This window comes from Uniformispora flossi (assembly GCF_049534875.1).
GTDB classification, from domain to species: Bacteria; Actinomycetota; Actinomycetes; order Streptomycetales; family Streptomycetaceae; genus Yinghuangia; species Yinghuangia aomiensis.
Map to the genome: position 1 here is coordinate 225450 of NZ_JBMULZ010000003.1, position 56108 is coordinate 281557.

Below are 56108 nucleotides of genomic sequence, written 5' to 3' on the forward strand. Positions count from 1 at the left end.
GGCGCACTTAGGCAAGGCTTGGTGAGGCTGAACTCACGGTTCCCGGACCCTCGCCAAAACCGAAATCTGACGTACCATCAGGAAATCGCGGTGCGGTGCCCCGAGCCTCGGGGAACACCCGCGGCACAGGCAACGCAGGCACCTAGAAGTAGGGAGTCCCGGTCATGCTCGACCACCTCATCACCGGAGCAACCGTCGTCGACGGAACGGGCGCGCCTTCCTTCCGGGGTGACGTGGGGATCCGCGACGGCCGCATCGTGGCCGTCGGCCCGGCCGGCAGCATCACCGAGGAAGCCGCGTCCACCGAGGACGCCTCCGGCCTGGTCCTGGCCCCCGGGTTCATCGACCCTCACACGCACTACGACGCCCAGCTGCACTGGGACGGCTACGCCACGCCGTCCGTCAACCACGGTGTGACCACCATCGTCGGCGGCAACTGCGGCTTCACCCTCGCCCCCATCAAGGCCGAGGACGCCGACTACACCCGCCGCATGATGGCCAAGGTCGAGGGCATGGCGCTGCCGGCCCTGGAGAACGGCATCGACTGGTCCTGGGAGACCTTCGCCGAGTTCCTCGGCAAGCTCGAAGGCAAGATCGGCGTCAACGCCGCCTTCATGGCCGGCCACTGCGCGATCCGCCGCTACGTCATGGGCGCCGACTTCGGCAAGGAAGCCACGCCCGAGCAGGTCGAGGCGATGGTCGCCGAGCTGAAGAAGGCCATGGAGGCCGGCGCGATCGGCTTCTCCACCGGCCGCTCGAACCACACGGACGGCGACGGCAACCCCGTCCCCTCCCGGCACGCCAGCCCCGAAGAGGTCATCGCGCTCTGCGCCGAGGTCGGCCGCCACGAGGGCACCCAGCTCGAGGTCATCGTCGCGGGCTGCCTCGACAAGTTCAGCGACGACGAAATCGACCTGCTCACGCAGATGACCGTCACCGCGAACCGGCCGATGAACTGGAACGTGCTCACGGTCGACTCCGCTGACCCGGACCGCGTCCCGCGCCAGATCTACGCGTCCGAGAAGGCCGCGGCGGCCGGCGGCAAGATCGTCATCCTCACCCTCCCGGTGCTGGTGCCGATGAACATGTCGCTCCTCACCTACTGCGCGCTCAACCTGCTGCCCGGCGCCTGGGGCGAGATCCTGTCGCTGCCGGTCCCGGAGCGCATCGCCAAGCTGCGCGACCCGGAGACCCGCGCCGATCTTCTGCGCAGCGCCAACAGCCCGGAGGCGGGCGTCTTCCGCCGCCTCGTGGACTTCGGCCGCTACGTCATCGGCGACACCTACAGCGACGCCAACAAGGGCCTGTCCGGCCGCAAGGTCGCGGACATCGCCGCCGAACGCGGCCAGGAGGACTTCGAGGCGCTGGTCGAGATCTGCGCCGCCGACGACCTGCGCACCGTGCTGTGGCCGATGCCGACCGACAACGACCAGGCGTCGTGGGACCTGCGCCAGGAGGTGTGGGAGAGCGAGCACGTCATCCTCGGCGGCTCGGACGCCGGCGCGCACCTGGACCGCATGTGCGGCGCCACCTACACCACCCGCTTCCTCGGCGACACGCTGCGCGGCCGCAAGCTGGTCTCGCTGGAGCGCGCGGTGCAGATGCTCACCAGCGACCCGGCGAAGCTGTTCGGGCTCAAGGAGCGCGGCCGCATCACCGAGGGCTTCCACGCCGACCTGGTGCTGTTCGACCCGGAGACGGTCAACTCGGCCAACGCCCGCATGGTCAACGACCTGCCCGGCGACAGCGCCCGCCTGACCTCGGAGTCCGAGGGCATCGTGTCGGTCCGCGTCAACGGCGTCGAGACGGTGCGCAACGGCCAGGTCACCGGTGCCCTCGCGGGCAGCGTCCTGCGCTCCGGCAAGGACACCGTCACGGTCACCCCCGACTCGGTGAGCTTCGGCCCGGCGATCGCCAAGTGACCCCCGGCGCCCGGCGCGCCACCCCGCACAACACCGTATGACCCGGCACCATCCGAAGGCCCGGCCGCCCCGTGCGGCCGGGCCTTCGGCATGCCGGATCCGCCCCGCGTGATGTGCGACACGAGTAAAGAAACCTTCGAACGTGCGCGCCTACAGTTGGTCTGTTCGCGGCCCAATTGCCCTGGACAGACCGGGAAAACCAGCACGACAGCGAGGGGTGTCGCATGACCCAGACTCCGACCGAGAACGCGATGCGGCGCGCCCTGCGCCGTGCCCGTGACGGGGTCATGCTGGACGTCGCCGAAGCCGAGGTGCTGCTGCACGCGAAGGGCGCCGACCTCGACGACCTGTGCGGGTCGGCGGCGCGGGTGCGTGATGCCGGTCTGGACGCGGTCGGGCGGACGGGGGTCATCACGTACTCCCGCAAGGTGTTCATTCCGCTGACGCGCCTGTGCCGCGACAAGTGCCATTACTGCACGTTCGTGACCGTCCCCGGCAAGCTGAAGCGCGACGGGCATTCGCTGTTCCTCACTCCCGACGAGGTGCTGAAGATCGCCCGCGAGGGCGCCGCGATGGGCTGCAAGGAAGCCCTCTTCACGCTCGGCGACCGGCCCGAGGACCGCTGGCCGGAGGCCCGCGAGTGGCTCGACGCGCACGGCTACGACGACACGCTCTCGTACGTCCGCGCGATGGCGATCCGCGTGCTCGAGGAGACCGGACTGCTGCCGCACCTCAACCCGGGCGTGCTGTCGTGGACCGACCTGCAGCGGCTCAAGCCGGTCAGCCCGTCGATGGGCATGATGCTGGAGACCACCGCGACGCGGCTGTGGTCCGAGCCGGGCGGCCCGCACCACGGCTCGCCGGACAAGGAACCCGCCGTGCGGCTGCGGGTGCTGGAGGACGCGGGGCGGTCCAACGTCCCGTTCACCACCGGCATCCTCATCGGCATCGGCGAGACGATGGCCGAGCGCGCCGAATCGGTGTTCGCGCTGCGCAAGGTGCACCGCCAGTACGGCGGCATCCAGGAAGTCATCGTGCAGAACTTCCGCGCCAAGCCGGACACCGCGATGCGGTCGGTCGCCGACGCGGACCTCCAGGAACTCGCCGCGGCGATCGCGGTCACCCGCATCGTGCTCGGCCCCAAGGCGCGCGTGCAGGCTCCGCCGAACCTGGTCGGCGACGAGTTCGCGCTGATGATCCGGGCCGGCATCGACGACTGGGGCGGCGTCTCGCCGCTCACCCCGGACCACGTCAACCCCGAGCGCCCGTGGCCGCACATCGACGAACTCGCTGAGAAGACCGCGGAATCCGGCTTCACGCTGCGCGAACGCCTGACGATCTACCCGGAGTTCATCCAGCGCGGCGAGCCGTGGCTGGACCCGCGCGTCATCCCGCACGTGCGCGCGCTGGCCGACGCCGACGGCCTGGCCGTCGAGGGCCGCAACCCCGAAGGCCTGCCGTGGCAGGAGCCCGAGGACGTGTTCACCGCCTCCGGCCGCACCGACCTGCACGTCACCATCGACACCACCGGCCGCACCTCCGACCGCCGCGACGACTTCGACGAGGTCTACGGCGACTGGGACGAACTGCGCGGCCAGGCCGTCTACGGCCGCGACGGAAAGGCGCCCGAGCGCATCGACGGCGACGTCAAGGCCGCGCTCGCGCAGGCCGCCGCCGACCCGACGCTGCTCACCGACGACCAGGCGCTCGCGCTTTTCCACGCGGATGGCCCGGCCATGGACGAACTCGCCAGGATCGCCGACGACTTGCGGCGCGAGGCGGTCGGCGACGACATCACGTACATCGTCAACCGGAACATCAACTTCACCAACGTCTGCTACACCGGCTGCCGGTTCTGTGCCTTCGCGCAGCGCCGCACCGACGCCGACGCCTACACGCTGTCCCTCGACCAGGTCGGCGAGCGCGCCGAGCAGGCGTGGGCGGTCGGCGCGACCGAGGTGTGCATGCAGGGCGGCATCCACCCCGACCTGCCGGGCACCGCGTACTTCGACATCGCGCGCGAGGTGAAGAAGCGCGTGCCGGAGATGCACGTGCACGCGTTCTCGCCGATGGAGGTCGTGAACGGCGCGACCCGTACGGGCCTGTCGATCCGCGAGTGGCTGCTGGCCGCGAAGGAAGCGGGCCTCGACACGATTCCGGGCACGGCGGCGGAGATCCTCGACGACGACGTGCGGTGGATCCTCACCAAGGGCAAGCTGCCCGCGGCGACCTGGGTCGAGGTCGTCAGCACCGCCCACGAGGTGGGCATCCGCTCCAGCTCGACGATGATGTACGGCCACGTCGACACGCCCGCGCACTGGCTCGCCCACCTGCGGCTGCTCGGCCGCATCCAGGATCAGACCGGCGGCTTCACGGAGTTCGTGACGCTGCCGTTCGTGCACACCAACGCGCCGGTCTACCTGGCGGGCATCGCCCGTCCGGGCCCGACGCTGCGCGACAATCGCGCCGTGCACGCGATGGCGCGGATCCTGCTGCACGGCAAGATCTCCAACATCCAGACCAGCTGGGTCAAGCTCGGGGTCGACGGCACGAACCTGATGCTCGAAGGCGGCGCCAACGACATGGGCGGCACGCTCATGGAGGAGACGATCTCCCGCATGGCGGGCGCGGACAACGGGTCGCGCAAGTCGATCGCCGAACTCGAGTCGATGGCGGCCTCGCTCGGCCGCCGGGCGCGCCAGCGCACCACGACCTACGGCGAAGTCAGCGAAGAGCGGCGGGAAGTGGCCCGGCGGCACGACGACGAGGTGGAGAAGATCATGCTGCCGATCCTCGGCTGACCGGAATCCGGAACCCGAATCTGACAGATCGTCAGTAAGCGGACGGCAGCGGCTCCCGTGTGGGTACGCTGCCGACGCGGGCACCGTACTGCCGGAGCAGGGGGGGACACGCATGGCCGCGCTGTGGTCGCGGGAACAGCAGCAGGACTTCCGCAGCCGCGTCCGCGGCTGCCTGGTCGGCGGGGCGGTCGGCGACGCGCTCGGCGCGGGCATCGAGTTTCTCGCCCTCGACGAGATACGCGCGCAGCACGGGGCCGAGGGTGTCACCGGGTTCGTCACCGCGTACCACCGGCGCGGGGCGATCACCGACGACACCCAGATGACGCTGTTCACCGTCGAGGGGCTGATACGCGCGCACGTCCGGCGGGACGAAGGGACCTGGCATCCGCCGACCGACGTGCACCGCGCGTATCTGCGCTGGAAGGCGACGCAGAGCGAGTGGGGCCCCGACGAACGCCGCGACGAGGGCTGGCTGGTGCGCGAGGAGTGGCTCTACAGCTCCCGCGCGCCGGGCCACGCTTGCCTGCGCGGCCTCGACGACGGGGTGATGGGCACGCTCGACAAGCCCAAGAACGTCGACTCCAAGGGCTGCGGCGCGGTCATGCGGTCCGCGCCGTTCGGCCTGCTGGTCGGCTGGAACCCCGAGCTGGTCTTCCAACTCGCGGTGGAGTGCGCGGTGTTGACGCACGGCCACCCGACCGGCTACTTGTCCGCCGGGGTGTTCGCGGTGGTCGTGCACGCGGTCATGCAGGGCGCCACCGTCGAGCAGGGCGTCCAGCAGGCCCTGGAACTCGCGGCGGCGTACGACGGGCACGAGGAGACCGTCGTCGCGGTCGAGGCGGCTTTGCGCATGGTGCGCGCGGGTACGCCGGACTCCGGCCGCGTCGAGGAGCTCGGCCAGGGCTGGACCGCCGAAGAGGCGCTGGCCATCGGCTTGTACTGCACGCTGGTCGCGCCCGACGTGCGGTCGGGGCTGCTGCTCGCGGTCAACCACTCCGGCGACAGCGACTCGACCGGGTCGATCTGCGGCAACCTGCTCGGCGCCATGCACGGCGAGACGGCGCTGCCCGCCGACCTGGTCGCCGAACTCGAAGGCCGGGGCACGATCCTGCAGTTGGCCGACGATTTCGCGATGGAGATGACCCAGGCGGCGGCCCTGCACGGCGCCGACGGGCCGGAGACGCACTGGGTGAAGCGGTATCCCGCGGCCTGACGCACCGCCTGCCGCCGGTGCGGGCCGCGTCCCGCACGAACAGCACCGCGCGGGGCATTGATTTGTCCGGCCGATGACCTTAGTTTCCCTTCCCACCGGTCGGTTCGCGTCACGCGCCGCCCGCATGGGGGATTTCGCACGCGCTTTTCTGCGCTGCCCGTACCGTCCACCGGGTTGCCGCCGCACCACGAAGACCAGGCCGGATCTCGTGTCCGGCCCGGATTTTTGGTTTCTTCCTGGAGGCCGGAAACATGGCACGGATCGGTACGCGAGCCAGAAGGTTCCTGGCGGCTCTCGCCGTCGGCGCCGCGGTGGTGGGGACCGCCGCCCCGACCGCGGTCGCGGCGACGAACGCCGCGGAGCCGCCGAAGCGGCTCGACATCATGCTCAGCAACGACGACGGGTACCAGTTCCCGTTCATCCGCGCGCTGCAGGGCGCGCTCAAGGCCGCGGGCCACAACGCGGTCATCGTCGCCCCGGCGACCGACCAGTCCGGCAAGGGCACCGGCATCAACGCCTCGCCGGGTGCGGTGTTCAAGGCCCAGCAGACCGAGCCGGGCATCTGGTCGGTCGAGGGCACCCCGGCCGACTCGGTCGGCTTCGGCCTGAAGAACGTGTTCGCGGGCAAGAAGCCGGACCTGGTGATCACCGGCATCAACGCGGGCCAGAACATCGCCGCGACCACGAACCACTCGGGGACGGTTGGCGCGGCGATCACCGCGGCCGAGTTCGGCGTCCCGTCGATCGCGGTGAGCGCCGAATACGACGTGACGAACCCGAAGAACCCGTTCCCGCAGATCCCGCAGGCCGTCGGGTTCACCGTCAAGCTCGTCGAACGCCTCGTCGCCACCGCGCCGGCGAAGGGCGGGCTGATGCCCGGCCACGCCACCATCAACGCGAACTACCCGGTGCACCCGAGCGGCAAGGTCGCGCTGACCAACGTCGGCCGCGCGCAGGCCGTCGAGTCGCAGTACGTGCCCGCGCCCGACCAGTGCGCCACCTGCTACCGCATCGCCCTGGGCCTCAGCCCGGACCAGAGCGAGGCGGTCGGCAACGCGGACACCACCGCGCTGGCGAACGGCAGCGTCTCGCTGTCGCTCCTGGACGGCGACTGGACCACGCCCGGCTGGGCGCTCGGCCAGGTCGTCTCGATCCTCGACAACCTCAGCTTGCGGCTGCGGCTGAGCGGTCTGACCGCGTAACACCAGCGCGTCGGACCCGCGACGGTGTGCCGCGCGGCGGTCAGTCCGCCGCGCGGCTCTCCATCTCGTCGATGAGCGCCACGAGTTGCTCGTGCGTCATGCCCTCGGGGATTTCCACGGGCACGCTGCGCAGCGGCGGATCCCAGCCGGTGGCCGGGTCGTAGCGGCGGACGATCTTCGCCGGGACGCCCGCGATCACGCTGTGGTCGGGGATGGTGCCGCGGACCACCGACCCGGCGGCCACCACGACGTTGCGGCCGAGCTTGGCGCCGGGCAGCACGATGGCGCCGGCGCCGAGCCAGCTGCCGTCGCCGATCACGACCGCGTCGTTGACCGGCCACTGCAGGCCGATCGGGCGGTCCGGGTCGGCATAGCTGTGGTTCTGGTCGGTGATGTAGACGTACGGCCCGGTCCACACGTCGTCGCCGATGGAGATGGAGTGGTGGCCGACGATGTGGCTGCCGCGGCCGATCGTGCAGCGGTCGCCGATGGTGACGATCGCGCGGCTGCCGAGGTCGTGCCCGGGGGCGAGGCCCGCGGACAGGCTCACGTGGTCGCCGATGCCGCAGTCCGCGCCGATGCGGATGTTGCGTTCGCCGAAGATCGTGCCGGTCGGGAACATCAGCTTGCTCTTGGGCCCGAGGGCCGCGAAGTCGAGGAGCCCGGGGGTCTCGGGGGTGACCGCACCCGCCTTCTGGACGGCCTGCCAGCCCCGGTGCACGGCCTTCGACAACGCCCGGCGGCCGCGGGCCCGCAGCGCGTGAGCGATCGACATGGCCGACACGCTAGCGATCGCGCCGTACCGGGCGGCCGCGGGTGGGACGAAGGTCACGCCGCGGCCCTGCCATCGGAGCGGGCGGTGGGTTAGATTCACGAGCAGCTCTGTAACAGTGTTACTGCACGGATTTCGGGACGGTTTTCGGGAGGGACGGCCCATGCGCGCTGTCGTCATCAACGGTACTCGCGACGTCAGCGTCGAGAAGGTCGACGATCCGGTCCTCAGCGGCCCGGACGGCGCGATCGTGCAGGTCACCGCGAGTGCGCTGTGCGGCTCCGACCTGCACTTCTACGAAGGCGACTTCGCGGTCAGCGGGCTGCGCCCCGGGCACGAGGTGGTCGGCACCGTGCTGGAGACCGGCAGCGCGGTCTCCCGCGTCAAGGCCGGCGACCGGGTGCTGGTCTCGCCGGTGTTCGGCTGCGGCAAGTGCGCGGGCTGCCACGCGGGCAACGGCATCGACTGCACCGGCGGCGGCCTGCGGGTCCTCGGCAGCGGCCCCGACCTGCCCGGCGGGCACGCCGAGGCGGTGGAGATACCGGTTGCGGACATGGCGCTCATGCCGATCCCGGACGACATCTCGGTCGACAACGCCGTGCTGCTCACCGACGCGCTGCCGACCGGCTGGACCGCCGCGTCCCGCGCCGACATCCGCCCCGGCGCGACCGTGCTGGTGATCGGCCTCGGCCCGGTCGGCCTGTACGCGCTGCAGTCGGCGCAGGTGCTCGGCGCCGGCCGGGTGCTGGCCGCGGACCGCGTCCCGGAGCGCCTCGCGATGGCCGAGGCGCTCGGCGCGGAGCCGATCGACGCGTCGAAGGGCGACATCGCCCAGCAGGTCCTCGCGCTGACCGGCGGCCTGGGTGCCGACTCGGTCATCGAAGCGGTCGGCCACGACGCCACCATGACCGCTGCGATCAACGCGGTGCGGACCTCGCACACGGTCTCCGTGGTCGGCGTCAACGCGAACTTCGCCTTCCCGATCGCCGCGCCGCTGCTGCTGATCCGCAACGTCACGCTGCGCTTCACGACCGCCCCGGTCGCCGCCACGTGGCCGGAGCTGATCCCGCTGATCCGCTACGGCCGTCTCAAGCCGGTCGACGTGTTCACCCACCGCCTGCCGCTCACCGAGGCGGCGGCGGGTTACGAGGCGTTCGCGGACCGGACCGACGGCTGCCTGAAGGTGCTGTTCGACCCGACGCGGTAAGCCCCGGAGAAGGGGAAGACCGGCTCGCGATCGGCCGGTTCGTCCGGCGGCCCGGACCCCGCCCGACCCCGGCCGGGCCGGGGGCCGTCGCCCGGTCGGGGGCGCTCAACCGGAGACCACTCGCGCGTGGTCCGACGGCTGCCCGCGCGTCTTGCCGGGGTGTGCGGTGCGGTCAGTGGTTCGTGGCGAGGCGGCGGCGGGCCGATTCCGCGCAGCGGGTGACGTCGAGTCCGGCGATCTGAGTACGCACCGCGGCGAGCGCGGGCGGGGCGACCGAAACCGCGTCCACGCCGAGCCCGACGAGCAGCGGCAGCACGCTCGGTTCGGCGGCCGCGTCCCCGCACACGGACACTTTCCGGTCGTGCGCGTGCCCGGCGGCGACGACGCGCTGGAGGGCGCGCAGCACCGTCGGCGTCCCCGCCATGGCGGGGACCAGCCGCGGGTCGTGGCGCGCCAGGCCGATCAGGGCCGGGGTCAGGTCGTTGGTGCCGACGGACAGGAAGTCGGCGGCCTCGGCGAGCGCTTCCGCGTCGGCCACGGCGCTCTCCCGTTCGACCATCGCGCCGAGCGGCGGTTCGCGGGTCCCGGCGGTGCGGCAGGTGTCGGCGAGCAGGCGGCGGCAGTGTGCGAAGTCCGCCGCGTCGGCCACCATCGGCAGCAGGATCCGCACGGGGTGCGCGGTCGTCGCCCCGGCGGCGAGGATCCCCGCGAACTGGGCGCGCAGCACGTCGTCCGACCGGCAGGCCGCCGGGTCGTCGGCGGCGAATCCGGGGCGCTTGTCCGCCGCGAAGTCGAGGGTACGCACGACGACCGGCCCTTCGGGGCCGTCGCGCAGCAACGGCACCAGGGCGGCGGTGTGTTCGTCGGAGTCCGGCCAGTGGTCGGTGCCGAGGAACGGGAGTTCGGTTCGCAGCAGGCCGACGTACTCGGCCCCGTACTGGCGGGCGGCGAGCGCCTCGCGGTGACTGCCGACGTTGGCGCCCACGAGGATGCGGTGCCCGTCGCGGGTGTGGGTGGGGCGGGGCGGGAGCGGTTGCGTGTGCTCGTCGGGCACCGGGAACCGCGGCACGATGTCCGCGACGTCGGGGTCCACGGCGACCGACCCGCGGTCCCCGTCGACGAGTACCCGGTGCGCGTCCGCGCCGCGGAGGACCTCCGGCGCGACGCCGAGCACCAGCGGGATGCCCAACGCGCGTGCCACCACGGCGAGATGCCCGGTCGGCCCGCCGCGCACGGAAACGGCGGCGACGGGAGAGCGGCCGGGTGCGAGGAGGTCGGCGGCGGCGAGTTCGTCGCCGAGGAGGACGAGGTCGCCGGCGGGCTCGCGGCGATCGTTTCCGGCCAGAATTGCGGCTGCGCGACGCCCGATATGCCGTACGTCGGCGGCTCGGTCGGCGAACAGCGGGTCCCCCAGCGCGGCGAGCGCGTCGGCATGCCGGTTCGCCGCCGCGACGACGGCTTCGGCGGCGGTGAGGCCGCCGTCGACCAGCTCGCCGGCAAGCGTGCGCAGCGCGGGATCGGTGGCGATGAGAGCGGCGACGGAGACGATGTCGGACTCGGCGGACTGACCGTCGGCGCGGAGGTGTTCGGCGAGGGCGGCCAGCTCGTCGGAGACGGCCCGGAGGGCGTCGGCGGCGGAGTCGCCGGGCTGCCGCTCGGGCACCGAGCGGGGGTCGGGGGAAGGTCGGGCGAAGTCGGCCGGGGGCACGTGGCTGGGCGCGGGCGCGGCGGCTTCGGGGACGGTGTGGTCCACGGGCGCGTCGGAGGTCGCGGCGGTCGGGTCGCTGCGGCCCGCCCCCCGCCCGTCCGCCCGACCGGGTCGGTCCACGGACACGGCCCACCCGACCGCGATGCCGGGCGCGCCGGGGATACCGGGGGCGTGCGCGGGCCGCGGGGTGGCCGCGCCGGGGTCCGGGGTGTCCGCGCCGGGCACGGCGGCCCGGGTGCCGTCCGGGGCATCGCCGGGCGGGCACGACCCGGCCGCGGCAGGGGTCTCATGGGTCGCCCGGCCGGGGGCGTCGTCCGCGTCGGCCTCCGGGTGCCGGTCGCCGTCGACCGGGCCTTCCCGTCCCGGTTCTCCGCAGCCTTCCCGGTCCTTCCCGTTCTTCCCGTCCTTCCCGTCTTTCCTGCCCCTCACGTCGTCACCGTCGTCGTCAGGGACTCCGCCAGTGCGCGGAACACCAGCGCCGTCGAGGTCGCGCCCGGGTCCTGGTGGCCGATGCTGCGGTCGCCGAGGTAGGACGCGCGGCCCTTGCGGGCCCGGAGCGGGGTGGTCGAGCGCATGCCCTCTTCGGCGGCGTCGGCCGCCAGGCGGGCCGCCTCGGCCAGCGGGAGGTCGCCCGCGCCGCGCAGGGCGTCGACCGCGGGGGCGAAGGCGTCGACCATCGTCTTGTCGCCGACCTCCGCGCCGCCCAGGCGGCGCAGCGCGTCCAGCCCCGCGCCGAGGGCCACCGCCAGCGCCGCGGTGTCGGCCGTCGGACCCTCGAGGGCCTTGCCCGCGGTCCGCAGCACCGTGCCGTACAGCGGTCCGGCGGCGCCGCCCACGCTGGAGATCAGCGCGCCGCCGACGGCGATCAGGAACGGGCCCGGGTCGGTGCCTGCCGCGGCGGCGTCCTCGGCGGCGAGCGAGGCCGCCGCGAAGCCGCGTCTCAGGTTCGTGCCGTGGTCGCCGTCGCCGATGGCCGTGTCGAGAGCGGTGAGTTCGGCCTCGTGTGCGGCGACGGCCGCGGTGGCGGCGTGCATCCACACCAGCACGGCGGCGGTGTCGAGTTCTCCCACGGTGGTCCTCCGGCGGTTCTCGTTCAGCCCCAGCGCAATGCCGGGGTGCGCACGGGAGCGTCCCACAGCCGCAGGAGCGCCGGGTCGGCGCGGCACAGCGTGAGCGACACGCCGGCCGTGTCGAGGCTGGTCACGTAGGTCCCGACCAGGTTGCGTGCGATGGCGATACCGCGGTGGGCGAGTTCCTCGGCGACGTGGCCGTAAACCACGTACAACTCCATCAGCGGGGTCGCGCCCAGGCCGTTGACCAGGGCGATCACCGGTTCGTTGCGGCGCGGCAGGTCGGCGAGCACGGCGTCGGCGATCGCCGCGGCGAGGTCGCGGGCGGGTCGCAGCGGCGCCCGGCTCCGGCCGGGTTCGCCGTGGATGCCGACGCCGGATTCGACCAGGTCGTCGGGGAGTTCGAAGCTCGGGCGGCCGGTCGTCGGGACGGTGCCCGCAGTGAGGGCGACCGCGTACGAGCGCGACGACTCGGCGGCCTGCCGGGCCACGGCGACCACCGCCGCCAGGTCCGCGCCCTCTTCGGCGCGGGCTCCCGCGGTCTTCTCGACGATGAGCGCCGCACCGGTGCCGCGGCGGCCCGCGGTGCCGGCGTCCTCGACGGCGACGTCGTCGGCCACGGTCACCTTCGCGACCTCGATGCCTTCCTCGCGGGCGAGTTCGGCGGCCATGTCGAAGTTGAGGTTGTCGCCCGTGTAGTTCTTCACGATGTGCACGACGCCCGCGCCCGCCGCCGCCGCGCGGGTCGCCGCGAGGATCCGGTCCGGGGTCGGTGACGAGAAGATCTCGCCCGCGCACGCCGCGTCCAGCATGCCGGGGCCGACGAAGCCGGTGTGCAGCGGTTCGTGCCCGGATCCGCCGCCGGACACCAGGCCGACCTTGCCGGGCCGGGCGCCGGACGCGCGCGCGACGACGCGCAGGGCGCGGTCGACGGCCAGCTCGGGGTGCGCGGCGGCCAGTCCGGCCAAGGCGTCGTCGACGGCGGTCTCCGGCGCGTTCAGGAACTTCTTCACCGGCTTCCTTCGCCCCTCTCTCGTCGGTCCGGATCGTTTTCCGCGGACGGTTGTGTCCCGGCATGCGCGGCGTCATGACGCCGCGCGTGATCTCTCGTAGCATGCCCGATCATGGGCAATCTCGTAGGAATCGTCCTGGTTTCGCACAGTGGCACCCTCGCCGCGGGCGTGCACGAGCTGCTGGCGCAGCTGGGCGGCGACGAGGTCGTGGTGGCGCTCGCCGCGGGCGACCAGGTGGGCGGGCTGGGCACGTCGGTGCACCGGGTGCGGGCCGCGCTGCTCGACGCCGACCAGGGCAGCGGCGTGGTGGTGATCCCGGACCTGGGCAGCGCGGTGCTGACCGTGCAGGCACTGCTCGACGAAGAGCCGATGGGGCACGTGCGGCTGGCGGACGCGCCGTTCGTCGAGGGCGCGGTCGCCGCCGCTGTGGCGGCCGCGTCCGGCGCGAACCTGGAGACGGTCGTGGCGGCCGCCGAAGGGGCCCGCAATGTCCGCAAGTTCTGAGGCGGGGGATGCCGGGGCGGAGGCGCCGGCCGAGGCGGACTCGGACGCACCGGCACACGTCGAAACGGAGGCGGGGGCCGGAGCGGGTGCCGGGACGCGCGTGCCCGAGTCCGCGGGCGGCCGACCGGCGGCGCGCGACGGGGAATCGGCTGAGGCGGCGGTGGACGCGCGGGTGAGGGGGCGGGCCCGGGGCGGCGCGGACGAGTCGGCCGAGGCGGTGGTGGTGCTCGGTGCCGACCTCCACGCGCGCCCTGCTGCCGCCCTCGTGCGGGCCGCCGCGGGATACCGGGCCGAGGTCGTCGTGGCGGCGCCGGACGGCCGTATCGTCCACGCCGCGAGCGTCCTCGAATTGCTCGGGCTCGCTGCGCGGGCGGGCACGACGCTCACCGTGCGCGGCCAGGGTCCGGACGCGTCGGCTGCGGTCGGGGCGGTGGCGGGGCTGCTGGGGGCGGGCGGCGAGAGGGCGGGGTGACCGCGGGCTGGGCGGGTGTGCTGCGGCCGGCCGCGCGGAACTGCCGAGGGGACGGGTGACCGCGGGCAGGGCGGTGTGCGGTGATCGGCCGCCCGGGGCGGTCGGAGAGCATGTGTCGGGCCGAACGAGGTTCGGCTGCGCCAGGCGTGTGATCGACCGGGCGGGGCAGCCGGGGAACAGGCTCGGGGCCGAGCGGGTTCGGCGGTGCCGGGGGGAGAGGGCGGGGTCGCCGGGGGCAGGGCGGCGTGCGGTGATCGGCCGTGTGGGGTCGGGGAGCACCTGTGGGGCCGGACGGGGTTCGGCCGTGCCGGGCGGGTGATCGGCCGGGCGGGGCGGCCGCGGCGCAGGCTCAGGGCTGAGCGGGCGCGGCGGTGCCGGGCGCGCGGTTCGACGGACGCGTGGGCGAGCTCCGGGGAGGCGGTCCAGGGCGGCGGCCCGGACCGCGCCCGGACCGCGCGCGGCGAGGCTGGGCAGACTCGGCTCGCGGGGTTCGCCGAACGGGCGTGCGGGCTTCGGTGGGCACGGGGCGGCCTGGGGACACGCCGGTCTGCCATCCACTTACGTCCGGCAACGCGCCTACTTGCCCTCGGCCTCCGCGTCGTCGCGGTAGCGCACCGCCTGCAAATCGTCGACGAAACGTCCCATCAGCGACCCCAGCGCGGTCAGCTCCTCGGCCGACCAGTGCGACAGCACCTCGAACAAGTGCCGGTCGCGTACGTTGCGTAGCCGCCGCACGATGCCGCGGCCCTTCGGTGTCAGCCCGACCCGGGTGACCCGGCCGTCGTTGGCGTCCGTCGCGCGGGTGACCAGGGACTCGGCCTCCAGTTTGCGCAGCTCGCGGCTGACCAGCGACATGTCCATGTGGGTGCGCCGGGCGAGTTCGCCGATGGTGAGGCCGCCGTCGCTCTGCAGGCGGGACAGCAGCAGCACGGCGGGCTGGGAGATCTGCGCGCGGGCGGCCGTCATCAGCTCGCCGTGCACCTTGCGGCTCTGCTGAAGGCGCAGCAGCCGTTCCACAGCGCTCTGGACCTCGCGCTGCGCGGCCAGCGTGTCGGGGGTGTTCTGCTCGTCCGGCGGCAAGGGAACGCTCACTCCCGCATGCGGATCGGGGACCGTCTCGGGCCGCCTACGCGGCGCGGGAAGGTCGGTGGGGACCGGGACACCGTACGCGGCCGTCCGGTGTGCCGCGAAGTCTACGTGCGAAGACCACGGCGCGCGCACTGCCGAAACGGTCCGGCGCAATTCATTTACTTGATTGACTCCACCATTGACTCCGGCGGGAGGGGGTGGTTGGCTCCGCCCCGGAACAGGAGGTTCGCATGTTCGAGCTGGACGGCAGGACGGCGCTGGTCACCGGCGCGGGACAGGGCGTGGGCACCGGGATCGCCGTTGCGCTCGCCCGGCAGGGCGCGGTGGTCGCGGTCAACGACATCGTGGCGGAACGCGCCGCGGAGACTGTGGCGTCCATCACCGAGGCGGGCGGGACCGCGTACGCGCTGCCCTTCGACGTCACCGACCGCACCGCGGTCGCCTCCGAGGTGCGCGCGTTCGAACGCCGGGTCGCACCGTTCGACATCCTCGTCAACAACGCGGGCAACGGCGGGGCCGAGGGCTTCCGCCCGACGAAGTTCCGCGACACCGAGCCCGCCGACTGGCAGCGGTTTGCCGACGTCAACCTGTTCGGCGTCATGAACACGACACGTGCCGTCCTGGACGGGATGTGCGCCCGCCGCCACGGCCGCATCATCACCATCGCCTCCGGCGCCGGCATCACCGGCGCGAGTTTCGGCATCTCCCTGTACGGCGCGGCCAAGGGCGGCGCGATCGCCTTCACCCGCCACCTGGCCATGGAGAACGCCCGGGACGGCATCACCGCCAATACCCTCGCTCTCGGCCTGATGGACCCGGCCGCGAGCGGCCGCACCGCCTCGGTGACCACCGAGATGGCCAAGGGCATCCCGGTCGGCCGCCTCGGCCGCCCCGAAGACATCGGCGCCGCCTGCGTGTTCCTCGCCTCCCGCGAAGCGGAGTGGATCACCGGCCAGACGTGGCAACTGAACGGCGGCGCACCGACATCGTGAGGCGAGGCGGGGAGCCGGGCTGTGCCTGTCCGTGGACGGCGCCCGGCTGCCCTGCTGCGTTCGTGATTCCTGGAATGGCTTTGTGGAAAGCTACTTTGCGTTGCGTGAGTTGATGAGGTCGGTGGGGCTCGGTTCGTGAGGCCGCGCGACTTCGCACCACACCACCTTGCCGCCGGCCCGCGGCTGGACGCCCCACTGTGCGGAGACCGCCCGGACGACCGCCAGCCCGCGCCCGCCTTCGGCGAATTCCGCAACAGGCACGGCATGTTCGAGGAAGACGTCACCCGAGTCCTCGACGGACACCGCAGCGGCGTCGTCGAAGCGGACAAGGCGAGCGGCCACGATTTCGCCGGAACCCTGGTGCCGGACCGCGTTGGTGAGGATCTCGGAGCGGCAGAGGACCACCGAGTCCCGCACATCTTCAGGGACTTTCTGCTCGACCAGCCACACCCTCGCCCACCCGCGAGCGTGCTTCACACTCGCCGCCGCAGCCGCGAACAAAGCCTCCGTATGCGCTGTGGCCATGCCACACCCCCAAGTTCGGACAACCGCCAACCGTGATCAGCGGTGAGTGCTCGACTCGTTGCTGTCTGTAGCATGGGCGCAAATCAATCCAAGCTGCAAGTCAAACACTTCAACTCGCCTTGCAGGGCGAAGTCGTCGATACGATGCGTGCGATGGCGAGGACCGAGGTGGGGGATGCCGTGGCCAACGAGCACCGTCGGACGATCCGCAAGCGCGTGCTGGGCACGAATCTGCGGTTGATGCGCGAACGGCTCGACTTGCTCTTGGAGGACGCCGCTGCGGTCTTGGAATGCCACCCGGCGAAGATCAGCCGCATCGAGTCGGCGCAAAGCGGCGTCAGGCCGGTCGAGCTGCGGGCCCTTCTGGCGCGCTACGGCGTGACCGACCCTCAGGACCAAGCAGGGTGGCTCGCTTTGGCGCGCGAGGGTCGGCGAGGTCGAGGGGTGCGCAACATCGACCCGTCATGGCCCAGCGAGCAACTCACGCCCGACCTGCTGGACTTGATCGGACTCGAATCCGAGATCGCCACGTGCTCGCTGTTCCAACCCGGCATCGTGCCTGGCCTGCTTCAGACGGAGGCATTTGCGACCGCGGTGATCCAGGGCGGCCGGACAGGCCGTCTGGACCAAGATCGACGAGTCAGGCTCCGCGTGCGCATGGAACGGCAGTTCATCCTCACCCGTAGCGAGCCGCCGCCGGTCGACATGTGGGTCGTCCTGGGCGAAGCGGCGCTGCGACAGCAGTGGGGTGGCCCGCAGGTCCTCGCAGGCCAACTCGCACGGCTTGTGGAGATCGGCCGCATGCCGAACGTGACGCTGCAAGTGCTCCCCTTCAGCACGCCCGGATTCCCCGGCGGCATGCTGCCGTTCTCCATTTACAGCTTTCCCGATGCGCCACAACTGCCGGTCGTGAGCGTGGAGAGCCTCACGTCGCACGCGTACCTGGAAGACGCGCGTGACACGGCGCACTACCGCAGGATCTTCGATGAGATTCGAGGCATTGCCTTGAGCCCCGCGAAGTCCGAAGCTCTTGTTGCTCGTCTTGCCGATCAGCTCTCGACCGTCTAGGAAACCGCCATGTCCGAAACATCCGCCCGCTGGATCAAGTCGACGTACAGCAACCAGAACGGCGACTGTGTCGAGAGCCGCTTCGGCAGCGCCCACGCCGACGTCCGGGACAGCAAGCGTGCTGCCGGCCCCCACCTCACCTTCCCGGCCGCCGCCTGGTCGGCGATGCTGGTCGGCCTGACACGCCAGTGACCTCACAGGCTGGGGTAATGCCACCCCGCCCGTGGACGACACCTGGTTACTCTCCCCGCGTTCGTGGTTTCCTGGCCCCCGACGACTCCGACGCGACGGGGGCAGGGCATGGCGGTCGGCAACAGCACTCCCCGAGGCAAAGCAGCCCCCGACTGGGTGAACGTGTCCGACATGGAGTTCTGGGCCGGCCCCTACGAGGACCGGGCCCGCGCGTTCGAGCGGCTGCGTACCGAATGGCCGCTGCCGTACTACCCGGAGCCGGTGTCGCCGCTGCCGGCGGGCCCCGGCTTCTGGGCGGTGACCCGGCACGCCGACGTGGTCGAGGTCAGCCGCCGGCCGGAGGAATTCTGTTCCGGTCAAGGCGCCACGCACATCCCGGACTTCCCCACCGCGTTCGCCGAGTTCTTCGGCTCGATGATCGAGATGGACGACCCACGGCACCACCGGCTGCGCCGCATCGTGTCGCGGACGTTCACGCCGCGCATGATCAAGAAGTTCGAGCAGGACGTGGAGAAGGCCGCCGCACGGATCGTCGGCGAGGTCGCCGACCGCGGTGAATGCGACTTCGTCACCGACGTCGCCGCCCGCCTGCCGCTCAAGGTCATCTGCGACATGATGGGAATCCCGGAGAAGGACTACGACTTCGTCCTCGACCGGACCAACACCATCATCGGCATCGCGGACCCCGAGTACGTGCCCGAGGACGCCGACCACATCACCGTCCTGCTCACCGCGGGCGGCGAACTCGCGAATCTCCTCACCGAGTTGGGCACCTACCGGATCGGCCATCCGGCCGACGACGTCATCTCCGCGCTGGTCAACGCCAACATCGACGGCGAGCAGCTCACCGCCGAGGAACTCGCGTCGTTCTTCATCCTGCTGGTGGTGGCGGGCAACGAGACAACCCGCAACGCGATCTCGCACGGGCTCCGGCTGCTCACCGACAACCCCGACCAACGTGCCCTGTGGCTGAGCGACTTCGAGCGGCACGCGCCGACCGCGGTCGAGGAGATCGTCCGCCTCGCCTCCCCGGTCGTGTGGATGCGCCGCACCGCGACCCGCGACACCGAGCTGGCCGGGCAGGCGATCAGCGAGGGCGACAAGCTGCTGATGTACTACTGGTCGGCCAACCGCGACGCGGCGGTCTTCCCGGACCCCGACCGGTTCGACATCACCCGGGACCCGAACCCGCACGTCGGGTACGGCGGCCCCGGCCCGCACTTCTGCCTCGGTGCGCATCTCGCTCGGCGCGAGATCACCGTGATGTTCCGCGAGCTGCTGGGGCGGCTCCCGAACATCCGCGTCGCGGGGGAGCCGCAGCGGCTGCGGTCCAGCTTCATCAACGGGGTCAAGCACCTGCCCTGCGCGTTCTAGTCGTCGTCCACAGGGTGTGGATATCCCTGAAACGTGGACAGCTCCGACGCGGGGGGCCTCACGCCGCGATCGGCGCCAGCTTCCGGTCGAGGTTCTTCATCGCGCGCCGGAACGTGTTGCCCATGAACCACGGCGAGAACCGCAGCGTCAACGAGATGACCGCCTTCGGGTCGCACGCGAACGTCCAGGTGACCCGGGAACCGGTGCCACGCTCCTCGATCGTCCACTCCTCGATCAGCGCGTTCGCCATCGGCACCGTCGCCGTGTCGACGCGGTAGGCCCACCGCGACGGTTCCTCCCACGCCATGATCGTCTCGTGGAACACCACCGGCTTGACCAGGCGGATCTCGCGCCGCGCGCCCACACCGTGCGTCGGCGCGCCCTCGGCTGCGTCCGGCGCCTCGGCGAGCCAGTGCGCGCCGGTCAGCCCCGGGAACCAGCCCCGCCAGGTCGCCGGGTCGTCGGTGAGCGCCGCGAACACCTGCTTCGGCGACGCTTGCAGGTCCGCCGACCAGGCCCGCCGGCGCGGCGCGGTCTGCACGAACTCGATCGGCTCGGCGCGGAGCGTGTACTTCATGGCAGCCTCCGGGGTGGGCGGGACGGTGCGCCCAGGCTATTGACGACCCGTCAGACCCACAACGACCCGACCGGTACCGACCCGGTCCGCGACGACCGGATCCCCACCGACCAACCCCGTTTCGGCCAACCCCGTGTCGGTCAACCCCGGCCCGCCCGAGTCCACTCCGCCCGAGTCCAGTCCGCCCGAGTCCAGTCCGACCGACTCCCCACCAACCGGCCCCCGCGGAGGGTGACGCATGACCGCCGTACTCGACCACCGCTTCGACGGCCCCGCCTCCGGAGCCGCCGACGCCCCCGTCCTCGTCCTCGGCTCGCCGCTCGGCGCCGACGGCCGCGTCTGGGACCGGCTCGTCCCGGCACTCGCCGCCACGCACCGCGTCGTCCGCTTCGCCGCCCGCGGCCACGGGCAGTCGCAGCTGCCGCCGGAGTCGCCGACGATGGCCGACCTGGCCGCCGACGTCCTCGCGATGCTGGACGCCGACGGCATCGACCGGTTCGCCTACGCGGGCATCTCGCTCGGCGGCGCCCTCGGCCTCACGCTCGCCCTGGAGGCACCCGAGCGCGTCGAACGGCTCGTCGTGTGCAGCAGCGCGGCCTGCTTCGGCGACCCGCAGCCCTGGCACGAGCGCGCCGCCCTCGTGCGCGCCGACGGCATGGACGCGGTGGCCGAGACGGTGGTCGGCCGCTGGTACACGCCGGAGTACGCGGAGCGAGAGCCGGACGTCGTCGCCGCCACCCTGGCGATGCTGCGCGCGACTCCGCCCGCCGGCTACGCGGCCTGCTGCGAGGCCATTGCGGCGTACGACGTGCGGCAGCGCCTGGCCGGGATCGCGGTGCCCACCCTGGTGCTGGCCGCCGACCGCGACCCGTCGACCCCGCTGCCCCTGGCCGAGGAGATCGCCGCCGGGGTGCCGGGCGCGACGCTCACCGTGATCGAGGACGCGGCGCACCTGGTCATCGTCGAACAGGCCGAGCGGGTGGGCGACGAGATGCAGCAGTTCCTGAAGACCGTCCAGGACACGCCTTAGCCCAGCCCGTACACGCGCACCGCATTGCCGCCCAACACGCCCGCCACCGTCTCGTCGTCCACCCCGGCCGCTCGTGCCGTCTCCGCGAACGCCAGTGCGTTCGCGGCCGTCCCGGGCATGCCCGGCCAGTCGGTGGCGAACACGAACGTGCGGGCCAGCCGCCGGAAGTCGAAGCGCCGGTAGTACTCCGGCAGCTTCTTCGGCGGCAGGCCCGACAGTTCGATCCACACACCGGGGTGCAGCATCGCCATCGACGCGGCGGCGTCGTACCACCACCCGCGGCCGCCGTGCGCGAGCACCACCGTCAGCCCCGGGAAGTCCCGGAGCACCGGGTCGAGCAGCGTCGGATCCGCGAACGCGTTGGTGGAGCCGGGGAACGTGCTGGTCCCGCAGTGCACCACCACCGGCAGCCCGCGCTCCCGGCACACCGCGTAGGCCGGGTACAGCATCGGATCGGCGCACGAGAACCCCGCGTGCACCGGGTGCAGCTTGAGCCCGACCGCGCCGAGTTCCGCCTGCCGCTCGACCTCGACGTCGATCGGGTAGTGCAGGTGCGGGTTCACGTTCGCCAGGAACCGGAACCGCGCCGGGTTGTGCTTCACGATCGGCAGCAGGTCCTCGACCGGCTGGATCCCGGTGGCCTTGGGGCTGTATTCGCACAGGAGCACCGCATGGTCGACGCCCTGTGCCGCGAAGTGGGCGTCCAGCAGTTCCGGGACGACCGTGCCGTCGGCGTCGTACACCGCCGGCCAGTCGTGCCCGTGCCCGAACTCGTGGGCCCAGCGCAGCCAGGCGGGTGCCAGCGTGGGCAGCCGTGGCGCGTGCACGTGGGCGTCGACCAGCAGATGTCCGTCGATCATGCGCTCTGCTCCTCGGGAACGGTCCCGGCGGCCGCTGCCGCTGCCGCTTCTTCCTTGCCCTTGTCCTCCTCCCGCAACCGCTCGGCGACCACACTCCGCAGCACGTATCTGCGCAGTTTCCCGGTGGCCGTCATCGGCAGCGCGTCGAACACGAACACGTGCCGGGGCCGCTTGAACGCCGCCAGGCCTTCCCGGCAGTGCGCCACCAGCGCCTCGGCGTCCACCACGTGCCCGGGGGCCGCCACCACGCACGCCACCGGCTTGTCGAGCCCGTCCGCGTCCGGTGCCGCGACGACCGCCGCCTGGGCGACCGCCGGGTGGCTCAGCAGCCGCGCCTCGACCTCGGACGGCGACACCCAGATGCCGCCCGCCTTGATCATGTCGTTGTCGCGGCCGAGGCAGGCGTAGTAGCCGTCGGCGTCCCGCACGTAGATGTCCCCGGTGGCCAGCCAGTCGCCCTGGAAGACCGCGCGCGACGTGTCGGTGCGCGCCCAGTAGCCGGTCGCGAGCGAGGGGCCGCGCAGGAACAGGTTGCCCGGTTCGCCGTCCGCGGCCTCCCGGCCGTCGGCGGTGCGCAGCTGCAGCTCGTAGCCCGGCACCGGGGTCCCGGTGGTGCCCGGACGCACGGCCCCGGGCCGGTTGGACAGGAAGATGTGCAGCGCCTCGGTCGACCCGATGCCGTCGACGATCTCGATGCCGAACCGGTCCCGGAACCGGGTGAACAGCTCCGCGGGCAGCGCCTCGCCCGCCGAGACCGCGAACCGCACCGGGGCGAACGCGTCGTCGTCGATGTCCGGGCTGTGCAGCAGCGCCGCGAAGAACGTCGGCCCGGCGAAGAACAGCGTCGGCCGGTCTTCGGCCAGCCGCGCCGCCACCGAGGCCGGGGTCGGCCGCGCCGGGTCCAGCACGGCCGTGGCACCGGCGGCGAGGGGGAAGAACGCCGCGTTGCCGAGGCCGTAGGCGAAGAACAGCTTGGCGACCGAGAAACACCGGTCGTCGGCGGTCGCGCCCAGCACCTGCGTGCCGTAGGTCTCCACCACCTGCCGGATGTTCGCGTGCCGGTGCATCGCGGCTTTGGGGGTGCCGGTGGTGCCGGACGTGTAGAGCCACAGCGCGGGGGAGTCGTCGTGGGTGGCGTCCGGTCGGGTGTCTTCGCCGGCGCCGAGGCCCAGCAGTTCCTCGTACGTCACGCGCGTGCCGCGGCCGGGCCGCACGTCCGCGTCGTCGATCGCGACGACGCCGGCCAGGTCGGGGGCTTCGCGGGCGGCCGCCTGCGCGGTCTCCGCGAAGTCCGCCGAGACGACCATGAAGCGGGCCCGCGAGTCGCGCAGCAGTTCGCCGAGTTCGCCGCTCCGGTACATCGTCGACACCGGGACGGGCACCGCACCCGCGCGCATGGCGGCGAGGAGCATCACCAGCATCTCGGGCCCGTCGGCGGAGAAGACCATGACGCGTTCCTCGGGCCGCAGCCCGATCGCCCGCAGCCCGGCAGCGGCGCGCCACACCCGGGACCCGAGTTCGGCGTAGGTGAGCGTGCCCCGCGGGCCGGCTACGGCTGTGCGGCCGCCGTGTCCCCGGCTGATCTGACGGTCCACCAGGTAGCTGGCGGCGTTGAACGGCTGTGGCATCGCGGCCCCTTCGGATCGCGTACGGGAAGGCCGAGGCGGACGCCGTGGTTCCTCAGCGCACGCGGCCGGGGGAGTGGGGTCGTGTCCGGTGTCGGGGTCTCCCGGACACGGCCTAAGCGAGGTGCACGTACTCGTACGCGAACGGGTGGCCGTTGATGCCCTGCCGCGGCGGCGCCACCCACGATGCGATTTGCCCGGGCTCGTACACGGGCCGCATCAGTGAGGCGACGAACGCCATGTCCGCGTCGCTCGGCAGCCAGGCAGCGCGTCGGGCCTCCCACGCGGCGGCGGACAGCAGGGTGCCGTCGGGGGCGACGTGGTGGGCCGCGAAGGCTCCGACGGAGCGGTTGAAGCCGTGGTGCGGCAGCGTCAGGACGGCGTCCACGCCGTGGTCGGCGAGGATACGGTTCCAGCGGGTGACGCCGCCCCGGCAGTCGGCGGTGTACTCGGTGCGCAGGTCGTGGTTGAGCGCGACCAGGGCGGCGGACTCGACGGCGGCGATGCGCCCGTCGACGACCGCGTCGACGGCGACGTGGTCCTCGGTCAGGACGTGGTCGTCCTTGCGGCGCTGTTCCTGCCAGCGTCCCTTGAGGCCGTTGGTGAAGTAGTTGGCCACGTTGGTCGACGTCTCCGAGCCGAAGAGGTCGAGCGAGACGCTGTAGTGGAAGTTGAGGTAGCGCTGCACGACGCCGAGCGGGATGCCGCCGTACGGCGCGATGTCGTCGGTGTCGTGCTCGCGCATCAGCTCGGCGGTGCGGGCGACCACCCGGTCGATGCCGGTGGTGCCGACCATCATGTGGTGCGCTTCTTCTTTGAGCATGAAGTCGCAGGTGCGGGCCAGCGGGTCGAACGCGCTCTCCTTGAGCGTGCCGAGCTGGTACTTGCCGTCCCGGTCGGTGAAGTACGTGAACATGAAGAACGCGAGCCAGTCGGGCGTCGGCTCGTTGAACGCGCCCAGGATGCGCGGCGCGTCCTCGCTGCCGGAGTTGCGCAGCAGCAGGCTCTCGGCCTCCTCGCGCCCGTCCCGGCCGAAGTAGGCGTGCAGCAGGTACACCATCGCCCAGAGGTGGCGGCCCTCCTCTACGTTGACCTGGAAGAGGTTGCGCAGGTCGTACAGGCTGGGCGCGGTCGCGCCGAGGTGCCGCTGCTGTTCGACGGATGCGGGCTCGGTGTCGCCCTGGACGACGATGAGCCGCTGCAGTTCGGCACGGTGCTCGCCGGGTACCTGCTGCCAGGCGGGCTCCCCTTTGTGGCGGCCGAATCCGATCGTCCGGTCGCCGGCCCGCTCGGACAGGAAGATGCCCCAGCGGTACTCCGGCAGTGCGACGTGGCCGAAGTCCGCCCAGCCGTCCCGCCGCACCGACACGGCCGTGCGCAGGTACACGTCCCGGGTCGGCAGTGCGGGGCCCATTTCGCCCCACCAGGACAGGAACTTCGGCTGCCACGACTCCAGGGCGCGCTGCAGGCGCCGGTCGTCGGAAAGGCCGACGTTGTTGGGAATCCGTTCGCGGTAGTCGATGAGGCCCACGGCGCATCACACCCGTTCGGGGTCGAAATCGGCGCGCTGTCCGGTGCCGTAGCGGCGCAGGGCGCCTTCCGGACCGACGGCGTTGGGGCGGTTGAAGATCCAGTTCTGCCAGGCGGTGAGGCGGCCGAAGATCTTCGTTTCGATCGTTTCGGGGCCGACGAAGCGGTGGTTCGCCTCCAGGCCGGTGAGGGCGTCGGGGCTGAGCGCGGCGCGTTCCTCGACGGCGATGCGGACCTCGTCGGCGTAGTCGATGTCGTCGGGCGCGAACGTGACGAGGCCGAGGGCGAGGGCGTCCGCGGCGGTGATCGGCTTGCCGGCGTAGTCCGCCAGGTCGGCGGTGCGCCCCGGCTCGCCGTGGAAGCGCGATTCCAGGCGGGTCAGTCCGTTGCCCATCGGGTACGCACCGAAGTTCGCCTCCGTCAACCTGAGTTCGGCGGGCTCGGCGTCGGGCTCGTCCTCGAAGACGCCGTCGAGCATGTACTGCCGGTCGGCGGCGAGGGCGAGTTCGAGGAGCGGTCCGGTGAAGCAGCTGCCGGGCTCGATCAGGGCGACGAGCGTCCGGCTGGTGACGTCGAGGCGCTTGAGGGTGCGCTTGAGGAAGTGGCGGATCTCGTTGACGAGCCAGTGGTCGGCATTCCGGGCCAGGAAGGCGTCGTACTCGGCCACGGCGTCGCCGTCGCCCGCGGTCCTAAGGACCCATGTGCCCACGGCGTTCTCGTTGGTCCGCAAGTGCAGGATGGCGTCGTCGAGTTCGCGCGTCATCGCGAGCGGCCAGAACGCATCGCCTTCGCGCTGTGCCGCCGCGGCATCCGGCGGCACGGGGGCGGTCGGCGCGGCGACGGTGAGGGTGGCCGTACGCGCGGCGCGGTCGATGTCCACGGCGACGTGGGTGTAGGCGAAGCCGTCGGCGCTCTCGGTGCGCCGCAACGGCGTCAGTCGGACCCCCTCGGTGTGGCCCGACGCCGCGCGCGGCGACGCCGCGGCGGCTTCGGCGGCGCGGGCGGCGATCGCCTCCGCGAACCGGCTGCGCGGCACGGTCCGGTCGACGAGCTTCCAGGCAACCGCGGTCTTGCCGCGCACGCCGTCGGCCTTGGTGGCGAACACGTCGGCGAGGTCCTTGCGCACGCCGCGCTTGTCGACGACCCGGGTCAGGCCGCCGGTGCCCGGCAGCACGCCCAGCAGCGGCACCTCGGGCAGCGACACCGCCGAGGATCCGTCGTCGACGAGGACGATCTCGTCGCAGGCCAGCGCGAGTTCGTAACCGCCGCCGGCCGCGGTGCCGTTCACCGCGGCGATGAACGCGAGGCCCGAGTGCGCGGACGAGTCCTCGATGCCATTGCGGGTCTCGTTGGTGAACTTGCAGAAGTTCACTTTCCAGGAGTGCGCGCTCTGCGCGAGCATCCGGATGTTGGCGCCCGCGCAGAACACCTTGTCCTTGGCGCTGCCCACCACGACGGCCCCGACCTGCGGGTGCTCGAACCGGATCCGCTGCAGCGCGTCGTGCAGCTCGATGTCGACGCCGAGGTCGTACGAGTTGAGCTTCATCTCGTAGCCCGGTACCAGACCGCCGAGTTCGTCCACGTCCAGGGTCAGGTACGCCGTGCCGCCGGCCACCTCCAGACGCCAATGCCGGTATGCCTCCGGATGCGTGTCGAAGCGGACCGGTGACGGTGCCATGTCTGCGCCTCTCAGCCGACGGAACCTCGGGGGCGTGCGTGCGTGCTGTGGTGCTGCGTTTCCGATGTTCTACTGAAAATCGTCGTGACGTCAATCATCTGTATGAAGTCGATCGCGGCTGCGATACTCGGCGGCGGTCCGAAAGCGGCCGACGGGAGGCGGAGGTCATGACGCACGCGGTGGGACCGGCACAGCCGGCGATCTCACGCCGCCGGGAAGTGGGTGCGGCGAGCGCACGTTCCCTGCTGATGACGCTGCTCGGCGAATACGTCCTCCCGCACGGCGGCGCCGTCTGGACGTCCACCGTCCTCAAAGCCCTCGACGGCCTAGGCATCGAAGAGAAGTCCGCGCGCCAAGCCCTCGCCCGCACCGCCGCCGACGGCTGGATCGCCTCCGAGCGCAGCGGACGGCGGGTGCGCTGGGTCCTGACCGCGCCCGGCCGCCACCTGCTGACCGAAGGCGCCGAACGCATCTACTCCTTCGGCGTGCCTGGGCCCGCGTGGGACGGCCGCTGGCTCGTCCTGATGGCGACCGTGCCCGAGACGCAGCGCAAGCTGCGGCACCAACTGCGCACCCGGCTCACCTGGGCCGGCTTCGGCAGCCCCGCACCCGGGATGTGGATCAGCCCGCATGCCGAACGCGGGCCCGAAGCCGAAGACATCATCCGCGAACTGGGGCTCGACGCCACGGCGTTCTCGTTCCGCGGTGCCTACGGCGGGATCGGCTCGCAGCGTGCGATGGTCGATCAGGCCTGGGACTTGGCCGAGATCGCCGCCCAGTACGAGGGCTTCCTCGACCGGTTCGCGGGAATGCGCCCGGCGTCCGGGCCCGAGGTCGTGCTGGCGCAGGTCCGGCTGGTGCACGAATGGCGCCGCTTCCCGTTCCTCGACCCGCTGCTGCCGCCGGAACTCCTGCCGGCCGAGTGGATCGGCGAGCGCGCCGCGGCGGTCTTCGCCGAGCTCCACGGGGCGTGGCAGGCGCAAGCACAGGCGTCGTGGGGCGCGTTGGCCGACGAGGCCGAGGCGTAGAGAGTTTGTCCGAAAGACGCGCCCGGGGGCGGGTCCGAAGACCCGCCCCCGGGATCACGTGCGCGCGTCGGCTACATGGTCACGAGCCCCTCCAGCGCCATCCGGTAGCGCAGCAGGATCTGGCGCAGCCGTTCGGTGTCGCCGCCCGCGGCGGTGCGTTCCGCGGACAGCTCCTCGCGGCGTTTCGCCATCGCCTCGGCGACCCGGTCTATGGCCTCCTGGAGCAGGACGTCCGCCCCGGCGACCGCGTCGGCCGGGCTGTCCACGAAGCCCGCGAGGTTCTCCCGAAGCCGCCTGCGGTACTGGTCGGCGGCCGATTTGGCGAGCAGCGGGGGCTGCGGCGCGTCCGCGCCCGCGGTCCCACTGCCGACGGATGATGCGGCGGAGGACGACGAGGAGCGTCCGGCCGACGGCTTGGCGGGCAGGGGGATCACCGGCGGCGGCTTCAGCGCAGACCCGGTCTTCTCGCTCACCCGGGCCTGGCGGGCGGCCGCGTCGCGGTCGTCGCGTTCGATGACGGGCTTGGCTTCGGCGGATTTGTCGGTCGCAGTCATGGTCGGTCAGCTCCCACGGGACGGAGAAGTGGCATCGGGCGCGCGGCCGAGCAGGTCGTCGAACAGGGTCCGGTGGTGCAGTAGCGCTTGGCGCAGATCCTCGGTGGACGCCTTGCCCGCCGCACCCAGCCGCTCGATCTCGTGGGCTTGGCGGTAGCGGTCCAGATGGCGGCTGTAGACGACGGACAGGATGTCCATGCGGACGGTGCGTTCTTCGGTCGGATACCCGCGATCGTGCATGACGCGCGTGATGAGTGCGTCGGCTTCCCGGACCGCATCGGTCGGGGACTCCACGAAACGTTCCTGGAGAGCCGCCCAGGCCGCCTCGTACTTGGTCTTCGTCTCGGCGGGCAGATCGCGGATGTCGAGGTCCCGGAACCGGCGTTCGCGGGCAGCGAGTTCGCGTTCGGCCTCCCGCCGCGACGCGTACTCGCCCAGCGCACGTTCGTATTCGGGCCCGAAGCGGCGGCGCAGGCGGCGCCGTCGGGCCGTGGGCAACCCGGCGGCCGCGGCCGCCGCCGCGACGACTGCCGCCAGCACAATGACGATCAGTTCAATGGACACAGCGAATCCCTCCGAGGACTCCCTTGCCCGGTTTCCCCTTCCCTCATACGGATGCCGTGATGCCGCGCCCGGTTCCCGGGCGCGGCGGCGGCAGTTCCGGGCGCCGCGACGGCAAGTCGCTTTGGCTGGCAGAGGGTTGGCCCGCGCTGCGGAGCGCCGCGCGGGCCGTGGTGCGGGTCAGTCGTCGTCGGTGGCCGGATTCCCCCCGTGCTCGCCGGCCGGCGGGGCAGTCGGCGGGACGCCGGGCGGGGCGCTCGGCGGCGGGGGCGGGGCTGCCGGGGTGGCAGGCGCGGTGGCCGGCATCGGGGGAGCCGTGGGCGGCGGCACGTACGGCTGGTGCGACGGCGGCGGGGGAGTCGGCGAACCGGTCGGCTGCCGCGGGACGGTCGGGTGTCCCCAGCCTGGGGAGACCGGCGCCTGCGTCGGCATCGGCGGCGCGGGCGGCGGAGGGGGCGCCGGGTGTCCCCAGCCGGTCGGCGCGGGCTCCTGGGCCGGCCGCGGCGGCGCCGCAGGCGGGGGGCCGTACGAGCCGGTGGGCGGCTGCTGCGGCACCCCGTACGGCCCGGTGGCGCCGTAGGCCGCCGGACCCCCGGTCATGCCCGTCATCCCCGTCGTCCCCGTCATGCCCGTCATCCCGGGTGCCCCGGCGAACGCCGGTGCCGTGCCGGGCTCGGGCACGAACCGGAAGTACGCCCAGAACAGCACCGCCACGCCGCCGAATCCGGCGAACAGCACCAGGGCGGCAGTCGTCGACGTGTCGTTGTCCGACCCGGCGGTGCCCGAGTTGAGCACCAGCACGTGCACGAACAGCGCGATGGCGAGAGCGTATGTTCCCAGCCACACCCACAGGTTCCACTTGCGCAGCTTGGCGCCGTCGAGGAAGCGCAGCGGCACGAGCCCGAAGATGACCGTCTCCAGGCCCATGATGAAGATCGTGCCGAGCACGGTGTCGGCGATCAGCAGGCCGGTGTTGGCGTTCCGCTCGGTCGCCTTGTCGTGGAGGAACTCCAGTCCTGCCCATGCCGCTCCGGACACCACCAGCACCGCGATCGCGCCGAACAGCACCCCGCGGCCTTCCTGCGATCGGCTCAACTGCCTTTCGCGCAGGGCGACATAGCCGAGCACGAGGCCGAAGACGTAGCCGGGCACGAAGTCCGACAGCCGGGACAGCAGGGTGCAGAAGAACGCCAGGATCAGCGCGGGCGGGATCGTCTTCAACGCGCCGGGCACTTGCGACGCCCGCTTCGCGACCTGCTCGCCGGGCCAGGCGTAGGCGATGATCACGATCGGCGCGGCGATCAGGAAGCCCAGCAGCAGGATCCCGGTCTTGGCGTTGAACCCCGAGTCGGGGTCGACGACGGTCGACAGGATCGCGCTGATCAGCACGAAGATCGGCAGCACCCACCGGGAGTTCCACAGGGCCCGGAAGGGGTTGACGGGCACGGCCTGCACGGGCGTGGTGACGTACCCGCCAGTGCCAGTGCCAGTGCCAGTGCCGGGTCCGCTGTCCGGTCCTCCCGGGCCGGATCCGGCCGCCCCCGGGGCACCGGGTGCGGCGGGCGGGTTCGCGCCGCCGCCGCGCCGCCGCCACCAGCGCGAGATCCGCGGGTGGTTCTCTTCCAGCGTCCTGTTGAACAGTTCGGCGGGGAAGCCGATCAGCAGCACCAGGCCCGCGGCCAGGCCGGCGCTCTTGCCGAGGCTCTTGGCGTCCAGCGGCACGTCGCTGGGCAGCGGCAGGGCGTTGAGGATCGTCGAGACGTTCTCGTCGACGGGATGCAGGGCTTTGTTGAGGCCTTCGCGGATGCCGTCGCCGTCGCTCGCCGGGAAGTACTGGCCGCCGGTCGCCGAAGCGATGCAGCTCAGCTCGGTGTTGGCCTGGTTCGAGGTCTGGAAGCCGACGGTGTTGGCGACGAAGGTGATGCCCAGGTCCTTCTGGACCTGCTTGACCGCTTCGCATGGCGGGTCGTCGTCGCACGAGCTTTCGCCGTCCGACACCAGCATGAGGATCTTGTCGGAGGAGTCCTTCGGGAATTCCTCCGCGGCCGCGCGGATCGCCGCCCCCGTGGGGGTGCTGCCGCCGGGGGTCAGCTGGTCGATCTGCTGCCGCAGCTTGTCGCGGTTGCCGGTGCCGGGCGGCACGAGCTGCTCGCCGCCGTCGCCGCAGGAGCCGCCGAACTGGTGGAGGCCCGCGATGTCGCTGTCGGCCAGCGAGGAGACCGTGGTGCGCAGCGCCGCCTGCGCGTCGGTCATCTTGTTGTCGTCGCTCATCGACCCGGAGGTGTCGATGAGGAGGACGATCGAGCGCTTGCCGGCGGCGTCGGCGGACGGGGCGAAGAACGTCAGCAGGACCAGGCCGGCGATTGCGGCGAGAAGCGCCTTCCGCCACCGGTCCGACCGGCTTCTCGTGACGGGCATCAACAGGAACCTCTCGGCGGCGACCGCGGAACGGGCGGGCGTCTCCCCGGACCCCGGTCGGCCCGACCCCGCCCCGTGCACATGGGCATGCACAGCGAAACCAGTGTGGCGGGGCCGGGTGCCGTGAGGGAGGGGATTTCCCTCGTTCGGGTAACGCAAAGCGCCCGGCAGCCATACAGAAGGCCACCGGGCGCCCGGTAAGCGGCTTTTGACGCTATGTCACCGCCGTGCTGCGGGTCAGACGTTGACGCCGTAGTCCTTCGCGATGCCCGCGAGGCCCGATGCGTAGCCCTGGCCGAGGGCGCGGAACTTCCACTCGGCGCCGTTGCGGTAGATCTCGCCGAAGAGCATCGCGGTCTCGGTGGACGCGTCCTCGGAGAGGTCGTAGCGGGCCAGCTCGGTGTTGTCCGCGGCGTTCACGATGCGGATGAACGCGTTGCGGACCTGGCCGAACGACTGCTTGCGGTTCTCCGCGTCGTAGACCGACACCGGGAAGACGATCTTGTCGATGTCCGCCGGGAGGCCCGCGAGGTTGACCTTGATCTGCTCGTCGTCGCCTTCGCCCTCACCGGTCTTGTTGTCGCCGGTGTGCTGGACGTTGCCGTCCGGGGTCGCGGTGTTGTTGAAGAAGACGAAGTGCTGGTCGGACGCGACGCGGCCGGTCTGGTTGACGACGATCGCGCTCGCGTCGAGGTCGAAGTCCTCGCCGGTGGTCGTGCGGAGGTCCCAGCCGAGGCCGACGACGATCGCGCTGAGCGTGCCGCCCGCCGCTTCCTTGGTCAGCGAAACGTTGCCGCCCTTGCTGAGGCTGACTGCCATGGGGTTTCCCCTCCGAGGTGTGTGCGTGCGTGGCCGGATGGCCGGTTTGGGTCCCGGAAGCCGGGTTCGGTCCGGATTGCCGGACCGACGCTACTGCCATCCTCAGGACGCCAGAAGGGGCCGTGAAGTTCCCGGGCCCCGTGTCGGGCACGCCCTCTTGACGCCGCCTCGGAAATGCCGTGTCATAGACGCAACGAAAAGGCATATGACTAATAGTCATAGTCGGGTGTCGGGTCACCACAGTTCAGGGGCCGCCATGTCCAGCGTCACGATCGATCCTGCGCGCATGCGCCAGGTCATGGGCCACTTCTGCACGGGCGTCACGGTGATCACGGCCGTCCACGACGGTGCACCCGTCGGCATGGCCTGCCAGTCCTTCACCTCGCTGTCGCTCGAACCGGCGTACATATCGTTCGCCCCGGCGCTGACCTCGACCACGTGGCCGAAAATCCGCGCCGCGGGCACCTTCGTCGTCAACGTCCTGGCCGCCGACCAGCAGGACGTGTGCCGGGCGATGGGCCGCAGCGGCGGAGACAAGTTCGCCGACGTGGACTGGGCGCCGGCCCGCAACGGCGCGCCGCGGCTGGCGGGGAGCATCGCGTGGATCGAAGCCGACGTCGACCACATCCTGCCCGGCGGCGACCACGAGATCGTGATCGGCCGTGTCAGCGAACTCGAACTTCCGCGCGATGCCGCCCCGTTGCTGTTCTACAAGGGCGCGTACGCGGGTATCTCCGGCTGATTCAGGAGCCGAGGCGGAGGCCGGTTTCCGGCCGCCGCCGCACCCGAACCACCCGCTGCCGAGGGACGGTCGGCCGCGGCGTGAGGCGGGCCCGTGGGCACCCCTGTTCCCACGGCTTCCGCCGGGAACGCGACAGGCCCGCCCGCATCCTCGTACCGGGGTGCGGGCGGGCCTGTCGCATGGGGGACCCGGTCAGCGGCGGTCCGTGAACCGGATGTCCAGGCTCCGCAAGTACGTCTGCAGCCCCGCGTCCTGAATGGGGATCAGGTGCGCGGGAGCGCCGGACTCGTTGTGGTGCGCGTGCCACTTGCCCGGAGGCGTCACGAACGCCCCGCCCGGCTCCCAGTCCACCCGCACCGGGTCGACGATGTCGCCGCGCTCGTCGAGCCGGTCGCCGAGCAGCGAGTAGCAGCCCGGCTTGCAGTCGAGGATCAGGTCGAGCGCGACCGACTGGTGCCGGTGCGGGCGCTGGATCTGGCCGACCGGCAGCAGCCCGAACATCGCCCACAGCACGTGCGTGACGGTCAGCGTCTGGTCCTGCTCGGCGTTGTTGAGCAGCACGCTGACCCGGTTCTTGGCGTTGGCGCCCGGGGCTTCGGCGATCGCGGTCAGTTCCGCGACGGCGCGCTCGCGGGAGAACTTCGTGGGCTTGAAGCGCGGTCCGGCGGGGGCGACGCCGAGGTAGCGCAGCAGCGGTTCGTCGTGCACCCAGTACATGACGGTGTCCGCGTCGGCGTGGTGCACGACCTCGCCGACCGCGGGCAGCACGACGAAGTCGCCCTTCTCCCAGCGCGCGACGCGGCCGCCGACGACGGACGTGCCGCGCCCGTACATCACGTAGTACAGCTGCGACGTCGCGTTGACATCGACCGCGAGCCGGTCGCCGCGGTTGATCCGCACGAAGTTGGCCAGCAGCGCCGGGCTCGTCGCCGGGCCGCCCGCGATGCGCAGCTGTTCGGAGAGGTCGAGCGGGACCACCCGGGTCTCGCCGCCGCTGTGCAGGGCTGCCGGGAAGGCCACGGCGGGGACTTCGGTGGTGAGGCCGGCGCCGATTGGGTTGGCGGCCTTGCTGTACTCCCAATAGCGGGCGTCTGCCGACCAGTCTTCGGCGAGCGCGTCGAGGCGCCCTTCGAAGCCGTATTCGGCGACGTCGACCACCGGCGGCGCGGCCACCGTGGGGTCGAACAGCTCGGCGTCCGCGGCCGGCTGCGTGGTCGTCAGGTCGATGGCCGCCATGGCCTCCCCTTCCGGTCCGTGCTCGTACTCCCCCTGCTCCGCCGATGCTGCCACCGAATGCCGCGGATCGGTACGACGTGGATCACCGCGGCGTCCACCGGAGCGCGTCTGTCCACCGATCGGTGGACAACCGGTGTACGTCGGCCGGACGTCCCGGCGGACCCCCGCCCCCCGGCAGAGTCGAGGCATGGAGACGACACCGGGAAACACGGCGGTCCGGGTCCGGGGACTGCGCAAGACGTACGGGTCGCACACGGCGGTCGACGGCGTCGACCTCGACGTGCGGACCGGCGAGATCTTCGCGCTGCTCGGCCCGAACGGCGCGGGGAAGACCACCGCCACCGAGATCCTCGAAGGCCGGCGCGGCCGCGACGCGGGCGAGGTCGCCGTGCTCGGCGAGGACCCCGGGCGGGCCGGTGCCGCGTGGCGGGCCAGGATCGGCGTCGTGTTCCAGGAGTCGAAGGACTTCGCCGAACTGACCGTGGCGGAGATCGTGCGGCACTTCGCCCTGTACTACCCGGCGCCGCGCGACCCCGACGAGGTGATCGACGCGGTCGGCCTGGCCGACAAGGCGGGCAGCCGCACGACGCAGCTGTCCGGCGGGCAGCGCCGCCGCCTCGACGTCGCACTGGGCATCCTCGGCGACCCCGAACTGCTGTTCCTCGACGAGCCGACCACCGGCTTCGACCCCGAAGTACGGCGCCGTTTCTGGGACCTGATCGCCGGACTGCGCGCGGACGGCACGACGATCCTGCTCACCACCCACTACCTGGACGAGGCCGAGTACCTGGCCGACCGGGTCGGCGTCCTCGCCGCCGGACGTCTCGTCGACGTGGACACCCCGGCCCGGCTCGGCGGCCGCCACCTGGCGCCCGCGACCGTCCGCTGGACCGAAGCCGACGCGCCGCGGGAGATCGCCACCGACGCGCCGACCGCGGAAATCGCCGCGCTGTCCGCCCGGTTCGGCGGCGAAGTGCCCGGCCTGTCGGTGTACCGCCCGTCCCTGGAAGACATCTACCTCACGCTGATCGGAGAAGCCCGATGACCGCGACCCCGGCCACCGCCCCCGCGCCCGCCGCGGACGCGAAGCCCCGCACTCCGCGTCCGCGGCAGCGCACGGCGGCCTATGCCGCCCCGTCCGTCCTGCGCATCGGCCGGGCCCGGGCGGCCCTGGAACTGCGCCAGTTCTTCCGCGACCGGCGGCAGGTCTTCTTCACGTTCTCGATGCCGATCGTGATGTTCCTGCTCCTCGCCTCGATCTTCCGGGACACGTACAAGGACGTCGGCGTCACGACCCAGCAGATCTACGTGACCGGCATGCTGGCCACCGGCATCCTGTCCACCTGCTTCCAAGGCCTGGCCCTGCAGATCGGCGGCGAGCGCCAGAACGGCACCCTCAAGCGGCTGCGGGCCACGCCGATGCCGCCCGCGTCGTACTTCCTCGGCAAGATCGCGCTGGTCGTGGTGAGCAGCCTCGGGCAGGCCGCGGTGCTGCTCGGCCTGGGCGCCGCGTTCTTCGGGCTCGACCTGCCGACCGCGCCGGGGCGCTGGGTCACCTTCGCGTGGGTCTACCTGCTCGGCGCGACCGCGTGCACGCTGCTCGGCATCGGCGCGAGCAACCTGATCCGGGGCGAGAACGGCGGCCCGATCGTGCTGCTGCCGATCATGGTGCTGCAGTTCATCTCCGGTGTCTTCGTGGTCTTCGCCGAGCTGCCCAAGGGCATGCAGACGGTGTCCGCGCTGTTCCCGCTCAAGTGGATGTGCCAGGGGATGCGGTCGGTGTTCCTGCCCGACGCGTACGCCACGATGGAGCCCGCCGGGACGTGGGAGCACGGCCGTATTGCCCTGGTCTTGACCGCATGGGTGATCATCGGGTTCGTGGTGTGCACGAAGTGGTTCCGATGGAAGGGCCGTGACGAAGGGTGACAACTCCCTGGGAGACGTCCATCCCCGCAGACCCCGGGGTGTGGCGTCGGCAAGTGCTCACGGTGTGGCACTTCTCGTTCGCGATGGTGGTCACCGTCTCGACGCTGATCATGGTGGACCGGCACGCGCCTGTCGCCGCCTACCTGGTGATGGGCGCGTACGCGGTGGGCTACGTGTACCTCATGGCCCCCGCGATGCAGAAGCCCGAGGGCTATCGCGCCTACGTCTTCCTCGCCCTGACCTTCGCCACGGTCACCGCCCTCGCGTTGGTCGCGCCTGGCGGCCTGGTGATCCTGTATGTGGCCTTCCCGCACTTCTTCGCGGTCCTCGACCGCTTCCGCACCAAGCTCGCCGGGGTCGTGGTCACCGCCGCCGCCGCGTTCGCCGGGTCGGTGGCGCACGACGGCGCGAGCGGCGGCTCCGTCCTGGACGCGTTCGTGACGGTCACCGCCGCCCTGCTGACCAGCCTCGGCATGGGGTTCGTCACCGTGGTGCTGATCCGCGAATCGGAACGCCGCGGCAAGCTCATCGGCGAACTGGAACGCACCCGCGCGGAACTCGCCGAGGCCAACCACGAGGCCGGCGTGCTCGCCGAGCGCCAGCGGATGGCCCAGGAGATCCACGACACCCTCGCGCAAGGCTTCACCAGCCTGCTGATGCTCGTCCAAGCCGCCGACGCGTCCCTCGACACCGACCCGGAAGGCACCCGGCGGCGCCTCGACCTCGCCGCCCGCACCGCCCGCGAGAACCTCGCCGAGGCCCGCGCGCTGGTCGCCGCGCAGGACCCGGTCGAGCTGGCCGGCGGCTCGCTCGCCGACGCCTTGGGCCGCGCGGTCGCCGGGCTTGCCGAGGAACTCGACATCGCCGCGGACTTCCGGGTCTCCGGCACGCCGCGCGACCTGCCCGCCGCGACCCAGGTGGTGCTGGTCCGCACGCTCCAGGAGTGCCTGGCGAACATCCGCAAGCACGCCGCCGCCACCGAGGTGCACGCGGAACTCGCCTACCGCCCGATCGGCGTCCGGCTCACCGTCGCCGACAACGGCCGCGGATTCGCCGCCCCGCGCGACGGCGACCACACCGCCGCGGCACCCGGCACCTCCGGATACGGTCTGCGGGGGATGCGCGCCCGGATCGAGCAGGCGCGCGGCACCCTGGACATCGCCGGCGCCCCCGGCGCCGGCACGACGGTATGCGCGGAGGTTCCCTGACCATGGCCGGCACCCCCATCCGGCTGCTGCTCGCCGACGACCACCCGGTGGTCCGCGAAGGACTCGCGGGCATGCTCGCCGGGGAACCCGACCTGGAGGTCGTCGGGGCCGCCGACGACGGTGCGCAGGCCGTCGCGCTGGCCGCCGAACTGCGCCCCGACGTGGTCCTCATGGACCTGCGCATGCCCGGCACCGACGGGGTCGCCGCGACCGGCCGGATCACCCGTGAACTGCCCGGCATCCGGGTGCTGATCCTCACCACGTACGACACCGACACCGACATCGTCCGCGCCGTCGAGGCGGGCGCCGCGGGCTACCTGCTCAAGGACACTCCGCGCGCCGAACTCGCCGCCGCGGTCCGCGCCGCCGCCCGCGGCGAAACCGTGCTCGCCCCGCCGGTCGCCGCCAAACTGGTGACCCGCATGCGCGCCCCGGCCCGCGACCCGCTCAGCCCGCGCGAGACCCAGGTTCTCGGACTGGTCGCCCGGGGCATGACCAATGCCGAGATCGGCCGCGAGCTGTACATCGGCGAGGCGACCGTCAAGACGCACCTGCTCCGCGCGTTCGCCAAGCTCGGCGTCGACGACCGCACCGCCGCCGTCACCGCGGCCATGGAACAGGGCCTGCTGCCGCGTCCGGGACAGTGACCGGCACGGCCGCGGGGCCGCCGCTCCCGACCCGTACGAAGGGCAGAACCATGACTGACCAGGCACCGCCGCCGTTCGAACCGCTCCGCGAGGACTGGTCGACCGCGGTGGCGATCGTCGCCCACCCCGACGACATGGAGTACGGCGCGGCCGCGGCCGTCGCCCGCTGGACCGGGCAGGGCAAGACCGTCGTCTACGTCATGGTCACCAGCGGCGAAGCCGGCATCGACGGCATGCACCCGGACGAGGCCCGCCCGGTCCGCGAGGCCGAGCAGGTCGCCTCGGCCGCCGTGGTCGGCGTGGACACCGTGGAGTTCCTCGGCCTCCCGGACGGCGTCCTGGAGTACGGCCTCCCGCTGCGCCGCGAGGTCGCCCGCGTGGTGCGCCGGCACCGCCCGGACATCGTGATCACCGGCAACTGGCGGGAGACCTACGGCGGCGTCATGCCGAACCAGGCCGACCACATCGCCACCGGCCGCGCCGTGCTCGACGGCGTCCGGGACGCCGGCAACCGGTGGATCTTCCGCGAGCTGGCCGAGGACGAGGGCCTGGAGCCGTGGAACGGCGTCAAGCAGATCTGGGCCGCCGGATCGCCCGACGCGGCGCACGCCGTCGACACCACCGAGACCTTCGCCAAGGGCGTCGCGTCTCTCGAAGCGCACGCCGCCTACCTGGCCGGCCTGGGCGGCAGCGCCGGGAACATGGCCGACGCCGCCGAGTGGCTCGAGGGCTTCGCACGCACCGCGGGGACCCGGCTGGGCACCCGCTTCGCGGCCTCCTTCGAGGTCGTCCCGCTGACCTTCGAGTAGCCGCCGCCGCGGCCGGGCCCCGGTCCGGAGCGCTCCGGACCGGCTCGGCCGCGTGGGGTTCTTCACGACTACGCGTTTTCCATAACCATTGACGTGGTCAAGGAACCTTACCTATCGTGCGGCCGTGGCCGACTTCAATCTCGCGGACCTCTGGGAGCTGCTCGCCGACGCGGGCGGCGACACGGAGGTGCTGGTCGCAGGCGACCGGCGCCGCACGTACCGACAGCTCGACGAACGGGCCAACCGGCTCGCCAACCACCTCGCCGCCCGCGGCGTGGGCCCCGGTGACCACATCGGGCTCTACAGCTTCAACCGCGTGGAATTCGTCGAGGCGCTCCTCGCCGCGTGGAAGCTGCGCGCGGTCCCGGTGAACATCAACTACCGCTACGTCGAGGCCGAGCTGCGGTATCTGCTCGGCGACGCCGACGTGGTCGCGATGGTGTACGAACGCGGATACGCGGACCGGCTGAGCGCCCTCGCCGCCGAGTTCCCCGCGCTGACCACGTACGTCTCCATCGCCGACGACCAGCCCGAGGTCGCCGACGTCCCCGGCGCGGTCGACTACGAGGAAGCCCTCGCCGCCGCGTCCCCCGCCCGCGAGTTCGGCCCGCGCAGTGCCGACGACCGCTACGTCGTCTACACCGGCGGCACCACCGGCATGCCCAAGGGCACCATGTGGCGGCACGAGGACGTCTTCTTCGGCGCGATGGGCGGCGGCGGCTGGCCGGGCACGCCGATCGCGGCGCCCGAGGAGATCACCCGCAACGCCGAGCGCGACTTCCGGCTGACCTTCATGCCCAGCGCGCCGCTCATGCACGGCGCCGCGCAGTGGTTCGCGATCGGCGGCCTCCTCGCGGGCAACCGCGTCGTGCTCTACACGTCGCGCAAGTTCGACGCCGACGACCTGCTGGCGATCGCCGAGAAGGAGCAGGTCTCGTCGATCCAGATCGTCGGCGACGCGATGGGCCGCCCGCTGGCGGACGCCGCCAAGGGCGGCGGCTACGACCTGTCGAAGCTGTACGTCGTCGGCTCGGGCGGCGCGATCCTCTCCGAGGCGGTGAAGGACGAACTCAAGTCCGTCGTCCCGCACTTGATGATCAACGACAGCTACGGCAGCTCGGAACTGGGAGCCGGCGGCAGCGGCGTCCAGAAGGACACCAAGGACGCCGGCGGCAAGGACGGCGCGGCCGGCAACGCCCCGCGCTTCGCGATGGGCCCGCAGGTCACCGTCCTCGACGAGACGACCATGAAGCCCGTCGTGCCCGGCTCCGGCCAGGTCGGCAAGATCGCCCGCTCCGGGAACATCCCGCTCGGCTACTGGAAGGACGAGGTGAAGACCGCCGCGACCTTCCCGGTCGTCGACGGCGTCCGGTACGTCGTGCCGGGCGACTTCGGCCTGATCGAGGCGGACGGCACGATCGTCATGCTCGGCCGCGGCTCGGTCTGCATCAACTCGGGCGGCGAGAAGATCTACCCCGAGGAGGTGGAGGCGGCGCTGAAGGCGCACCCCGACGTCTTCGACTGCATCGTGGTCGGCGTGCCCGACGAGCGGTGGGGGTCGCGCGTCGTCGCGGTCGTCGCACCGCGCGCCGGGGCGGCGCCGACGTACGACGAGATCGCCGAGCACTGCCGCACCCTGCTGGCCGGATACAAGGTCCCGCGCGCGGTCGTCCTCGCCGAAGAGATCGGCCGCACCAACGTCGGCAAGGCCGACTACGCCTGGGCCTCCCGTGTGGCGGCCCAAGCCTCTTGACCCGAGCCTCCTGACCCGCCATCAGCACCCCGCCAAGCGCAGTGCCGAGAGGACGACCGCGTGTCGACACAGACAAGCAGCACCATCCAATTCCCGTACAAGCGGACGCTGGGCCCGGTCATCAGCCGCTTCTTCTCGGAGCTGACCGCCCAGCGGATCGTCGGCATCCGCAGCGGCGACCGGGTGATCGTGCCGCCGATGGAGTACGACCCGGAGACCGGTGAGGAACTCGCCCGCGAGTTCGTCGAGGTCGGTCCGGCGGGCACCGTGGTGTCCTGGACCTGGGTCGCCGAGCCCGGCAAGCACCACCCGCTCGACCGGCCGTTCGCCTACGCGCTGATCAAGCTGGACGGCGCGGACACCAACCTGCTGCACGTGCTCGACGCGGGCAGCGAGGACGCGGTGTCCACCGGCATGCGCGTCGCGCCGCGCTGGCGGGACGAGCCGGTCGGGCGCATCGACGACATCGCCGCGTTCGTCCCCGGCGAGACCCCGGAGGGCCCCGCCGCGGGCGAGGCGCAGGACGTCCAGACCATGGACTTCTTCTCCACGATCACCTACACCGACGTGCTCTCCCCGACCCTGGAGCGCTACGCGGCGAGCATGCGCGCGGGCGTCATCAAGGGCCAGCGCTGCCCGCAGTGCAACCGGGTGTTCCTCGGCCGCGGCTACTGCTCGGTCGACGCGATCGTCCTCGGCGAAGAGCACGAAGAGGTGCTGCCCGACTTCGGCGTCGTGTCGAACTACACGATCGTGACGCCGACGCCGTACCCGGGGCAGAAGGAGACCGAGCCGTTCGCGCGCGCCTCGGTGGTCCTCGACGGCGACGAAATGGTCATCGCCCAGCAGCAGATCATCGGCATTCCGGTCAGCGAGATCCGGGTCGGCCTGCGGGTCAAGGCGCAGTGGTTCGCCGACGCCGAGCGCAACGCCGCCGAGATCACCAGCAAGGGCTGGGGCACCGTCGCGGGCTTCATCGAGGGCTGGCTGCCCACCGGCGAACCCGACGAGCCCGCCGAGCATTACATGAACCGGGTGTTCTGACCGTGGCCACTCAGGAATCAGGCTTGGAGACAGGCAACGTGAGCAACGACCCCCGTAGCGACACCGACATCGCGGTGGTGTCCACCGCCTACCTGCCCGCCGTGCGGCGCGAGCACCTGAGCGAGACCGAGATGCTCATCGCGGTCGTCGACGAGGCGCTCGGCAAGGTCGGCCTCAAGCGGTCCGACGTGGGCTTCAGCTGCCAGGGATCGTGCGACTACATCTCCGGCGGCACCTTCTCGTTCGTGCCGAACCTCGACGCGATGGGCGCCTGGCCGCCGATCCACGAGTCGCACGTCGAGATGGACGGCGCGTGGGCGATGTACGAGGCGTTCGTGCGCATGAAGCACGGCGACGTCGAGATCGCCGTCGCGCTGGGCTCGGGCAAGTCCTCCACCGGCGACCCGGCGGAGATCTACCCGCTGGAGCTGGACCCGTACTACCTCGCGCCGCTCGGCCCCGACCCGGTGTCGCTCGCCGCGCTCCAGGCCCGGCAGCTGATCGACAGCGGCAAGACCACCGAGCGCGAACTCGCCGAGATCGCCGCCCGGTCGCGCCGCGACGCCGCCAACAACCCGAAGCAGCAAGTGCGTTCGGCGGAGACCGACGTGGACAAGATCCTCGCCGAGCCGTACGTGCGCACGCCGCTGCGCAAGAGCGACCTGCCGCCGATCTCCGACGGCGCGTCCGCGGTCGTCCTCGCCACCCGGCGCCGGGCCCGCGACCTGGTCGCGCGCCCCGCGTGGATCGCGGGCATCGACCACCGCAGCGAGGTGCACAACCCGGCGCTGCGCGACCTCACCGACTCGGCGTCGACGCGGACCGCCGCGGAGCGCGCGGGCGGCATCGCGGGCGTCGAGGTGGCCGAGCTGATGGCGCCGTTCACGTCGCAGGAGGTCGTCCTGCGCCGGGCCCTCGGCCTGGGCGACGACGTCCTCGTCAACCCGTCGGGCGGTGCCCTGACCGGCAACCCGCTCATGGCGACCGGCCTGGTCCGGGTCGCCGAGGCGGCCGAGCAGATCCTGGCCCACGGCCGCAACCGCACGCTGGCGCACGCCACTTCCGGCCCGCTCCTGCAGCAGAACCTGGTGTGCATTCTGGAAGGTGACAACTGACATGGGCCACGAACCAGTTGCGGTCGTCGGCATCGGCCAGACCAAGCACAAGAAGCGCCGCGACGACCTGTCGATCGCCGGCCTGGTGCGCGAGGCGGCGCAGCGCGCCCTCGACGACGCGCACATGACGTGGGCGGACATCGACGCGGTCGTGATCGGCAAGGCGCCGGACATCTTCGAAGGCGTCATGAAGCCGGAGCTGTACCTCGCGGACGCGCTCGGCGGCGCGGGCAAGCCGGTGTTCCGGGTGCACACCGCCGGCTCGGTCGGCGGGTCGACGGCGATCGTCGCCTCCCACCTGGTGTCGTCGCGCGTGCACAAGCGCGTGCTGGCGGTCGCGTGGGAGAAGCAGTCCGAGGGCAACGCGCAGTTCGGGCTCGGCGGCGGCAAGTCCGGCTCGATCGGTGCGGGCGGCGCGTTCGCGCCGTGGATCCGCGCGTACATCCGCAAGTCCGGCGCGCCGGAGCACATCGGCTGGCAGATCGCGGTCAAGGACCGGCAGAACGCGCTGCGGAACCCGTACGCGCACCTGCAGTTGAAGGACATCTCGATCGACAAGGTCCGCGAGTCGCCGATGATGTGGGACCCGCTGCACTTCCTGGAGTCCTGCCCGTCGTCGGACGGTGCGGGCGCGATCATCGTGACCGACAAGGAAGGCGGCCTGGCCGCGGCGGCGGACGGGCGTCCGCCGGCGTGGGTGCTGGGCACGTCGATGCGTTCGGAGCCGTCGTCGTTCAACGGCCGCGACCCGATCCGCCCGCAGGCCGGCGTGCAGTGCGCGTGGGACGTGTACAAGCAGGCGGGCATCACCGACCCGCGCCGCGACATCGACGTGGCCGAGCTGTACGTGCCGTTCTCGTGGTACGAGCCGATGTGGCTGGAAGGCCACGACATCGCGCCCGTCGGCGAGGGCTGGAAGATGGTCGACCGCGGCGAGACCGCGTTCGACGGCTCGTTCCCGGTGAACCCGTCGGGCGGCGTGCTGTCGTCGAACCCGATCGGCGCGTCCGGCATGCTGCGCTTCCTGGAGGCCGCGCTGCAGGTGCGCGGCGCGGCGGGGGAGCACCAGGTGGACGGCGCGCGGGTGGCGCTGGCGCAGGCCTACGGCGCCGCCGCGCAGTACTTCGCGATGTGGGCGGTCGGCTCGGAGCTCCCGTCGAGCTGACGCCTCCGCCGCGGCCCCCCGGTCTCGGGGGCCGCGGATCAGCCCAAGAGGGCTTGCCGGGCCGGAACGCGCGTGGGAAGCGTTCCGGCCCGGCGCATGTCCGGGAACGGGCAGGCGGCGGGCGGGAATCGCCCGGCGGGGGTTGTCAGGCGGGAATTGTCAGGCTTCCTGACCTTGATTTGGTCAAGGAGCCTGTCTAAGCTCCTGGGCATGAAGCCACCCATCTGCGAAAAGCTCGGGATCGAGTTCCCGATCTTCGCCTTCTCGCACTGCCGGGACGTCGTCGCCGCGGTGAGCCGCGCGGGCGGCTTCGGCGTGCTCGGCGCGCTAGCCTTCAGCCCGGACCAGCTCGAAGTCGAACTCGCGTGGATCGACGAGCACGTGGACGGGCGCCCCTACGGCGTCGACCTGGCGATCCCGATGAACTACCTCGGCAAGGGCGGCGGCGACGCCGCCATGCCGGCCAACCTGGAAGCCCTCATCCCCGAGGCGCACTGGAAGTTCGTCGACGACCTGCTCGCCGCGCACGGCATCCCCGAGCTGCCCGCGGACCTGGAGGACAAGGCGGCGAAGGCGGCCGGCCTCAACGTCGACCTCGAATCCCGCGCGCAGATCGCCACTTCGCTCAAGCACCCGCTCGTCAAGATGTTCGTCAACGCGCTCGGCCCGCCCCCGGCGGACATCATCGACGCGTGCCACGACGCGGGCGTGCTGGTCGGGGCGCTGTGCGGCAGCCCGCGGCACGCGGAGAAGCAGGTCGCGGCGGGCGTCGACGTCATCGTCGCGCAGGGCACCGAGGCCGGCGGCCACTGCGGCGAGATCTCCACGATGGTGCTGATCCCGCAGGTCGTCGACACCGTCGGTCCGGACATCCCGGTGCTCGCCGCGGGCGGCATCGGCGGCGGCCGGCAGATGGCCGCGGCGCTCGCGCTCGGCGCGCAGGGCGTGTGGACGGGCAGCATCTGGCTGACCGTCGCCGAGGCGGACACCCACGAGACCGCGGTGCAGAACCTGCTCGAGGCCAAGTCCACCGACACCGTGCGCTCGCGCGCGATGACCGGCAAGCCGGCCCGCCAGCTGCGTTCCGCGTGGACCGAGGCATGGGAGGACCCGGCCAACCCGGACCCGCTGCCCATGCCACTCCAGGGCCTCATCTTCAACAAGGCCTCGCGGCGCTTCACGCGCACCAAGAACAAGGAGCTGAACGGCTGGCCGGTCGGCCAGATCGTGGGCGCCATCGACCGTGTGCGGCCGACCCAGGAGGTCGTCCTGGACATGGTCGAGGAGTGGGTCGAGACCACCGAGCGCCTCGGCAAGCTGCTGTCCGAGGACTGAACGGAGGCCGGCGGCGGAGGTGCGCTCGGGAAGCACCTCCGCCGCCGGCCGCCGGCCGCCGGCCGCGTCCGCGGCCGATCACACCGTCGAACGCGCCGTGTTCGCCGTCAGACGCGTGATCCGGTGTTCGAAGTCCCGGTCGTCTTCCATCTGTTCGACGTTCGGGTAGATCGCCACGATGACCAGGATGATCATCGTCACCAGGCTGATGGCGATGATCATCGGCGCGAAGAACTGCGTCATGTCCGAGCCGTGCACGTGCCCCTGTGCGGCGGCGCCTTCCCGGTGCATCGCGAACATGCCGGTGTAGTGCATGCCGCACACGGCCAGCCCCATGATCGGCACCGCGGCGCTCAGCGCCTTGAAGCCGCGCACGTGAAGTGCCGCCCACAGCGCGGCCGTTGCCGCGACGATCGCTATCACCAGGGACAGCACCACGAGCTTCGGGTCGTACGAGACCGGCTGCGTGCTCTTCATGGCGTACATGCCGAGGTAGTGCATCGACCCGACCCCGGTGCCGGTGATGATCCCGCCCGCCAGCAGCGTGGACATGCGCGATCCCCCGCGGATCGCCAGTGCCAGGCCGACGCCGACGACGATCACGGAAATGGCCAGGCTGGCCAGGGTCAGCGGGATGTCGTAGCGGATTTCCTGCCCGGGCATGCTGAAGCCGAGCATGGCGATGAAGTGCATGACCCAGATGCCGGTGCCGCCGAGCGACAGCGAGGCCAAGACCAGCCACCGCGCGCGCACCGCGCCCGCGGTGGCCTGGGCCCGCGCACTGCACAGCAGCCCCAGACAGGCCCCTGTGCAGGACATCAGGAACGCCAGGCCGGGCGTGAGCGGGCCATACGTGAAGTGGTCCATGATGTGCGCCGCCGGCCGACCCGTCCTCCACGAGACGACGGCGGCAGCCCTCCTCTCGGTCACCAGCGTGACCGGGAGTGACCCGCTTTTCTCGGAAAGTAGTCGATTCGCCCTGCGGGGGCGGGATGCGGCGTATAGTACGCGCGGCCATCGGGGCCGCGGGTCAGGCGCCGATCGATCGTGTCCGATTCTGATCGGCGCCGTTCGGAATTGCCCGCGACTTGGCCGGGTTGTGTCAGGGGCGCGTGCGGGCGTCCGTACCGCTCACCGGCGGAAATAGTCGTTGCGGCGGTTCGTCGAATTCACCCGGGCCCGGGCGCTCCGCCGAAAGTCCTGGTCCTCCGTCAGGCGGTCGAGTCGAGCACCGAGTTCTGCCTCCTCCTGCATTTCGTCTTCGGTCGGTGACAAAGCCACGATGAACAGCGTGACGAAGGTGAACAGGCTGATGCCGGTGATCAGCGGCGCCAGGAACTGCACCGGTTCGGCACCGTGCAGCATGCCGCTGGACCCGCCGGTGTCGATGCTCATCGAGAACATCGCGGTGTAGTGCATTCCGGTGACCGCGACCCCCATGATGAGCGCGGCCACCGCGGTGGCCGTGGTGCCGCGGACGTTGAACGCCATCCACAGCGCGACCGTCGCGGCGACCACGGCAATGACCACGGACGCGGCCACCAGGCCGGTCGCGTAGTCCACCGAACCGCGCAGCCAAAGCGCCGACATGCCCATGTAGTGCATGCTCGCCACGCCGAGCCCGGTCACCATGCCGCCCACCAGCAGCGCCGGCGTGCGGTGTTTGGCGTATCCGACGATGGTGAGCCCTAGGCCGACGACGCCGACCGAGACGATCAGGCTCGCGATCGTGCGCTGGACGTCGTAGCGGATCGCCATGCCCTGGATCGAAAAGCCGAGCATCGCGATGAAATGCATGACCCAGATTCCGGTTCCGCCGATGGACACCGCGGCGAGAATCAGCCATCGCCCGCGCGCCCAGCCCACGACCGCGCGGGCCCGGGCCGTGCACAGCAGGCCGAGACCGGAGCCCAGGCAGGACATCACATACGCGAGCACCGGTATCAGGGGTCCTGCGGAGAAATGGTCGATGGTCCCCAATTCGCCGACCTCCACGGGTCAATTCCCGATCATGCGCGCGCCGACTCCCCCGAGGCGCGCAGATATCGAGGCGGTCTCCGGTGCCGCGGGGGGTGTGGTGGATAACCGGGAAATCCGCCGTGCGCGCCGATAATAGGGCGTGGCGAAGCAGTTGTGCACCGCACCAAACGCGCGTCGGGAAATCGGCCTCGAAGGCCCGACAGGCGTGCCGGATACCGGAAATTTGGATTCCGTTCCGCGGCGGAATTCGTCCGTTTCTCGGTCGAACTCCGGGGAATGATGCCGAATTCAGCCGCGCGGGCGGTAACGCGCTGTCGCGTGCGGGTACAGCGCGCGATAAGACGGGACCGTGACGCGCGTTCCGCCGAGCACCATATCCGTCGATTCCGCCGCAAGAACCGCGTCCACGATGGCGCGGGACACGACGTCCGCGGCGGCGGCGTGGATGGCCGTGAGCGCGGCGGCTTCCGCGTCGACGCCGTATGGGGTCTCGGCGTCGACCGGCGGCAGCGGCCGCACGGCGGTCGACAGGGCGAAGACGGTGTCCCCGTCGTACAGCGTGTGCACGGGCCGCAGCGCCCGCGCAAGCCCGTCGTGCGCGGCGCCGGCCGTCTTGTGGGCCTGCGCCCGGGTCAGCACGGCGTCGGTGGCGACCACGGCGAGCGTGGTGTTCAGCGGCGGATCGGCTTCGGCGAACTGCGCGAGTGCGGCGGCGTGCTCGTCATGCGACGGCGGGTCGAGCGGGAATTCGCCGGGCAGGCCGAGGAGGGCCGCATACGGCAGTCCGGTCGTCGGGTCGACGGCGGACCCGGCCGCGTTGACCACCGCGAGCGCGGCCACGGTGACGCCGCCGTCGAGCAGGCAACTGGCTGTGCCCACACCGCCCTTGAGCCCGCCGGCGAAAGCCCCCGCCCCCGCGCCGACGACGCCGGTGCGGACCGGGGCGTGCTCGGGCGTGTCGGCCGCGGCCTCGGCGGCTTCGCGGCCGAGGGCGGCGTCCGGGCGCTGCCGGAAGTCGCCGCCGCGGCCCAGGTCGAAGATGGTCGCGGCGGGCACCACCGGGACGACTTCGTGCGGTTCGGTGCCGACCGGGAAGCCGCGGCCCTGGTCGGCCAGCCAGGCCATGACGCCCGAGGCCGCGTCGAGTCCGTAGGCGCTGCCGCCGGTGAGGGCGACCGCCTCGATGCGGGGGACGAGGTTGCGCGGGTCGAGCGCGTCGGTCTCCCGGGTGCCCGGGCCGCCGCCGCGCACGTCCACCGCGGCGACCATGCCGCCGGGCGGGCCGAGGACCACGGTCGCCCCGGTCAGCGCGCCGAAGCCGATTCGCGTCGCGTGGCCGACCCGCAGCCCCGGCACGTCGGTGAGCGCGTTGCGTGCCCCGGGCCCCGGCGGCGGCAGCTTGACGGCCATGTCAGGCCTCGCCGTTCGCGCGCATCCGCTCGGCGTAGGCCTGCATGCCGAGCATGATCACGTCGAGCCCGAAGTCGAAGCGGTCGTTGTCGTCGCCCTGCGTCAGCGCGTCCAGCATCGACACGGAGACCGGGAAACGTTCCTTCGGCAGCGCGGCGAAGAACGCGCCGATCTGTCCGTAGTAGCGCTCCGTCCAGCCGGGATTCTGCTCCTCGCGCAGTTCGCGCAGCCCCATCTCGTAGGCGGCGGAGGTGGCGTACAGCGCGATGAGGTCGGCGGACCAGGCGATGACTTTGTCCGGGAGGCCGCCGGCTTTGAGGACGGCGAGCATCCCCTCCATGGCCTCCAGCGAGTGGGGCGTGGTCGGGATGCGCCCGAAGTTGGCCTTGGCCAGGTCGCGGTGCCGGGCGTAGATGTCGCGGATCTGCCGCATGCCCTCCTGCATCTGGTCGCCCCAGTGCTCCGGATCCGGTTCCGGGAAGGACATTTCGCCGCTGACGCGGTCGAGCACCAGCTCGATCAGGTCCTCCTTGTTCGCGACGTGGGCATAGAGCGACGCCGCGCCGGTGTCGAGCTTCTGCGCGACGCGCCGCATGGACAGCGCGTCCAGCCCTTCCGTGTCGACGATCTCCAAGGCCACGTCCACGATCGCGTCGACGGTCAGCCGCGCGCGGCGGGGCGGCCGGGCCGCCTTGCGCGGGGTGCGCCACCCCGGCGTGGGGACTTCGGGCTGGTCCGCGGCGGGCGGGGGCTCGGCACGCATCGGTCACCTCCGGAGGTTCTTCGAACACTGTACTTGACGCGAACAGTGTTCGTCTCTATAACGGTGTTCGTAGGAACGAACAGCGTTCGTCGCAAGGAACGGTGTTCGATCAAGCTTCGTTCCCGCCAGGGGGATCCCATGACGAGCACCGACCTCACCGACCTCGCCCACCGCGATGCCGTCGCCGAATCCTCCGCGGCAGCGGACGCGGCGGCCGATCCGCCCGAGCAAAGTCCCTACCGGCTCCGCTGGTTCGCCCTGGCGGTCGTCCTCGGCGCCGAGCTGATGGACCTGCTCGACGGCACCATCACCGGGATCGCCGGCCCGAAGATCGAAAGCGCGCTCGGCGGCACGTACAGCCAGTTGCAGTGGATGTCCGCGGCCTACACGCTCGCGTTCGCGATGCTGCTGGTCACCGGTGCCCGCCTGGGCGACATGTTCGGGCGCCGCACGATGTTCCTGGTCGGCACCGCGTCCTTCGCCGCGACGTCGCTGCTGTGCGGGGTGGCCGGATCGCCGGAGACGCTCATCGCCTTCCGCGCCCTGCAGGGCATCGCGGCGGCGATGATGATCCCGCAAGGCCTCGGCATCCTGCGCGACCTGTTCCCGCCGAAGGAAATGGCGGCGGCGTTCGGCATCTTCGGCCCGGTGATGGGCCTGGGCGCGGTGGCCGGCCCGATCATCGGCGGCTTCCTGGTGGACGCCGACCTGTTCGGCCTCGGGTGGCGCGCGATCTTCTTCGTCAACCTTCCGGTCGGCCTCGTGGCGTTCGCGGCGGGCCTGCTCATCCTGCCCAAGGGCGACGGCGCAACGGGGCAGCGCCGCACGGTCACCCTCGACCTGGTCGGCATGGTGCTGCTGAGCGCCGCCATGGTGCTGGTCATCCTGCCGCTCGTGCAGGGCCGCGAAGCGGGCTGGCCCGCCTGGACGTTCGTGTCGATGGCAGCGTCGCTGCCGGTGTTCGGGCTCTTCGCGTGGTGGGAGGCGCGGCGCCGCCGTGCCGAGCGGTCCACGCTCGTCGAGCTGAGCCTGTTCCGCAACAAGGCCTTCACCAGCGCGCTCGGCGTCGGCCTGCTGTTCTTCAGCACGATGATCGCCTTCATGATGGTCGTCACCGTGTACCTGCAGTTCGGTCTCGGCTGGTCGGCGTCCGACGCGGCGATCGCGCTCATCCCGTGGTCGCTCGGCACCACGGTCGGCGCCGGACTGTCCGGCGCGCTGCTCGCGCCGAAGTTCGGCCGCAAGGTGCTGCACCTCGCGCTCGTCGTGCAGATCCTCGGCCTGCTGGCCATCTGGTTCACGGTCGACCGGCACCCGTCGGGCGTCTCCGGCTGGGGGCTCGCCCCGGCGATGGCGCTGACCGGGCTCGGCGTCGGCCTGTTCATGGCCCCGTTCTTCGACATCGCGATCGCCGGGGTCACCCACGAGGAGACCGGCTCGGCGTCCGGCACCCTCAACGCCGTGCAGCAACTCGCGGGTGCGACCGGCATCGCGGTCCTCGGCACGCTGTTCTTCGGGTACGCGGACGACCGCATGGCGCGCGGCCCGGTCGCCGCCTTCAGCCACGGCATCGAGAACAGCCTGCTCATCATGGCCGGCGTCCTCGCGGTGACCTGGGCCGCGGCGTTCCTGATGCCGAAGCGGGCCCGCGAGGACGCCGAGGCCGGGCACTAGGACACCGCCCAGCCGACCGCGGCCCGGCCGAACGTCGGCTACGCCAGACCGAGTTCGCGGCGGATGGCGGTGCCGTGCTGGTCGACCGCCGGGATGGCGCCCATGGCCGCTTCGCGGCCGGGCACCGTCACCGGCGGCAGCAGCGCGCGCAGCGGCCCGGCGGGGGAGTCGACGGTGCGCCAGCGGTCGCGGGCGGCGAGCTGCGGATGGTCGGCGAAGCCCGCCATGTCGCGCAGCCGCGCGTTGGCGATGCCGGCCGCATCGAGCCGGGCGAGGACGCGTTCCGCGGACAACCCGCGGAACGCGTCGGCGATTTCCGCGTCCAGCGCGTCGCGGTGCGCCAGCCGGTCCGGATTCGCGGCGAAGCGCGGATCGTGCTCCAGGTCCGGGCGGCCGAGCACGTCGCGGCACAGCGCGCCCCATTCGCGCTGGTTCTGCACGGCGAGGAAGACCTGGCCGTCGTCCGCGGGGAACGGGCCGTAGGGCGCGATGGTGGCGTGCCGGGCGCCGCTGCGCACCGGCGGGACGCCGCCGTACTCCGTCCAGTAGAGCGGGAAGCCCATCCACTCGCCGAGGGCTTCCAGCATCGACACGTCGAAGCGGCCGCCGCGGCCGGTGTGCGCGCGTTCGTACAGGGCGGTGAGCACGCCGGTGAACGCGTACATCCCGGACGCGATGTCGGCCACCGCGATGCCGGTCTTGGCCGGCTGGTCGGGGCCGCCGGTGATCGAGGGGAGGCCCGCTTCGCACTGTACGAGCAGGTCGTAGGCCTTCTTGTCGCGGTACGGCCCGGTCGTGCCGTAGCCGGAGATCCCGCACACGATCAGCCGCGGATGCGCGGCGGTCAGTTCCTCCGCGCCCAGCCCCAGCCGCTCGGCGGCGCCCGGTGCGAGGTTCTGCACGAACACGTCGGCGCGGGCGAGCAGCGCGTCGAGCACCGCCCGGTCCGCGTCCTCCTTGAGGTCGAGGGCGATCGACTCCTTGCCGCGGTTCAGCCACACGAAGTGACTGGACAGGCCGTGCACGACCGCGTCGTACGACCGCGCGAAATCGCCTTCGCCCGGCCGCTCGACCTTGATCACCCGGGCTCCGAGGTCGGCCAGCTGCCGGGTCGCGAACGGCGCCGCGACGGCCTGCTCGAGCGCCACCACGGTGATCCCGGCCAGCGGCAGCGCGGCGGCGCCCAAGTCCGCTGTGGGGCCCGGACCAGTGCGGGGGTCGGCTGCCATGGGGCCTCCTTGAGGGGCGCGGGTGCGGTGTCGGTACGCGAAAGGTCCGGGCGCGAAATACCCGCCCGGACCCGCCATCATCTGCTCAATGCGCCCCGACGGTGCTCCCCGGGGTCCCCGCGCCGCCCGCGCCGCCCGCGCCGCCCGCGCCGCCCGCGCCGCGGGTCGAGCCGCCGGACGGCCCTGGGTGCTGCCGCTGCCGGACCGCGTCCTCGTGCGCCGCGCGCCGCGGGTGCCGCGACCGCCAGTACGGGTTGTCGTGCGGTAGCGCGCTGCCGACCCGCCCGTACATGCCGAAGGCGAGCAGCGCCACTCCGACGGCGAAGCTGAAGATCACGTTCGACATGTGGAAGCCGAGGGGGTTGTTGCCCCGTCCGATCAGCGCGGTGTGGACGAAGCCGCTCAGCACGAACCCGATGCCGATCACGATGTTCAGCGTCGACGCGAAGTTCCCGCCGCGTACCGCGCCGGTGACGAGGATCAGGCCGACGACGATCGACAGCGTGCTCAGCGCGCCGTTGGTGGAGAGTCCGGCGACGTCCTTCCCGGTCGTCCCGAAGAACGTGACCGTGTCCACCAGGCCGAGGATGCCGAAGACCAGCAGGAACACCCCGACCGCACCACCGCCGAAGCGGTACACCTGGCTCAGCCGGTGATCGACCGGCAATTCGTCTCGGAGCTTCATCGGACACCTCCCGGTCGTCCGCCGCGCAGATCGCGCCTCTACCGCGCGCCTATCCGGAATCCGCCCCCTCTAACGATGGTGGTCCCGGGAACCTGCGGGCGCCAAGCCGGGCGGGCTCCCGCGGCGCGACCGGGCACCGCACCGGAAGGCGGAAAGCCGCGTTCCGGATGCTCTCGAACATTCGCGGACACGTTGTTACCGTGCCCGGACAGCTGACGATCCGTCAGCGGAGCTGTCTTCCCAGCTCCCGCCGTTCCAGTTTCCGCCGTTCCAGGGAGTAAGCGCATGACCGACGCCACCCAGCCCAGCTCCGCTCCGCTCGACGGCGACGCCTACGGGGTCTCGCACATCGGCCTCTGCGTGTCCGACCTGGCGCGCTCGCTGCGCTTCTACTGCGACGGGCTCGGCTTCGCGCCGGTCATCGCGTACGAGATCGGCGACGAGGCGGCGGCCGCGCTGGAGGTGCCGACCCCGGTCGAGCTGACCTCGCAGATGATCGCCAAGGGCACGCTGATGATCGAGCTGCTGCACTATGCGTCGCCCGGTGTGATCGGCACCCCGTCCGCGCAGCGCCACCAGCTCGGCCTGACCCACCTGAGCTTCCTCGTCGAGGACGTGGACGCCGCCGCGGCGCGCCTGGTCGAGTACGGCGGCACCGTCGTGGACAGCACCCGCACCAGCATGAAGAGCGAGACCGGCAGCACCGAGATCGTCTTCCTCGCGGACCCGGACGGGACGCGCGTGGAACTCATGAAGCTCGGCTAACCGCGGCCGGGCGCGCCGGCCCCGGCTCAAGCGGGGGCCGGCGTTCCGGTTCGTGCGGAGCGGTGGTCCGGACCGGGCGGCGCACAGCCGCCCGCCCGGACCACCGTCCGTCCCGACCGCCGCTCGCGGGCTCCCGGTTCCGCGGCGGCAGCGGGGTCTGGAGGGGCGCGGACTCAGCCGCGCGGCACGAGGTCGACGTACGCCTCGCGGATGCCGTGCACGAACGCGTTCGGCATGTCGACGACCTCGGTGCCCGGGGTGAGCCGGATCGCGTCGACGCGCTTCAGCAGCTCTTCGAAGAAGATCCGGATCTCCAGGCGCGCCAGCGGCGCCCCGAGGCAGAAGTGCGTGCCGAAGCCGAACGTGATGTGGTCGTTGGGGGACCGCGTCACGTCGAACTTCTCCGGGTCGGCGAACACCCGCGGGTCGCGGTTGGCCGAGCCGTACATCATGACGACCTGGTGGCCGTCCGGGATCACCGTGTCGCCGACCCGCTGGTCGCCGACCGCCACCCGGCACATGTTGTGGATCGGCGTGACGTAGCGGATGAACTCCTCGGTGGCGACCGTCAGATCGGCGCCGCCGCGGATCAGGTCCCACTGCTCGGGGTGGGCGATCAGGTTGAGGAACGTGCGGGCGATGACCGTGCGGGTCGTCTCCGCGCCGCCGTCGAGCAGCAGCAGGCAGTCGCTGATCACCTCGGCCGGGCCGATCGGCTGCCCGTCGATGCTCGCCCGGGTCCACGTGGTCATCACGTCGTCCGCCGGGCAGCGCTTCTTCTCCTCGAACAGTGCCAGGCCCGCGGTCGCGAACTCGCCCACCGCGGCGTGCCCGTCGTCGTTGCGGTAGCGCGGGCCGCCGCCCAGCGCGATGGTGCGCTCGGACCAGTCGCGCAGCAGCGGCCACTGGTCCTCGGGGAAGCCGAGCAGGCGGCCGATCATCATGGCGGGCAGCACCGACGCCAGGTCGCCCACCACCTCGACGGTGCCCTTGGCGACCGCCGCGTCGAGGATGTCGACGCATACCGTGCGGACGTGCTGCTCCCACTCGCGGACGCCGCGCGGCGTGAACCACTTGCTGACCAGCTTTCGGCGCTGGTTGTGCAGGGGGTTGTCCAGGCCGATGATCGCCGGGTCGGCCGGCATGTTCGGGCGGTAGCCGCCCTTCGTCTTGTCCGAGTTGACGAAGTGCTCGCTGCGCGCCTCGACGTCCTTGAGGTCCGCGTAGCGGAAGATGCCCCACAGTTCGTTGCCCGCGTCCCAGGCCACCGGCTCGTGGTCGCGGAACCAGGCGTAGGTGGGGAACGGGTCGCGCGCGTAGAACTCGCCGTCCAACAGGTCGAGCGCGGGGCGCGGGGTTGTGGGTGCGGTGGCGTCCATGGGCAGATCGAACCACGGATCCGAGCCTTTTTACAGACTAAGTCAAGTAATTCGTCGGGCCAGGAAACACCGGAAGCCCGGTCCACGAAGGACCGGGCTTCCGGATGCGGGTGGGCGATACTGGGTTCGAACCAGTGACCTCTTCGGTGTGAACGAAGCGCTCTCCCACTGAGCTAATCGCCCGCAACAGGGACCAAGGATACGCGTAAGCGCGGAGTGGTCCGCAACCTGGTTATGCCCGCGTGAAGATCCGCGCCCCTTTGCACTACGTTCGATACTCGTCCGAACAGGTGAGATCACGGGGGAGTTGCGAGTGAGTACCGCACGGCGGCCGACACGCGGCAGTACGCGGAACCGGCCGCGGCGGACGACCCGCTCGCGCGTCCCGCGGCAGCGCCGCTCCGGCGGCGGCCCCCGCCCCGCGCGGCGCCCCCTCGGCCGTGCCCTCGCCCGGTTCTACGGCTACCTCACCGTCGCGTTCTGCGTGGCCGCGGGCGTCGCCGCGTATCTCCGGGCCTGGGAAACGCTCCTCGGCGTGTGCGCGGCAGCCGCGTTCCTGGTGGCCGTGGTGCAGGGCTTCCGCTGGATCCGGTCCGGGATCCGCGGCGCCGCGCGGTCCGCGCAACGCCGCATCGCGCGCTCGCTGGCCGCGGTCGACGCGATGGACGGCACCGCGTTCGAACACCACGTCGCCGCCCTGTGCGAGCGCGACGGCTGCACCCAGGTGCAGGTCAGCGGCGGGGCGGGCGACCTGGGCGCGGACGTCACCGGGCGGCTGCCCAACGGCCGCTTCGTGGTGATCCAGTGCAAGCGCTACGCCCCGGACCGCAGCGTGGGCAGCCCCGACATGCAGCGGTTCGTCGGCACCGCCCGCCCCGTGCACCACGCGGAGGTGGCGATTTTCGTGGCCAGTTGCCGGTTCACCGGTCCGGCCCGCGACCTCGCCCGGGGGCAGCGCATCGTGCCGGTGGACCGCGACCTCCTCGGACTGTGGATGAACGGCACCCACCTGACCTCGATCATCGCGATGACCGCCACCAGCACGACCCGCGCCTGACCGCCCTGACCGCCCTGACCGCCCTGACCGCCCTGACACCCCGGGCCGGCCGCGGCCGAAGGCCCGTCAGGCCAGCGTGATCTGGTCGCCCGTGACCGTGATCTGCTTGGCCGGCAGCGGACTGGGCGCCGGGCCGGCCTTGACCGCGGCGTCGGTGATCGAGAAGGCGCTGCCGTGGCACGGGCATTCGATCAGCCCGTCGACCACCTGGGAGACGGTGCAGCCCTGGTGCGTGCAGGTGGAGCTGAAGGCCTTGAACGTGCCGGCAGTCGGCTGGGTGACCACGACGCCCTGGCTTTCGAAGATCTTGCCGCCGCCGACCGGGATGTCGGTGGTCTTGCCGAGGGCCTGGCCGGACGCCCCGCCGGACTTCTTGCCGTCGT

51 protein-coding genes and 1 tRNA gene (1 of these 52 only partly in view) are annotated in these 56108 nt (G+C 71.9%); 27 read left to right on the forward strand and 25 right to left on the reverse strand.

Translation table 11 applies throughout. The features are described from left to right. Positions 1–164: 164 nt before the first annotated feature. The 4 genes from ACPA54_RS08185 (at position 165) to surE (ending at position 7138) form a co-directional block, all read left to right on the forward strand. The gene (locus tag ACPA54_RS08185; protein ID WP_423528007.1) at positions 165–1922 is read left to right on the forward strand and encodes an N-acyl-D-amino-acid deacylase family protein; all 1758 of its coding nucleotides are present in this window, start codon (positions 165–167) and stop codon (positions 1920–1922) included. Positions 1923–2173: 251 nt separating this feature from the next. Then, the gene (locus ACPA54_RS08190) at positions 2174–4723 is read left to right on the forward strand and encodes a bifunctional FO biosynthesis protein CofGH (RefSeq protein WP_423528301.1); all 2550 of its coding nucleotides are present in this window, start codon (positions 2174–2176) and stop codon (positions 4721–4723) included. 112 nt (positions 4724–4835) lie between these two features. Next, entirely contained in the window at positions 4836–5936 is a 1101-nt protein-coding gene (locus ACPA54_RS08195; RefSeq protein WP_423528008.1) for an ADP-ribosylglycohydrolase family protein, read from the forward strand. Positions 5937–6187: 251 nt separating this feature from the next. Beyond that, a complete protein-coding gene (surE, locus tag ACPA54_RS08200) occupies positions 6188–7138 on the forward strand; it encodes a 5'/3'-nucleotidase SurE (protein WP_423528009.1) in 951 nt (316 codons plus the stop codon). Positions 7139–7178: 40 nt separating this feature from the next. Here the strand turns inward: surE and ACPA54_RS08205 are convergent, their stop codons facing one another. Continuing rightward, positions 7179–7913 carry an acyltransferase gene (locus ACPA54_RS08205; RefSeq protein WP_423528010.1) on the reverse strand — a complete coding sequence of 245 codons (735 nt, stop codon included), beginning with the start codon at positions 7911–7913 and terminating at the stop codon, positions 7179–7181. 160 nt (positions 7914–8073) lie between these two features. Between ACPA54_RS08205 and ACPA54_RS08210 the strand changes: the two genes are divergently transcribed. Further along, positions 8074–9117, forward strand: a complete 1044-nt coding sequence (locus ACPA54_RS08210) for a zinc-binding dehydrogenase (RefSeq protein WP_423528011.1) — start codon at positions 8074–8076, stop codon at positions 9115–9117. Between the two features lie 172 nt (positions 9118–9289). On the opposite strand, the gene ACPA54_RS08215 is transcribed toward ACPA54_RS08210, so the two are convergent. Genes ACPA54_RS08215 through dhaK form a run of 3 tightly spaced genes read right to left on the reverse strand, consistent with a single transcriptional unit; the run spans position 9290 to position 12908 of the window. Then, a complete protein-coding gene (locus tag ACPA54_RS08215; protein WP_423528012.1) occupies positions 9290–11254 on the reverse strand; it encodes a putative PEP-binding protein in 1965 nt (654 codons plus the stop codon). After that, entirely contained in the window at positions 11251–11859 is a 609-nt protein-coding gene (dhaL, locus tag ACPA54_RS08220) for a dihydroxyacetone kinase subunit DhaL (protein ID WP_423528302.1), read from the reverse strand. Before dhaL ends, ACPA54_RS08215 begins: the two co-directional genes overlap by 4 nt. A 59-nt stretch (positions 11860–11918) precedes the next feature. Continuing rightward, positions 11919–12908: a dihydroxyacetone kinase subunit DhaK gene (dhaK, locus tag ACPA54_RS08225; RefSeq protein WP_423528013.1), complete on the reverse strand. Its 990-nt coding sequence runs from the start codon at positions 12906–12908 to the stop codon at positions 11919–11921. A 111-nt stretch (positions 12909–13019) separates the two neighbouring features. On the opposite strand from dhaK, the gene dhaM reads away from it, so the two are divergent. Both dhaM and ACPA54_RS08235 read left to right on the forward strand, forming a co-directional pair. Further along, complete coding sequence (dhaM, locus tag ACPA54_RS08230) at positions 13020–13412, forward strand: dihydroxyacetone kinase phosphoryl donor subunit DhaM (protein WP_345678487.1); 393 nt, start codon at positions 13020–13022, stop codon at positions 13410–13412. Next, positions 13396–13884 (forward strand): HPr family phosphocarrier protein, encoded by a 489-nt coding sequence (locus ACPA54_RS08235; RefSeq protein WP_423528014.1) that lies wholly within the window; start codon positions 13396–13398, stop codon positions 13882–13884. The genes dhaM and ACPA54_RS08235 overlap by 17 nt, the downstream gene beginning before the upstream one ends. A gap of 576 nt (positions 13885–14460) precedes the next feature. Here the strand turns inward: ACPA54_RS08235 and ACPA54_RS08240 are convergent. Then, positions 14461–14976 (reverse strand): MarR family winged helix-turn-helix transcriptional regulator, encoded by a 516-nt coding sequence (locus ACPA54_RS08240; RefSeq protein WP_423528015.1) that lies wholly within the window; start codon positions 14974–14976, stop codon positions 14461–14463. A 227-nt stretch (positions 14977–15203) separates the two neighbouring features. Between ACPA54_RS08240 and ACPA54_RS08245 the strand changes: the two genes are divergently transcribed. Beyond that, positions 15204–15965, forward strand: coding sequence for an SDR family NAD(P)-dependent oxidoreductase (locus ACPA54_RS08245; protein WP_423528016.1), 762 nt, complete (start codon positions 15204–15206; stop codon positions 15963–15965). A 90-nt stretch (positions 15966–16055) separates the two neighbouring features. On the opposite strand, the gene ACPA54_RS08250 is transcribed toward ACPA54_RS08245, so the two are convergent. After that, positions 16056–16490, reverse strand: coding sequence for an ATP-binding protein (locus ACPA54_RS08250; RefSeq protein WP_423528017.1), 435 nt, complete (start codon positions 16488–16490; stop codon positions 16056–16058). Positions 16491–16642: 152 nt separating this feature from the next. On the opposite strand from ACPA54_RS08250, the gene ACPA54_RS08255 reads away from it, so the two are divergent. From ACPA54_RS08255 to ACPA54_RS08265, 3 genes are all read left to right on the forward strand, one after another. Beyond that, positions 16643–17557, forward strand: a complete 915-nt coding sequence (locus tag ACPA54_RS08255; protein WP_423528018.1) for a helix-turn-helix domain-containing protein — start codon at positions 16643–16645, stop codon at positions 17555–17557. A 9-nt stretch (positions 17558–17566) separates the two neighbouring features. Next, positions 17567–17749 (forward strand): DUF397 domain-containing protein, encoded by a 183-nt coding sequence (locus tag ACPA54_RS08260; protein ID WP_423528019.1) that lies wholly within the window; start codon positions 17567–17569, stop codon positions 17747–17749. A 108-nt stretch (positions 17750–17857) separates the two neighbouring features. Further along, the gene (locus ACPA54_RS08265) at positions 17858–19123 is read left to right on the forward strand and encodes a cytochrome P450 (RefSeq protein ID WP_423528020.1); all 1266 of its coding nucleotides are present in this window, start codon (positions 17858–17860) and stop codon (positions 19121–19123) included. A gap of 58 nt (positions 19124–19181) precedes the next feature. On the opposite strand, the gene ACPA54_RS08270 is transcribed toward ACPA54_RS08265, so the two are convergent. Further along, positions 19182–19700, reverse strand: coding sequence for an SRPBCC family protein (locus tag ACPA54_RS08270; RefSeq protein WP_423528021.1), 519 nt, complete (start codon positions 19698–19700; stop codon positions 19182–19184). A 238-nt stretch (positions 19701–19938) separates the two neighbouring features. On the opposite strand from ACPA54_RS08270, the gene pcaD reads away from it, so the two are divergent. Then, positions 19939–20730, forward strand: coding sequence for a 3-oxoadipate enol-lactonase (gene pcaD / locus ACPA54_RS08275; protein WP_423528022.1), 792 nt, complete (start codon positions 19939–19941; stop codon positions 20728–20730). On the opposite strand, the gene ACPA54_RS08280 is transcribed toward pcaD, so the two are convergent. The 4 genes from ACPA54_RS08280 to boxC all read right to left on the reverse strand — a co-directional run bounded on the left by ACPA54_RS08280 (position 20727) and on the right by boxC (position 26423). Beyond that, the gene (locus ACPA54_RS08280; RefSeq protein ID WP_423528023.1) at positions 20727–21590 is read right to left on the reverse strand and encodes an amidohydrolase family protein; all 864 of its coding nucleotides are present in this window, start codon (positions 21588–21590) and stop codon (positions 20727–20729) included. The genes pcaD and ACPA54_RS08280 overlap by 4 nt on opposite strands. After that, a complete protein-coding gene (locus ACPA54_RS08285; protein WP_423528024.1) occupies positions 21587–23218 on the reverse strand; it encodes a benzoate-CoA ligase family protein in 1632 nt (543 codons plus the stop codon). The genes ACPA54_RS08280 and ACPA54_RS08285 overlap by 4 nt, the downstream gene beginning before the upstream one ends. 112 nt (positions 23219–23330) lie before the next feature. Then, complete coding sequence (gene boxB / locus ACPA54_RS08290; protein ID WP_423528025.1) at positions 23331–24746, reverse strand: benzoyl-CoA 2,3-epoxidase subunit BoxB; 1416 nt, start codon at positions 24744–24746, stop codon at positions 23331–23333. A 6-nt stretch (positions 24747–24752) separates the two neighbouring features. After that, on the reverse strand, positions 24753–26423 hold the full coding sequence (boxC, locus tag ACPA54_RS08295; RefSeq protein WP_423528026.1) for a 2,3-epoxybenzoyl-CoA dihydrolase: 1671 nt from the start codon (positions 26421–26423) through the stop codon (positions 24753–24755). A gap of 167 nt (positions 26424–26590) precedes the next feature. Here boxC and ACPA54_RS08300 point away from each other — a divergent pair, with 167 nt between their 5' ends. Continuing rightward, entirely contained in the window at positions 26591–27451 is an 861-nt protein-coding gene (locus ACPA54_RS08300) for a PaaX family transcriptional regulator (RefSeq protein WP_423528027.1), read from the forward strand. A gap of 71 nt (positions 27452–27522) precedes the next feature. Here ACPA54_RS08300 and ACPA54_RS08305 read toward each other — a convergent pair whose 3' ends face one another. The 4 genes from ACPA54_RS08305 to ACPA54_RS08320 form a co-directional block, all read right to left on the reverse strand. Further along, entirely contained in the window at positions 27523–28005 is a 483-nt protein-coding gene (locus ACPA54_RS08305; protein WP_345678473.1) for a hypothetical protein, read from the reverse strand. 6 nt (positions 28006–28011) lie between these two features. Then, on the reverse strand, positions 28012–28569 hold the full coding sequence (locus tag ACPA54_RS08310) for a hypothetical protein (RefSeq protein ID WP_423528028.1): 558 nt from the start codon (positions 28567–28569) through the stop codon (positions 28012–28014). Positions 28570–28746: 177 nt separating this feature from the next. After that, entirely contained in the window at positions 28747–30984 is a 2238-nt protein-coding gene (locus tag ACPA54_RS08315) for an FGLLP motif-containing membrane protein (protein ID WP_423528029.1), read from the reverse strand. 237 nt (positions 30985–31221) lie between these two features. After that, a complete protein-coding gene (locus ACPA54_RS08320) occupies positions 31222–31803 on the reverse strand; it encodes a TerD family protein (RefSeq protein ID WP_423528030.1) in 582 nt (193 codons plus the stop codon). 256 nt (positions 31804–32059) lie between these two features. Here ACPA54_RS08320 and ACPA54_RS08325 point away from each other — a divergent pair, with 256 nt between their 5' ends. Further along, positions 32060–32545, forward strand: coding sequence for a flavin reductase family protein (locus ACPA54_RS08325; RefSeq protein ID WP_423528031.1), 486 nt, complete (start codon positions 32060–32062; stop codon positions 32543–32545). 192 nt (positions 32546–32737) lie between these two features. Here ACPA54_RS08325 and ACPA54_RS08330 read toward each other — a convergent pair whose 3' ends face one another. Then, positions 32738–33781, reverse strand: a complete 1044-nt coding sequence (locus ACPA54_RS08330) for a cupin domain-containing protein (protein WP_423528032.1) — start codon at positions 33779–33781, stop codon at positions 32738–32740. Positions 33782–33968: 187 nt separating this feature from the next. Here ACPA54_RS08330 and ACPA54_RS08335 point away from each other — a divergent pair, with 187 nt between their 5' ends. From ACPA54_RS08335 to ACPA54_RS08380, 10 genes are all read left to right on the forward strand, one after another. Beyond that, complete coding sequence (locus ACPA54_RS08335; RefSeq protein ID WP_423528033.1) at positions 33969–34826, forward strand: ABC transporter ATP-binding protein; 858 nt, start codon at positions 33969–33971, stop codon at positions 34824–34826. Beyond that, positions 34823–35707: an ABC transporter permease gene (locus tag ACPA54_RS08340; protein ID WP_423528034.1), complete on the forward strand. Its 885-nt coding sequence runs from the start codon at positions 34823–34825 to the stop codon at positions 35705–35707. The genes ACPA54_RS08335 and ACPA54_RS08340 overlap by 4 nt, the downstream gene beginning before the upstream one ends. 53 nt (positions 35708–35760) lie before the next feature. Further along, positions 35761–36915: a sensor histidine kinase gene (locus tag ACPA54_RS08345; RefSeq protein ID WP_423528035.1), complete on the forward strand. Its 1155-nt coding sequence runs from the start codon at positions 35761–35763 to the stop codon at positions 36913–36915. A 2-nt stretch (positions 36916–36917) separates the two neighbouring features. Next, positions 36918–37562, forward strand: coding sequence for a response regulator transcription factor (locus tag ACPA54_RS08350; protein WP_423528036.1), 645 nt, complete (start codon positions 36918–36920; stop codon positions 37560–37562). A 50-nt stretch (positions 37563–37612) separates the two neighbouring features. After that, the gene (locus ACPA54_RS08355; protein WP_345678463.1) at positions 37613–38371 is read left to right on the forward strand and encodes a PIG-L deacetylase family protein; all 759 of its coding nucleotides are present in this window, start codon (positions 37613–37615) and stop codon (positions 38369–38371) included. A 124-nt stretch (positions 38372–38495) separates the two neighbouring features. Next, complete coding sequence (locus tag ACPA54_RS08360) at positions 38496–40124, forward strand: acyl-CoA synthetase (protein WP_423528037.1); 1629 nt, start codon at positions 38496–38498, stop codon at positions 40122–40124. 60 nt (positions 40125–40184) lie between these two features. After that, the gene (locus ACPA54_RS08365) at positions 40185–41168 is read left to right on the forward strand and encodes a Zn-ribbon domain-containing OB-fold protein (RefSeq protein ID WP_423528038.1); all 984 of its coding nucleotides are present in this window, start codon (positions 40185–40187) and stop codon (positions 41166–41168) included. 38 nt (positions 41169–41206) lie between these two features. Then, the gene (locus tag ACPA54_RS08370) at positions 41207–42283 is read left to right on the forward strand and encodes a lipid-transfer protein (protein WP_423528039.1); all 1077 of its coding nucleotides are present in this window, start codon (positions 41207–41209) and stop codon (positions 42281–42283) included. Position 42284: 1 nt separating this feature from the next. Next, a complete protein-coding gene (locus ACPA54_RS08375) occupies positions 42285–43448 on the forward strand; it encodes a thiolase domain-containing protein (RefSeq protein WP_345678459.1) in 1164 nt (387 codons plus the stop codon). Positions 43449–43658: 210 nt separating this feature from the next. Beyond that, entirely contained in the window at positions 43659–44783 is a 1125-nt protein-coding gene (locus ACPA54_RS08380; protein WP_423528040.1) for an NAD(P)H-dependent flavin oxidoreductase, read from the forward strand. A gap of 78 nt (positions 44784–44861) precedes the next feature. Here the strand turns inward: ACPA54_RS08380 and ACPA54_RS08385 are convergent, their stop codons facing one another. The 4 genes from ACPA54_RS08385 to ACPA54_RS08400 all read right to left on the reverse strand — a co-directional run bounded on the left by ACPA54_RS08385 (position 44862) and on the right by ACPA54_RS08400 (position 48936). Further along, positions 44862–45650, reverse strand: a complete 789-nt coding sequence (locus ACPA54_RS08385) for an MHYT domain-containing protein (protein WP_423528041.1) — start codon at positions 45648–45650, stop codon at positions 44862–44864. 264 nt (positions 45651–45914) lie between these two features. Further along, positions 45915–46778, reverse strand: a complete 864-nt coding sequence (locus tag ACPA54_RS08390; RefSeq protein ID WP_423528042.1) for an MHYT domain-containing protein — start codon at positions 46776–46778, stop codon at positions 45915–45917. Between the two features lie 273 nt (positions 46779–47051). Then, positions 47052–48173 carry a P1 family peptidase gene (locus ACPA54_RS08395; protein WP_423528043.1) on the reverse strand — a complete coding sequence of 374 codons (1122 nt, stop codon included), beginning with the start codon at positions 48171–48173 and terminating at the stop codon, positions 47052–47054. A 1-nt stretch (position 48174) separates the two neighbouring features. Then, complete coding sequence (locus tag ACPA54_RS08400; protein ID WP_423528044.1) at positions 48175–48936, reverse strand: TetR/AcrR family transcriptional regulator; 762 nt, start codon at positions 48934–48936, stop codon at positions 48175–48177. A 138-nt stretch (positions 48937–49074) separates the two neighbouring features. Here ACPA54_RS08400 and ACPA54_RS08405 point away from each other — a divergent pair, with 138 nt between their 5' ends. Beyond that, positions 49075–50610 carry an MFS transporter gene (locus tag ACPA54_RS08405; RefSeq protein WP_423528045.1) on the forward strand — a complete coding sequence of 512 codons (1536 nt, stop codon included), beginning with the start codon at positions 49075–49077 and terminating at the stop codon, positions 50608–50610. 38 nt (positions 50611–50648) lie between these two features. On the opposite strand, the gene ACPA54_RS08410 is transcribed toward ACPA54_RS08405, so the two are convergent. Both ACPA54_RS08410 and ACPA54_RS08415 read right to left on the reverse strand, forming a co-directional pair. Further along, the gene (locus ACPA54_RS08410; RefSeq protein WP_423528046.1) at positions 50649–51839 is read right to left on the reverse strand and encodes a CaiB/BaiF CoA transferase family protein; all 1191 of its coding nucleotides are present in this window, start codon (positions 51837–51839) and stop codon (positions 50649–50651) included. Positions 51840–51924: 85 nt separating this feature from the next. After that, a complete protein-coding gene (locus tag ACPA54_RS08415) occupies positions 51925–52524 on the reverse strand; it encodes a DUF4383 domain-containing protein (protein WP_423528047.1) in 600 nt (199 codons plus the stop codon). Between the two features lie 285 nt (positions 52525–52809). Between ACPA54_RS08415 and ACPA54_RS08420 the strand changes: the two genes are divergently transcribed. After that, positions 52810–53289 carry a VOC family protein gene (locus tag ACPA54_RS08420; RefSeq protein ID WP_423528048.1) on the forward strand — a complete coding sequence of 160 codons (480 nt, stop codon included), beginning with the start codon at positions 52810–52812 and terminating at the stop codon, positions 53287–53289. 173 nt (positions 53290–53462) lie between these two features. Here ACPA54_RS08420 and ACPA54_RS08425 read toward each other — a convergent pair whose 3' ends face one another. Both ACPA54_RS08425 and ACPA54_RS08430 read right to left on the reverse strand, forming a co-directional pair. After that, positions 53463–54668 carry a cytochrome P450 gene (locus tag ACPA54_RS08425; RefSeq protein WP_423528049.1) on the reverse strand — a complete coding sequence of 402 codons (1206 nt, stop codon included), beginning with the start codon at positions 54666–54668 and terminating at the stop codon, positions 53463–53465. Positions 54669–54779: 111 nt separating this feature from the next. Then, positions 54780–54851: transfer RNA gene (locus ACPA54_RS08430), tRNA-Val, on the reverse strand. A gap of 130 nt (positions 54852–54981) precedes the next feature. On the opposite strand from ACPA54_RS08430, the gene ACPA54_RS08435 reads away from it, so the two are divergent. Continuing rightward, a complete protein-coding gene (locus ACPA54_RS08435; protein ID WP_423528050.1) occupies positions 54982–55725 on the forward strand; it encodes a restriction endonuclease in 744 nt (247 codons plus the stop codon). A 66-nt stretch (positions 55726–55791) separates the two neighbouring features. On the opposite strand, the gene ACPA54_RS08440 is transcribed toward ACPA54_RS08435, so the two are convergent. Beyond that, positions 55792–56108 carry the 3' portion of a Rieske (2Fe-2S) protein gene (locus ACPA54_RS08440; protein ID WP_345676033.1) on the reverse strand. 61 nt of this gene lie beyond the right edge of the window, so the window shows 317 of its 378 coding nt (coding positions 62–378); the start codon falls outside the window, past its right edge; it ends in the stop codon at positions 55792–55794.

Coding starts and splice junctions, on each gene's coding strand:
- ACPA54_RS08205 (WP_423528010.1), bottom strand. CDS start 7,913: ATGTCGATCGCTCACGCGCTGCGGGCCCGCGGCCGCCGGGCGTTGTCG.
- ACPA54_RS08395 (WP_423528043.1), bottom strand. CDS start 48,173: ATGGCCGTCAAGCTGCCGCCGCCGGGGCCCGGGGCACGCAACGCGCTC.
- ACPA54_RS08420 (WP_423528048.1), top strand. CDS start 52,810: ATGACCGACGCCACCCAGCCCAGCTCCGCTCCGCTCGACGGCGACGCC.
- ACPA54_RS08195 (WP_423528008.1), top strand. CDS start 4,836: ATGGCCGCGCTGTGGTCGCGGGAACAGCAGCAGGACTTCCGCAGCCGC.
- ACPA54_RS08425 (WP_423528049.1), bottom strand. CDS start 54,668: ATGGACGCCACCGCACCCACAACCCCGCGCCCCGCGCTCGACCTGTTG.
- ACPA54_RS08270 (WP_423528021.1), bottom strand. CDS start 19,700: ATGAAGTACACGCTCCGCGCCGAGCCGATCGAGTTCGTGCAGACCGCG.
- ACPA54_RS08235 (WP_423528014.1), top strand. CDS start 13,396: ATGTCCGCAAGTTCTGAGGCGGGGGATGCCGGGGCGGAGGCGCCGGCC.
- ACPA54_RS08285 (WP_423528024.1), bottom strand. CDS start 23,218: ATGCCACAGCCGTTCAACGCCGCCAGCTACCTGGTGGACCGTCAGATC.
- ACPA54_RS08335 (WP_423528033.1), top strand. CDS start 33,969: ATGGAGACGACACCGGGAAACACGGCGGTCCGGGTCCGGGGACTGCGC.
- ACPA54_RS08250 (WP_423528017.1), bottom strand. CDS start 16,490: ATGGCCACAGCGCATACGGAGGCTTTGTTCGCGGCTGCGGCGGCGAGT.
- boxC (WP_423528026.1), bottom strand. CDS start 26,423: ATGGCACCGTCACCGGTCCGCTTCGACACGCATCCGGAGGCATACCGG.
- ACPA54_RS08330 (WP_423528032.1), bottom strand. CDS start 33,781: ATGGCGGCCATCGACCTGACGACCACGCAGCCGGCCGCGGACGCCGAG.
- surE (WP_423528009.1), top strand. CDS start 6,188: ATGGCACGGATCGGTACGCGAGCCAGAAGGTTCCTGGCGGCTCTCGCC.
- ACPA54_RS08350 (WP_423528036.1), top strand. CDS start 36,918: ATGGCCGGCACCCCCATCCGGCTGCTGCTCGCCGACGACCACCCGGTG.
- ACPA54_RS08380 (WP_423528040.1), top strand. CDS start 43,659: ATGAAGCCACCCATCTGCGAAAAGCTCGGGATCGAGTTCCCGATCTTC.
- ACPA54_RS08190 (WP_423528301.1), top strand. CDS start 2,174: ATGCGGCGCGCCCTGCGCCGTGCCCGTGACGGGGTCATGCTGGACGTC.
- ACPA54_RS08280 (WP_423528023.1), bottom strand. CDS start 21,590: ATGATCGACGGACATCTGCTGGTCGACGCCCACGTGCACGCGCCACGG.
- ACPA54_RS08405 (WP_423528045.1), top strand. CDS start 49,075: ATGACGAGCACCGACCTCACCGACCTCGCCCACCGCGATGCCGTCGCC.
- ACPA54_RS08400 (WP_423528044.1), bottom strand. CDS start 48,936: ATGCGTGCCGAGCCCCCGCCCGCCGCGGACCAGCCCGAAGTCCCCACG.
- ACPA54_RS08355 (WP_345678463.1), top strand. CDS start 37,613: ATGACTGACCAGGCACCGCCGCCGTTCGAACCGCTCCGCGAGGACTGG.
- pcaD (WP_423528022.1), top strand. CDS start 19,939: ATGACCGCCGTACTCGACCACCGCTTCGACGGCCCCGCCTCCGGAGCC.
- ACPA54_RS08245 (WP_423528016.1), top strand. CDS start 15,204: ATGTTCGAGCTGGACGGCAGGACGGCGCTGGTCACCGGCGCGGGACAG.
- ACPA54_RS08340 (WP_423528034.1), top strand. CDS start 34,823: ATGACCGCGACCCCGGCCACCGCCCCCGCGCCCGCCGCGGACGCGAAG.
- ACPA54_RS08315 (WP_423528029.1), bottom strand. CDS start 30,984: ATGCCCGTCACGAGAAGCCGGTCGGACCGGTGGCGGAAGGCGCTTCTC.
- ACPA54_RS08385 (WP_423528041.1), bottom strand. CDS start 45,650: ATGGACCACTTCACGTATGGCCCGCTCACGCCCGGCCTGGCGTTCCTG.
- ACPA54_RS08300 (WP_423528027.1), top strand. CDS start 26,591: ATGACGCACGCGGTGGGACCGGCACAGCCGGCGATCTCACGCCGCCGG.
- dhaL (WP_423528302.1), bottom strand. CDS start 11,859: ATGCACGCCGCCACCGCGGCCGTCGCCGCACACGAGGCCGAACTCACC.
- ACPA54_RS08375 (WP_345678459.1), top strand. CDS start 42,285: ATGGGCCACGAACCAGTTGCGGTCGTCGGCATCGGCCAGACCAAGCAC.
- ACPA54_RS08415 (WP_423528047.1), bottom strand. CDS start 52,524: ATGAAGCTCCGAGACGAATTGCCGGTCGATCACCGGCTGAGCCAGGTG.
- ACPA54_RS08210 (WP_423528011.1), top strand. CDS start 8,074: ATGCGCGCTGTCGTCATCAACGGTACTCGCGACGTCAGCGTCGAGAAG.
- ACPA54_RS08410 (WP_423528046.1), bottom strand. CDS start 51,839: ATGGCAGCCGACCCCCGCACTGGTCCGGGCCCCACAGCGGACTTGGGC.
- ACPA54_RS08320 (WP_423528030.1), bottom strand. CDS start 31,803: ATGGCAGTCAGCCTCAGCAAGGGCGGCAACGTTTCGCTGACCAAGGAA.
- ACPA54_RS08265 (WP_423528020.1), top strand. CDS start 17,858: ATGGCGGTCGGCAACAGCACTCCCCGAGGCAAAGCAGCCCCCGACTGG.
- ACPA54_RS08185 (WP_423528007.1), top strand. CDS start 165: ATGCTCGACCACCTCATCACCGGAGCAACCGTCGTCGACGGAACGGGC.
- dhaM (WP_345678487.1), top strand. CDS start 13,020: ATGGGCAATCTCGTAGGAATCGTCCTGGTTTCGCACAGTGGCACCCTC.
- ACPA54_RS08255 (WP_423528018.1), top strand. CDS start 16,643: ATGGCGAGGACCGAGGTGGGGGATGCCGTGGCCAACGAGCACCGTCGG.
- ACPA54_RS08325 (WP_423528031.1), top strand. CDS start 32,060: ATGTCCAGCGTCACGATCGATCCTGCGCGCATGCGCCAGGTCATGGGC.
- ACPA54_RS08305 (WP_345678473.1), bottom strand. CDS start 28,005: ATGACTGCGACCGACAAATCCGCCGAAGCCAAGCCCGTCATCGAACGC.
- ACPA54_RS08260 (WP_423528019.1), top strand. CDS start 17,567: ATGTCCGAAACATCCGCCCGCTGGATCAAGTCGACGTACAGCAACCAG.